52 protein-coding genes and 2 pseudogenes (2 of these 54 only partly in view) are annotated in these 57,201 nt (G+C 64.9%); 21 read left to right on the top strand and 33 right to left on the bottom strand.

The window, feature by feature from the left end; translation table 11 throughout:
- The 4 genes from tssK to F2P45_RS13600 all read left to right on the top strand — a co-directional run.
- Positions 1-518 carry the final stretch of a type VI secretion system baseplate subunit TssK gene (gene tssK / locus F2P45_RS13615; RefSeq protein ID WP_166875641.1) on the top strand. It extends 823 nt beyond the left edge of the window, so 518 of the gene's 1,341 nt are visible here — the last part of the coding sequence; its start codon lies beyond the left edge, outside the window; its stop codon occupies positions 516-518.
- A gap of 17 nt (positions 519-535) precedes the next feature.
- Entirely contained in the window at positions 536-1,300 is a 765-nt protein-coding gene (icmH, locus tag F2P45_RS13610; protein ID WP_166875638.1) for a type IVB secretion system protein IcmH/DotU, read from the top strand.
- 91 nt (positions 1,301-1,391) lie between these two features.
- Positions 1,392-1,838, top strand: coding sequence for a hypothetical protein (locus tag F2P45_RS13605; RefSeq protein WP_223164736.1), 447 nt, complete (start codon positions 1,392-1,394; stop codon positions 1,836-1,838).
- Between the two features lie 41 nt (positions 1,839-1,879).
- Entirely contained in the window at positions 1,880-2,452 is a 573-nt protein-coding gene (locus tag F2P45_RS13600) for a 3'-5' exonuclease family protein (protein WP_166875631.1), read from the top strand.
- On the opposite strand, the gene F2P45_RS13595 is transcribed toward F2P45_RS13600, so the two are convergent.
- Entirely contained in the window at positions 2,440-2,985 is a 546-nt protein-coding gene (locus F2P45_RS13595; RefSeq protein ID WP_166875629.1) for an HD domain-containing protein, read from the bottom strand. The genes F2P45_RS13600 and F2P45_RS13595 overlap by 13 nt on opposite strands.
- Before the next feature lie 99 nt (positions 2,986-3,084).
- Here F2P45_RS13595 and F2P45_RS13590 point away from each other — a divergent pair, with 99 nt between their 5' ends.
- Both F2P45_RS13590 and F2P45_RS13585 read left to right on the top strand, forming a co-directional pair.
- Positions 3,085-3,384 carry an antibiotic biosynthesis monooxygenase family protein gene (locus tag F2P45_RS13590; RefSeq protein ID WP_166875626.1) on the top strand — a complete coding sequence of 100 codons (300 nt, stop codon included), beginning with the start codon at positions 3,085-3,087 and terminating at the stop codon, positions 3,382-3,384.
- Between the two features lie 213 nt (positions 3,385-3,597).
- On the top strand, positions 3,598-4,344 hold the full coding sequence (locus tag F2P45_RS13585) for a hypothetical protein (protein WP_166875623.1): 747 nt from the start codon (positions 3,598-3,600) through the stop codon (positions 4,342-4,344).
- 79 nt (positions 4,345-4,423) lie between these two features.
- On the opposite strand, the gene F2P45_RS13580 is transcribed toward F2P45_RS13585, so the two are convergent.
- Genes F2P45_RS13580 through F2P45_RS13535 form a run of 10 tightly spaced genes read right to left on the bottom strand, consistent with a single transcriptional unit; the run spans position 4,424 to position 18,154 of the window.
- The gene (locus F2P45_RS13580) at positions 4,424-4,849 is read right to left on the bottom strand and encodes a hypothetical protein (RefSeq protein WP_166875620.1); all 426 of its coding nucleotides are present in this window, start codon (positions 4,847-4,849) and stop codon (positions 4,424-4,426) included.
- A gap of 57 nt (positions 4,850-4,906) precedes the next feature.
- Positions 4,907-5,317, bottom strand: coding sequence for a hypothetical protein (locus F2P45_RS13575; RefSeq protein ID WP_166875617.1), 411 nt, complete (start codon positions 5,315-5,317; stop codon positions 4,907-4,909).
- A 13-nt stretch (positions 5,318-5,330) separates the two neighbouring features.
- On the bottom strand, positions 5,331-6,731 hold the full coding sequence (locus F2P45_RS13570) for a GH1 family beta-glucosidase (RefSeq protein ID WP_166875614.1): 1,401 nt from the start codon (positions 6,729-6,731) through the stop codon (positions 5,331-5,333).
- Positions 6,728-9,811: a discoidin domain-containing protein gene (locus F2P45_RS13565; RefSeq protein WP_166875611.1), complete on the bottom strand. Its 3,084-nt coding sequence runs from the start codon at positions 9,809-9,811 to the stop codon at positions 6,728-6,730. Before F2P45_RS13565 ends, F2P45_RS13570 begins: the two co-directional genes overlap by 4 nt.
- Positions 9,808-10,638, bottom strand: coding sequence for a carbohydrate ABC transporter permease (locus F2P45_RS13560; protein ID WP_166875608.1), 831 nt, complete (start codon positions 10,636-10,638; stop codon positions 9,808-9,810). The genes F2P45_RS13565 and F2P45_RS13560 overlap by 4 nt, the downstream gene beginning before the upstream one ends.
- A complete protein-coding gene (locus F2P45_RS13555) occupies positions 10,635-11,513 on the bottom strand; it encodes a carbohydrate ABC transporter permease (protein ID WP_166875605.1) in 879 nt (292 codons plus the stop codon). Before F2P45_RS13555 ends, F2P45_RS13560 begins: the two co-directional genes overlap by 4 nt.
- The gene (locus tag F2P45_RS13550) at positions 11,510-12,784 is read right to left on the bottom strand and encodes a sugar ABC transporter substrate-binding protein (protein WP_166875602.1); all 1,275 of its coding nucleotides are present in this window, start codon (positions 12,782-12,784) and stop codon (positions 11,510-11,512) included. Before F2P45_RS13550 ends, F2P45_RS13555 begins: the two co-directional genes overlap by 4 nt.
- Positions 12,781-14,205, bottom strand: a complete 1,425-nt coding sequence (locus F2P45_RS13545) for a glucoamylase family protein (protein WP_166875600.1) — start codon at positions 14,203-14,205, stop codon at positions 12,781-12,783. Before F2P45_RS13545 ends, F2P45_RS13550 begins: the two co-directional genes overlap by 4 nt.
- Before the next feature lie 13 nt (positions 14,206-14,218).
- Complete coding sequence (locus tag F2P45_RS13540) at positions 14,219-17,086, bottom strand: TonB-dependent receptor (RefSeq protein ID WP_166875596.1); 2,868 nt, start codon at positions 17,084-17,086, stop codon at positions 14,219-14,221.
- Between the two features lie 30 nt (positions 17,087-17,116).
- Positions 17,117-18,154: a LacI family DNA-binding transcriptional regulator gene (locus tag F2P45_RS13535; RefSeq protein WP_166875593.1), complete on the bottom strand. Its 1,038-nt coding sequence runs from the start codon at positions 18,152-18,154 to the stop codon at positions 17,117-17,119.
- A 231-nt stretch (positions 18,155-18,385) separates the two neighbouring features.
- Here F2P45_RS13535 and F2P45_RS13530 point away from each other — a divergent pair, with 231 nt between their 5' ends.
- From F2P45_RS13530 to F2P45_RS13510, 5 genes and pseudogenes are all read left to right on the top strand, one after another.
- Positions 18,386-22,168 carry a GH36-type glycosyl hydrolase domain-containing protein gene (locus F2P45_RS13530; RefSeq protein ID WP_166875590.1) on the top strand — a complete coding sequence of 1,261 codons (3,783 nt, stop codon included), beginning with the start codon at positions 18,386-18,388 and terminating at the stop codon, positions 22,166-22,168.
- 1 nt (position 22,169) lies between these two features.
- Positions 22,170-23,288, top strand: coding sequence for an ABC transporter ATP-binding protein (locus F2P45_RS13525; RefSeq protein ID WP_166875587.1), 1,119 nt, complete (start codon positions 22,170-22,172; stop codon positions 23,286-23,288).
- 439 nt (positions 23,289-23,727) lie between these two features.
- On the top strand, positions 23,728-24,507 hold the full coding sequence (locus F2P45_RS13520) for a hypothetical protein (RefSeq protein ID WP_166875584.1): 780 nt from the start codon (positions 23,728-23,730) through the stop codon (positions 24,505-24,507).
- 312 nt (positions 24,508-24,819) lie between these two features.
- Positions 24,820-25,044 (top strand): annotated as a pseudogene (locus F2P45_RS36185) (IS5/IS1182 family transposase); the annotation flags it as partial.
- A 167-nt stretch (positions 25,045-25,211) separates the two neighbouring features.
- The gene (locus F2P45_RS13510; RefSeq protein ID WP_166875578.1) at positions 25,212-26,177 is read left to right on the top strand and encodes a DMT family transporter; all 966 of its coding nucleotides are present in this window, start codon (positions 25,212-25,214) and stop codon (positions 26,175-26,177) included.
- 65 nt (positions 26,178-26,242) lie between these two features.
- On the opposite strand, the gene F2P45_RS13505 is transcribed toward F2P45_RS13510, so the two are convergent.
- The 5 genes from F2P45_RS13505 to F2P45_RS13485 form a co-directional block, all read right to left on the bottom strand.
- Positions 26,243-26,980 carry an AIM24 family protein gene (locus tag F2P45_RS13505; RefSeq protein ID WP_166875575.1) on the bottom strand — a complete coding sequence of 246 codons (738 nt, stop codon included), beginning with the start codon at positions 26,978-26,980 and terminating at the stop codon, positions 26,243-26,245.
- A 3-nt stretch (positions 26,981-26,983) separates the two neighbouring features.
- The gene (locus F2P45_RS13500; protein WP_166875572.1) at positions 26,984-27,625 is read right to left on the bottom strand and encodes an AIM24 family protein; all 642 of its coding nucleotides are present in this window, start codon (positions 27,623-27,625) and stop codon (positions 26,984-26,986) included.
- 48 nt (positions 27,626-27,673) lie between these two features.
- The gene (locus F2P45_RS13495) at positions 27,674-28,291 is read right to left on the bottom strand and encodes an AIM24 family protein (protein ID WP_166875570.1); all 618 of its coding nucleotides are present in this window, start codon (positions 28,289-28,291) and stop codon (positions 27,674-27,676) included.
- Positions 28,292-28,408: 117 nt separating this feature from the next.
- A complete protein-coding gene (locus F2P45_RS13490) occupies positions 28,409-28,600 on the bottom strand; it encodes a hypothetical protein (RefSeq protein ID WP_166875567.1) in 192 nt (63 codons plus the stop codon).
- 186 nt (positions 28,601-28,786) lie between these two features.
- Entirely contained in the window at positions 28,787-29,779 is a 993-nt protein-coding gene (locus F2P45_RS13485; RefSeq protein ID WP_166875564.1) for an SMP-30/gluconolactonase/LRE family protein, read from the bottom strand.
- Positions 29,780-29,925: 146 nt separating this feature from the next.
- Here F2P45_RS13485 and F2P45_RS13480 point away from each other — a divergent pair, with 146 nt between their 5' ends.
- From F2P45_RS13480 to F2P45_RS13470, 3 genes are all read left to right on the top strand, one after another.
- Positions 29,926-30,738, top strand: a complete 813-nt coding sequence (locus F2P45_RS13480; protein WP_166875561.1) for an EcsC family protein — start codon at positions 29,926-29,928, stop codon at positions 30,736-30,738.
- A gap of 114 nt (positions 30,739-30,852) precedes the next feature.
- Positions 30,853-31,911 (top strand): alpha/beta fold hydrolase, encoded by a 1,059-nt coding sequence (locus F2P45_RS13475; protein ID WP_229505069.1) that lies wholly within the window; start codon positions 30,853-30,855, stop codon positions 31,909-31,911.
- Positions 31,912-31,964: 53 nt separating this feature from the next.
- Entirely contained in the window at positions 31,965-32,147 is a 183-nt protein-coding gene (locus F2P45_RS13470; RefSeq protein ID WP_166875558.1) for a hypothetical protein, read from the top strand.
- 87 nt (positions 32,148-32,234) lie between these two features.
- Here the strand turns inward: F2P45_RS13470 and F2P45_RS13465 are convergent, their stop codons facing one another.
- Complete coding sequence (locus F2P45_RS13465; protein ID WP_166875555.1) at positions 32,235-33,215, bottom strand: chemotaxis protein; 981 nt, start codon at positions 33,213-33,215, stop codon at positions 32,235-32,237.
- A 477-nt stretch (positions 33,216-33,692) separates the two neighbouring features.
- On the opposite strand from F2P45_RS13465, the pseudogene F2P45_RS13460 reads away from it, so the two are divergent.
- Positions 33,693-35,558 (top strand): annotated as a pseudogene (locus F2P45_RS13460) (sensor domain-containing phosphodiesterase).
- Here the strand turns inward: F2P45_RS13460 and F2P45_RS13455 are convergent.
- Complete coding sequence (locus F2P45_RS13455; protein WP_166875552.1) at positions 35,500-36,762, bottom strand: PQQ-dependent sugar dehydrogenase; 1,263 nt, start codon at positions 36,760-36,762, stop codon at positions 35,500-35,502. The pseudogene F2P45_RS13460 and the gene F2P45_RS13455 overlap by 59 nt on opposite strands.
- 257 nt (positions 36,763-37,019) lie before the next feature.
- Between F2P45_RS13455 and F2P45_RS13450 the strand changes: the two genes are divergently transcribed.
- On the top strand, positions 37,020-38,591 hold the full coding sequence (locus F2P45_RS13450; protein ID WP_166875549.1) for an oleate hydratase: 1,572 nt from the start codon (positions 37,020-37,022) through the stop codon (positions 38,589-38,591).
- A gap of 18 nt (positions 38,592-38,609) precedes the next feature.
- Here the strand turns inward: F2P45_RS13450 and F2P45_RS13445 are convergent, their stop codons facing one another.
- The 12 genes from F2P45_RS13445 to F2P45_RS13390 all read right to left on the bottom strand — a co-directional run bounded on the left by F2P45_RS13445 (position 38,610) and on the right by F2P45_RS13390 (position 49,314).
- Positions 38,610-39,110, bottom strand: a complete 501-nt coding sequence (locus tag F2P45_RS13445) for a GNAT family N-acetyltransferase (RefSeq protein ID WP_166875546.1) — start codon at positions 39,108-39,110, stop codon at positions 38,610-38,612.
- 10 nt (positions 39,111-39,120) lie between these two features.
- A complete protein-coding gene (locus F2P45_RS13440) occupies positions 39,121-39,450 on the bottom strand; it encodes a DHCW motif cupin fold protein (RefSeq protein WP_166875543.1) in 330 nt (109 codons plus the stop codon).
- Positions 39,451-39,622: 172 nt separating this feature from the next.
- The gene (locus tag F2P45_RS13435; protein ID WP_370663247.1) at positions 39,623-40,441 is read right to left on the bottom strand and encodes a Crp/Fnr family transcriptional regulator; all 819 of its coding nucleotides are present in this window, start codon (positions 40,439-40,441) and stop codon (positions 39,623-39,625) included.
- Between the two features lie 190 nt (positions 40,442-40,631).
- Entirely contained in the window at positions 40,632-41,219 is a 588-nt protein-coding gene (locus F2P45_RS13430; protein ID WP_223164733.1) for a hypothetical protein, read from the bottom strand.
- 109 nt (positions 41,220-41,328) lie between these two features.
- On the bottom strand, positions 41,329-41,787 hold the full coding sequence (locus F2P45_RS13425; RefSeq protein WP_166875537.1) for a hemerythrin domain-containing protein: 459 nt from the start codon (positions 41,785-41,787) through the stop codon (positions 41,329-41,331).
- Positions 41,788-41,914: 127 nt separating this feature from the next.
- Positions 41,915-42,934, bottom strand: a complete 1,020-nt coding sequence (locus F2P45_RS13420; RefSeq protein ID WP_370663246.1) for an AAA family ATPase — start codon at positions 42,932-42,934, stop codon at positions 41,915-41,917.
- Positions 42,931-43,494: a nicotinamide riboside transporter PnuC gene (gene pnuC / locus F2P45_RS13415; RefSeq protein WP_166875534.1), complete on the bottom strand. Its 564-nt coding sequence runs from the start codon at positions 43,492-43,494 to the stop codon at positions 42,931-42,933. The genes F2P45_RS13420 and pnuC overlap by 4 nt, the downstream gene beginning before the upstream one ends.
- Positions 43,491-44,417 carry an ADP-ribosylglycohydrolase family protein gene (locus F2P45_RS13410; protein ID WP_166875531.1) on the bottom strand — a complete coding sequence of 309 codons (927 nt, stop codon included), beginning with the start codon at positions 44,415-44,417 and terminating at the stop codon, positions 43,491-43,493. Before F2P45_RS13410 ends, pnuC begins: the two co-directional genes overlap by 4 nt.
- On the bottom strand, positions 44,414-45,472 hold the full coding sequence (locus F2P45_RS13405; RefSeq protein ID WP_166875529.1) for a bifunctional nicotinamide-nucleotide adenylyltransferase/Nudix hydroxylase: 1,059 nt from the start codon (positions 45,470-45,472) through the stop codon (positions 44,414-44,416). Before F2P45_RS13405 ends, F2P45_RS13410 begins: the two co-directional genes overlap by 4 nt.
- A gap of 5 nt (positions 45,473-45,477) precedes the next feature.
- Positions 45,478-47,175, bottom strand: a complete 1,698-nt coding sequence (locus tag F2P45_RS13400; protein WP_166875527.1) for an NAD+ synthase — start codon at positions 47,173-47,175, stop codon at positions 45,478-45,480.
- 24 nt (positions 47,176-47,199) lie between these two features.
- On the bottom strand, positions 47,200-48,390 hold the full coding sequence (pncB, locus tag F2P45_RS13395; protein ID WP_166875525.1) for a nicotinate phosphoribosyltransferase: 1,191 nt from the start codon (positions 48,388-48,390) through the stop codon (positions 47,200-47,202).
- Between the two features lie 54 nt (positions 48,391-48,444).
- The gene (locus F2P45_RS13390) at positions 48,445-49,314 is read right to left on the bottom strand and encodes a cysteine hydrolase family protein (RefSeq protein ID WP_166875522.1); all 870 of its coding nucleotides are present in this window, start codon (positions 49,312-49,314) and stop codon (positions 48,445-48,447) included.
- Between the two features lie 163 nt (positions 49,315-49,477).
- Here F2P45_RS13390 and F2P45_RS13385 point away from each other — a divergent pair, with 163 nt between their 5' ends.
- The 3 genes from F2P45_RS13385 to F2P45_RS13375 all read left to right on the top strand — a co-directional run bounded on the left by F2P45_RS13385 (position 49,478) and on the right by F2P45_RS13375 (position 52,741).
- Positions 49,478-50,143 carry an NUDIX hydrolase gene (locus F2P45_RS13385; RefSeq protein WP_166875519.1) on the top strand — a complete coding sequence of 222 codons (666 nt, stop codon included), beginning with the start codon at positions 49,478-49,480 and terminating at the stop codon, positions 50,141-50,143.
- Positions 50,144-50,277: 134 nt separating this feature from the next.
- Positions 50,278-50,829 carry an RNA 2'-phosphotransferase gene (locus tag F2P45_RS13380; protein WP_166875516.1) on the top strand — a complete coding sequence of 184 codons (552 nt, stop codon included), beginning with the start codon at positions 50,278-50,280 and terminating at the stop codon, positions 50,827-50,829.
- Between the two features lie 319 nt (positions 50,830-51,148).
- The gene (locus F2P45_RS13375; RefSeq protein WP_166875512.1) at positions 51,149-52,741 is read left to right on the top strand and encodes a GGDEF domain-containing protein; all 1,593 of its coding nucleotides are present in this window, start codon (positions 51,149-51,151) and stop codon (positions 52,739-52,741) included.
- Positions 52,742-52,856: 115 nt separating this feature from the next.
- Here F2P45_RS13375 and ribB read toward each other — a convergent pair whose 3' ends face one another.
- Together ribB and F2P45_RS13365 are read right to left on the bottom strand one after the other, a co-directional pair.
- Complete coding sequence (gene ribB, locus F2P45_RS13370; protein WP_229505068.1) at positions 52,857-53,537, bottom strand: 3,4-dihydroxy-2-butanone-4-phosphate synthase; 681 nt, start codon at positions 53,535-53,537, stop codon at positions 52,857-52,859.
- 30 nt (positions 53,538-53,567) lie between these two features.
- Complete coding sequence (locus F2P45_RS13365; RefSeq protein ID WP_229505067.1) at positions 53,568-54,755, bottom strand: arabinose transporter; 1,188 nt, start codon at positions 54,753-54,755, stop codon at positions 53,568-53,570.
- A gap of 93 nt (positions 54,756-54,848) precedes the next feature.
- Here F2P45_RS13365 and F2P45_RS13360 point away from each other — a divergent pair, with 93 nt between their 5' ends.
- Both F2P45_RS13360 and F2P45_RS13355 read left to right on the top strand, forming a co-directional pair.
- Positions 54,849-55,490, top strand: a complete 642-nt coding sequence (locus F2P45_RS13360) for a TetR/AcrR family transcriptional regulator (RefSeq protein ID WP_166875504.1) — start codon at positions 54,849-54,851, stop codon at positions 55,488-55,490.
- Between the two features lie 11 nt (positions 55,491-55,501).
- A complete protein-coding gene (locus F2P45_RS13355; protein WP_166875501.1) occupies positions 55,502-56,014 on the top strand; it encodes a hypothetical protein in 513 nt (170 codons plus the stop codon).
- A 23-nt stretch (positions 56,015-56,037) separates the two neighbouring features.
- Here the strand turns inward: F2P45_RS13355 and F2P45_RS13350 are convergent, their stop codons facing one another.
- A protein-coding gene (locus F2P45_RS13350; protein ID WP_166875498.1) for a DUF2268 domain-containing putative Zn-dependent protease crosses the window boundary here: on the bottom strand, positions 56,038-57,201 show its 3' portion. It continues 96 nt past the right edge of the window; the window shows 1,164 of its 1,260 coding nt (coding positions 97-1,260); the start codon falls outside the window, past its right edge — the gene reads right to left on this strand; it ends in the stop codon at positions 56,038-56,040.

The following is a 57,201-nucleotide window of genomic DNA, read 5'->3' as shown; positions in this document are numbered from 1 at the left end:
CACTGATGACGTTCTCCAAGAGCTGGACCCTGGCCGACCTGCCGCCGTACCAGCATGCCGATCCGGGACCGGCGTTCGCGAAACTGAACATGATCATCCGCGACCTGCTGGACACTGTAATCTCGTCGAAGTACTTCGCCATTGCGCTCGATCTAATCAAGCCGTCCTACTATCTGGGCTCGCTGGAGTCCGGCAAGATTGACGACAAGACCGTGTTCTACCTGGCGGTGTCGGCCAACCTGGCGGCCATCGAACTGGTCGAAGTGGTGCCGCTGCGCTTCAAGATCGGCGCGCCCGACGACGTCGAGAAATTCGTGCTCTCGGCCATGCCAGGCGTGCGCCTGCAGCACGCGCCGCAGGTGCCGCCGGCGGTGCCGGTGCGTCCCGACACGGTCTACTTCACGATCGAGGCCAAAGGCCAGATGTACGAACGCATGATGCAGGCGCAGTCGATTTCGATTTATGTTCCCGAGGGCTTGCGCGAGCTGTCCCTGGAACTGATTGCCGTAACCTCCTGACCCAAGGATTTGCCCAGATGACTACCACCGCACCTTCCCTGATGGCTGGCGGGCCCGTTGCCCCCGCCGCGGGAGCGACCCCGCAAACGCTGCTCGACCTGATGTACGAAGGCTTTTACGCGCTGTTCATGCTCAAGAACGGCAGCGGGCCGCAGAACAACGCCGATTTCCAGCGCAAGACCACCCAGTTCCTCGAAGATTTCACGCGCGGCGCCAAGAAGCAAGGCGCCTCGGCCGACGATATCGACGCCTCCAAGTACGCCTTCTGCGCGGCGGTCGACGAAATCATCCTGCGCTCGAATTTTTCGATCCGCGACGAATGGGAACGGCGCCCGCTGCAACTTGTGCTGTTCGGCGACCAGCTGGCCGGCGAGAATTTCTATCACCGCCTCGAATCGCTGCGCACGCGCGGCAGTACCCACCTGCAGGCGCTGGAAGTGTTCCACATGTGCCTGCTGCTGGGCTTCCAGGGCCGCTACATCCTGGAAGGGTCGGAAAAGCTGAACTACCTGACCGCGCGCCTGGGCGACGAAATCGCCAACATGAAGGGCCGGCGCGGCGGCTTCGCGCCGCACGCCGACCGCCCCGACCAGATCGTGCACAAGCTGCGCAGCGACCTGCCGTTGTGGGTCCTGTGCTCGGTGTTCGGCCTGATCTGCATTCTCGGCTACCTCGGCCTGCGCACGTCCCTCAACAAGGGCACCGATGAACGCATGAGCGCGTACAACGACGTGGTCAAACTGGCGCCGCGCGCCGCCAACCTGACCATCACCTTGCCGTGACGACCCGCCCGGACCGGATCATCGTCATGAACTGGTCCGGCGCGCCGGCGCCATCGGCAACACCGCATGGCGATGTTCAGGGTCAGGGGAAGTGAAGCCGGTCGTGTCGTTCACGCTCGGCGCCGCGGCAGGCGCGCTGATGCTCGCCGCCGCCTGGTTTTTCCGGAACGCCCATCAAGCGGTGCACGTGCACGTACTCGACGCCCCCATGCTGCTCGCTGCCGACGGCATGGACAAGAACCTGCACTTGCTCCCCAAGGGCACGACCCTGTATTACGACCAGGGCTTTCCGGAAGGTGTGGAGCGTTACAGGGTGTACGTCAACCTCGACCACAACATCTTGAAACTGAAGCAGCTCGACGATCCGACCCGGATCACCCCGATCCGGGCGCAGGCGATCGAAGCGCATGAACTCAAACGCGCGCTGCGCGACTATCCGCTGACGAAAAGCGAACTGCAAGCCATCCTCAAGTCCGACCGCATGACGCGCGACGAGATCAAGGCCGTGTTCGACGAATTTCTGCGGAACCGACCATGAGCGCTGGCGGCCGTTGGCGCCATAGACGAAGACGGACAACAATGAAACCAGAAATCTACATCAGCACCGACGTCGAGACCGACGGCCCGATTCCGGGGCCGCATTCGATGCTCAGTATCGGATCGGCCGCCTACCTGGCCGACAAAACCTGCATCGCGACCTTCAGCGCGAACCTGGAGTGCCTGCCCGAGGCCGCGGCGCACCCGGACACCGCCGCCTGGTGGCTGACCCAGCCCGACGCCTGGGCCGCCTGCCGCGCTAACCTGGAAACGCCGCAGGCGGCCATGCAGCGCTACCTTGCATGGGTCAAGTCGCTGCCCGGAAAACCGGTGTTCGTGGCCTACCCTGCCGGCTTCGATTTCTTGTTCGTGTACTGGTACCTGATCCGCTTTACCGGCGAAAGCCCGTTCAGCCACTCTGCGCTCGACATCAAGTCGTACGCGATGGCGGTCTTGAAGCGCGGCTACCGCGACAGCACCAAGCGCAACATGCCCGAGCGCTGGTTCGATCCCCTGCCCCACACGCATGTGGCGCTCGACGATGCCATCGAACAGGGTGCGATGTTCTGCAATATGTTGGCCGACAATCTGGCGCGCGGACGTCAGGACGGATAGGCGGCGATCTTGGCGGCGAGGCGCCGCGCCAGGTACCCGTGCGCCGCGCCCAGGGTCGCCAGGATCAGGCTCCCTTCCTTGCCGTAGGCGCTGACCTTCTCGGGCGGCCAGTAGTGCGGCGGCGCTTCCAGGTTGCAGATGCGGTCGGCCAGCTTGACGCACCAGATGGCCTTGGGCTGCTGCCCGATTCTTGCCAGGCTGTCGGCCATGGCTTCGGCTTTCGGCAAGTCGGGCGCCTTCGACAAGGCGGCCACGCCATCGGCCACGGCCAGGCCGAATTCGGCCACCAGCGTGGCGTGCGCGACCTCCTGGTCTTCCATCGCATCGTGCAGGATGGCGCACGTCATGGCCACGCCGATGCCGTCGATCGGTTCCTGCGCATGCGCGGCCAGAAGCTCCATGCCGACCATGCCCAGATGGACCAGGTATGGCATCTCGGTGCCGGGGAATTTCTGCTGCGCGTGCGCCACGGCGGCGAAGCGCCAGGCCTTGATCCAGGCTTCCTGGGATGCGTAATCGATTTGCTGTGTCATGGTTCCTCCGTTAACCCATCTTATCGCAGCAGGCAGAGATGCGTGCGACCCGATAGAATATCGGCACGCCGGCAAAGGCCGGCATCAACAGGAGAAAACATGTTCAGGGAAGTCGCGGAACTGAAGGTCGCTGCGGGAACGGAGCAGCAGTTTGAAGCAGGCGTGCGGCAAGCCATCGCGCTGTTCAAGCGCGCCAGGGGGTGCCATGGCATGCGCATGGAGCGCTCGGTCGAAGAGCCGGGAAGCTACATGCTGTTCGTCGAGTGGGAAACCGTCGACGACCATATGGTGCACTTCCGCGAGAGCGACGACTTCAAGGAATGGCGCCGGCTGGTGGGAGGATTTTTCAGCGCGCCGCCGCGGGTTTTTCATACCACCAGCGCGGTCGAGGGGTTCTGAGCCAAGGGATCGTCGTACACGCTGACGCCGTGCCTGGCCCGACCGGAGTGGCGCCACTTCTCGGCCCAATCACCCGGCCGCCGCGCTTCTCCATATGAATTTCGGTATGCAAGCGCGCTTCCTCGTCGGGCATCAGGGTAGTGCGGCACCTGTCAAGCGGGCCTTGACAGGCAAGCGCACAAAATCGACCAATCGGATCAGGAAGGTACCTTGATGAGCGTGTTTGTTTCGGCAGCATGGCTGGCGCCGACCTTGCTGGCGTTGCAGGCGCAGGCACTGTCGCCCGCTTCCGCGCCGGTACGCTACAAGGTCGACGACGCCACGCCGTCCAGGAGCGTGTCGATTCAAACCGTGACGCTAGACGCGGTCCCCGGCATGAACCGGAAAGACGTCGGCAAGGTCAACGAGGTCCTGAAAGCGGCAACTGCCAGCTTCGCCAGCGAAGCCAGGCAATGCGGCGCCGCCGCCCAGGGCCGCCCTTGGGAGTACAAATCGACCGTCGACAAGGCCGTTTTGTCGGACGATTACCTGAGCGTGATATTTGCCAAATCGACTGTGTGCGCCGGCTCGCCCGACGAGCAGAAGGAAGCGCGCGTCTTCGCGCTCAAGACCGGCGCCTTGGTGACCTCGCGGGCCTTGTTCAAGCACATGCTGCCAGGCGCGAAAATCGTGACCGCCATCTCGAAAAACAAGGAATTGATCCGCCTCGACGAAGAAACCGCCGGGACCCTGATCGACGACAGCAAGGTCATCCTGAAAATCGACGACATACGCTGCGGTTTTTATCTGAAAAATACCTCTTATCGGGTCTGGGCCGATGGCAAGCACCTGGTTTTTTACCCCGAATTCAATCAGCCTTACTCTTTCTGCCAGAAAGAGTACCTGATCCTGCCCGAGTCGACCGGCAATGCCACTCAATATGATCCGGGCACACGTTTGCAGCCAGTGCGAACTGCGTGAATCGAGGGCAGCGATCGAGGCGTCCGAGAAGGCCTCCAGAATGGTGACGGCATACGGCTCGCCGTCGTTAGGCCAGGCGTTATGATACAGATCGCTGTTCTCCACGCGGATGCGGGATATCCATCATCGCCAAGTCGTTCGTAAATTCACTGCGCTCATCGTCGCCCAGCATGCGAACAAGCTCGGCGAGACCGGGATCGTCAAGGAGCACGGCAATGTTCTTGCGATGACGTTGGTCGAACGCTGCCGACTGCCGTCCGGCAGCCAGCAGCAGCACAACAACCTCGATCATCAACTTTTCGAGGGGCCTGGTCAGCGCAGGTTCGATCATCTGGTAAGCAAACTGACTTTGCTTCTCATATCTCTCCCATCCATCTTCCCATTGGCAATTGAAATTCTCGGGCATCCTGGCGTATCTGTAAAACTGCTCCAGGAAACGCCACCGTATCAGTTTGTACGGAATCCGTTCGCCGTCGGGCCACTTGTCATTTGCAAAATCGTACACACACATCCTTTGCCGACGCCATCAAATCGGAATTGACGATCCACCATGCCGGATCGCTCAGGCGATGTTTAACAGGGCAAGATCGTGGCGGAATTCCAGCAGTTCGTCCCCGCTCAGGCATTCCAGCAAGTCGTTCACATCCCTGCCATGAAGTATCTCGCGAATGCGCTGTTCGGCATGCATGTTGAACTGCTCCGATTGACGCCCGCCAGCCATGATCATCGACAATACCTCGAACATCAATTTTTCGATGGGCAACTCGAAAGCCGTGTCGAGATCATCCTGCGCGAACGCACTTTCATGTTCATTCGGCACCCATTCCCGGCAAGTTTGCCGGACCACATTGAACTTGGAATGACAGTAGATGTAATAGCGGTTCAAAAATCGCCAACGAAGCAATTTGTAAGGGACGCGTTCATCATCCGGAAACGCATCATTAAAGAAATCGTACTTTGCCGTCCTTTTCACACGCCCCCCTGTCTCACCCGGTCCACATGGCCGCGCCAGTCCACGCCGATGGCCGCGCCGGCACGCCGTCGAGCACCGCGCCATTGGTGGCGATCACCTCGCGGTAAAAATACGCGCTGTCCTTGAGCGTGCGCTCCTGGGTCGCAAAGTTCACGTGCACGATGCCGAAGCGCTTGGAAAATCCATGCGCCCATTCCAGGTTGTCCAGCAGCGACCAGGCGCAGTAGCCGCGCACGTCCACGCCCTTCTGGATCACCTCGTGGATGGCGCGCAGGTGCTTCTGATAATAGTCGATCCGCAGCGGGTCGTGCACGCGCCCTCCTTCGGCCACCGGCGGATCGAAAAACGCGGCGCCGTTCTCGGTGATGTACAGCGGCGGATTGCCATAGCGCGCGGCCACCCATTCGAGCGTGTCGCTCAAGCCCTTGGCATACACTTCCCAGCCGGTTTCGGTGTAGGTGGCCAGCGGCTGGCGCAGCGCCACCGCCCGCACCGGCAAGGCGGTGGCCTCGTCGCGGGTGACGCTACGCGTGTAGTAATTGACGCCGATGAAGTCGAGCCGCTGGCGGATCAGCTCAAAATCCTGCGCCGGCCACGCGGGCCAGGCGTCGCCGTACACGTCCTTCATCTTCTCGGGATAGCGCCCGAAAAACACCGGATCGAGGAACTGCCCGTTCATGTAGGCGTGCCCGCGCGCGGCCGCCTCCCGGTCGGCGGGGCTGTCGCTGGCCGCGTACTTCGGCTCCAGGTTCACCACCAGCCCGATCTCGTGCCGGCCCACCTCGCGGTACACTTTGACCGCCGCGCCATGGGCGCGCAGCAGGTTGTGCGCGGCGATGGGCGCCTCGAAGCGGTTGTGGTGGCCCGGCGCCAATGTGCCATTCAGGTAGCCGCCATCGGACACCACCCACGGCTCGTTGAGCGTGGCCCACGAGGTGACCCTGTCGTCGAGGCGGTCGAACATCACGCGCGCGTAATCGGCAAACCAGTCGGCGATATCGCGATTGAGCCAGCCGCCCTGGTTGTCCAGCGCCTCCGGCAGGTCCCAGTGGAACAGCGTGACCATCGGCTTGATGCCCTGCGCCAGCAGGCGGTCCACCAGTTCGTCGTAGAACCCGATGCCGACCGGGTTGACCGCGCCGCGCCCGGACGGCATGACGCGGCTCCACGAAATGCTGAAACGGTAGGCTTGCAGGCCGATCTCGCGCATCAGCGCGACATCCTGCGCCGAGCGGCGGTAATGGTCGCAGGCCACGTCGCCGGTGTCGCCATCGCGGATATTGCCGGGCGAGTGAGCGAAGCGCTGCCAGATGCTCGGTCCCGCGCCATCGGCCAGCGGCGAGCCTTCGATCTGGTAGGCCGAGGTGGAGGCGCCCCACAGGAAGTTTTTGGGAAATACAATTGCGTCGGTCATGGTTTTCCCTTGGTGTGATCGCGTGCGATGAAAATGGTGGCCGGCAGCGTGCCGATGCGCAGTTCGCCGCCGCGCCAGTGCGCCGCTTTGCCGTTGATGGTGGTGCGCGCGCCGCTCCAGCGCGCATCGTGCGCGCGCAGGCGCACGCCGCCAGGCGGCCGCTTGATCTTACCGCCAATCCCCATGGTGATGCCGCGCGCGTCGGAGCGGATGGTGTAATCGAGCCAGCCGTAACCGGTCGGCAAAGACTGCACGGCGACGCCCGTGCCATCGAGCCACGCGGCCGGAATGCCATCGGCGACGATCAGCGACTGATCCGACTCGCGCTCGTAGGCAAACAGGTCGAGCGCGGAGCGGATGAAGTCCGACGCAATCCAGCCATGCGGCATGTCGCCCACGAAGCGCGGCTCGCGCGCGTCGCGCCCCACCACTTCGGCCCACTGGTTCCAGGCGGCGGGGCGGCGGTCGCGCATGAAAACATCGAGCAGTTCGTGCGCGCGCTCGCGCCAGCCGAGCCGCACGAAAGCGGCCACGTTGCGCAGCTCGTACGGCGTGTAATCGTTCCACGCGCGCCGGCCGTCACGCCGCGCCACCGCCTCAAGCCAATAGCGTTCGAACGTCCCGTGCAGCAGGTCTTGCGGCAGGCGCTGTTGCAGGCCGCCCGGCGACAGCGCGATGGTGGTTGAAGTGGGATCGAAGTCGCCCAGTTCCGCCGCGCCGGCCAGGTAGCCGATGCGGTGCGTGCTGGCGCTCAGGCGCAGGGACGCCAGCAGCTCGCGTTCGAACTGGTCCGCCTGTGCGCTGAGGGAGGCGGCGTCCGCCGGTTGGTTCACCACCGTGGCCAGCATGGCGGCGTCGCGGTAGCCGCGCAGGCCCCAGAAGTTGTCCCAGTTCGAGTGCATCGGCTTGGCCGAATAGCCTTCGTGGCTGATCGACGCCGGCAGCAGGCCATACAGCATGCGCCGCTCAGGCGTGAGATTGGCCGCCGTCCGTTCGGACTGGCGCTGCCGCTCCATGTAGGCCGCCGCCGCCTTTACACGCGGCCAGAGGCGCGTCACCAGTTCGCGGTCGTGCGTGTAGCGCCACACTTGCGCCACCAGGAAAATGAACTCGCCCTGGCTGTCGTTCTCGGGTACCGGGTCGGCGCCGCGCCGATCCACGCAGCACGGGATCTTGCCGTTCGCGAACTGGTGCGGCGCGTACCAGTTCACGTAGTCGCGCGCATCGGTGTAATCACCCAGCCGCAGCATCGCTTCCGACATCATGGCGCCATCGCGAATCCACGAGCGGGCGTACGAGCGCGTGCCGGGCATCAGGGCCGCGCCGTCGCGCGTCATCAAGATGTGCGCCAGCGACGAACGCAGGGTGTCCACCAGCGGCTGCGCCGATGGCGGAACGGTGAGCAGCACGCGATTGAGGCGCGCGCGCCACTGGCCGGCGACGTCGTCCTGCATCCTGGTGAGCCATTGCGCGGGACTGGCGCCGCCCAGTTGCGGGGCCTGCGCCGGGCCGTCCAGCGGCAGCGCCAGGCCGAACACCGCCGTCGCCCCCGGCGCCAGCGTCACGTCGTAGGCCAGCGCGCCAGAGGCAAAGCCGGCTTGGTCGTCCACCCGCCGCAGCGCGCTCCAGCCATCGCCCGCAAGGCGCGCGGGAATGGCGCCATGGTCGAACGACGACACGCCGGCGTGATCGGGAGCGGCCAGGCTCCACACCCGGGTGGCGCCATCGACGGCGAAGCTGTCGCCGTTCCAGGCGAGCGTGCGGATCGGGCTCACGCCGGGCGCCGTATTCAAGAACTGCATCGGCGGATTGACCTGCAAGGGGCGCAGCGCGAGCACCAGCCGCACCTTGAGCGGGGCCGCCGTCGGGTTGGCCAGGTCGTAGCGGGCGATCAGCTGCGAGGCGGCCGGCGTACCTTGCGCAAAAGCGCTCGTCCGCAGGCGCCAGCGCGGTGCCGTCCAGGTGGCCGAGGGTATCGGCAGATAGCCCTCCCGCAGCGATTGCGAGGTCGTCACATCGGCCCAGGTGACAAGCTTGCCGTCGTCGATGATGAAGGGTTCGATGGTAAAGCCGGCGCGCGCCGCTTCAATGGCGCCGTCTTCCGAGATCAGCCCAGTCTCGCGGCCACCGTCGACACCGAGCACGGTCCAGTAATTCTGCTGCCCCGACATGCCGCGCGGATAATGGCCGCGCGGCGCCTCCTTTGCCAGCGCCTGGAAGAAGCTGTTGGCCGATGCGCCGTACGCCAGGTCCTTGAGTTCGATGCGATCGAGCCTGTAGCCTGGCCCCGCCGCGCCGGGCATCGCCACGCGCACGTAGCGCGCCTCGGACTCGCCCAGCAGCAGCGGATCGGCGCCGCCCGTGCCATCGACCACCTTGCGCACCGTGCGCCAGGTGCCGCCATCGTTCGAGAATGCGACGTCGTAGCGCGCGGCATGCAGCCCGTCCGCCCAGTGCAGCACCAGGCCGCCGAATTCGCGCGGCACGCCGTAGTCCACCGTTACCGCGCCAGGCGTGGTGGAGACGACCGGTTCCGGCGGCGCTCCGGCCGGCGCGATGGCGCGCATGCGCAGGTCGTCGATCCAGACCGACCCGCGCCCGCCGTCACGCCCCGCGCTGACCACCAGTTCCATCTGTTCGGTGCGGCGCAGCGTACGGTCCTTGAGCGGACCCCAGGCAAAATCGATGTGGCGCTTTTTGAACGTCACCTTCTGCCACTCGCGCGAGATGGCGAAATTGGGCCGGTTGACCCACCAGACGTTGTCGCCGCTGGCGTCGACCAGTTTCATTTCGAAGTTGTTGAGCGGGGCATCGGCGCGCATCCAGAACGAGATGGCGTAGTCGCCGTCGAAGTCGAGCGGCAGCGCGCGCTTCGCGCTGGCATAGCCGGCGGCGCTGCCGAAGTCGACATCGAAACGCATGCCCTGCCCCCGCACCCCGGGCGCGCTCGACACGGTGGCGGTGACGCCGTCCGACACCACCGCCTTCCACGCGAGCGGCTGTTCGAAATCGTCCAGGATGCGTTCCTGCGCCTGCGCGCCGATCATCGTGCACAGCAACAGCGGCCACAGTGTCGTCATCCCTTCACGCTCCCCACCAGCAGGCCCTGTATGTAATAGCGCTGCAGCACCAGGAACAACAGCAGCACCGGCAGGATGGTCAGCACCGAGCCGGCCATCATCATTTCGTTATCCTGCACATGCTCGCGCGAGAGCGACGCCAGCGCCACCGGCAAGGTGTAGAGGTCCTTGTCGGTGAGGACGATCAACGGCCACATGAAGTCGTTCCAGCTGCCCAGAAAGCTGAAGATCGCCAGCGTCACCAGGATCGGCGCCAGCAGCGGCAGCACGATCGAGCGAAAGATGCGGAACTCGCTGGCACCATCGAGCCGCGCCGCTTCGAGCAGCGCGTCGGGAATGGTCAGCGCATACTGGCGCACCAGAAAGATCCCGAAGATGCTGGCCGCCGCCGGCACCAGCACGCCGACGTAGGTATTCACAAGCCCCATCTGCTTCATGATCAGAAACAGCGGCAGCATGGCCACCTGCCCGGGAATGACCAGGGCCCCCAGCAGCAGCTTGAAGATGCGGTCGCGCCCCGCGAAGCGCAGCTTGGCGAACGCGTAGCCGGCGCCCACGTTGAAGGCCAGCGACAGCAGGGTCGCGGCCAGCGCCAGCATCAGGCTGTTGAGGAAGTAGCGCCCGATGCCGGCCTGCGCGAACAGCTCCAGGTAATTGGCCAGCGTGGCCTGGCGCGGCAGCAGCGGCGGCGGGAAGTGGCTCGCTTCGCCGTGCGCCATGAACGAGACGGACGTCATCCACAGCAGCGGAAACATGGCCAGCAGCGCGCACAGCACCAACAGCGCATTGACCCACAGGCGGCGCGGCATGGTGCCGTGCGCGCTCATTGTTCCAGCCCCCGGCCGGCCACGCGCATCTGCAGCATGGTGACGCCGAACATCAGCAGGAACAGGATGAAGGCGACCGCCGTGGCGCTGCCCAGGTTCCACCATTTGAAGCCCTGCTCGTACATGAAGTACAACACGCTGACGGTGCTTTGCAGCGGCCCGCCTTCGGTCATCATGTACGGTTCGGCGAACAGCTGGAAGTAGCCGGCCATGGTGAGGATGCTGACCATGAACATGGTCGGCGCCAGCGCCGGCAGGGTGATATGGCGCAGCATGGCCACGCTGCGCGCGCCATCGAGTTCGGCCGCCTCGTACAAGTCACCCGGGATGCTTTGCAGGCCGGCCAGGAAGATGATCATGTTGTAGCCGAAGTTCTTCCAGACCGCGAACAGGATAATCGAGGGCATCGCAAAGCGCGGGTCGCCCAGCCAGTCCACCGGCGCCAGCCCCACCAGATCGAGCCCGTAGTTGATGAAGCCATAGCGCGAGTGGTACAGATAGCGCCAGATGACGGCGACGGCGACCATCGACGTGACCACCGGCGCGAAGAAGGCGGTACGAAACAGCGGCTTGAACCACGCCAGCTGCGAGTTGAGCAGCAGCGCCGCGCCGAGCGAGGCGGCGATCGAGAGCGGCACGCCGACCACCACGAAGAACAGCGTGTTCCCCAGCGCCTTCCAGAACAGCGGCGTTTGCAGCAGTTCCGCATAATTGGCCAAACCGATGAAGCGCAGGTTTTTCAGGTCCGCCAGCGCGTACAGGTCGAAGTCGGTCATGCTCATCGCCAGCGCGGCGGCCACCGGCAAGAAGAAAAACACGCCGATCACCAGCAGCGGCGGCCCCACCATCCACCATGCGGCGCGGCCGCTCTTCATGCCCTGCCCCGCTGGTCGAGCATCCAGCGGCGTTTTTCGAGGATGCGGTCGGTGCGCGCGTCGAGCTCCGTCACGGCCTGCTCGACCGTCATGCGGCCCGCCACCAGCGCCTCGGTCACGATGCGCATTTCGGTGCCGATGCGCTCCCATTCGGGCACCTTGGGCGGCGACTTGGCGCGCTCTAACTGCTCGCGAAAAGCCGCCGAATACGGGTCGCCCCGCAGCGCCGGGTCGGCCCACGCGCTGCGGCGCGGCGGCAGGTTGCCGGTGATCTGGTAGAAGCGCCGCTGCACCTCCGGCTGCGACAGGTACTCGATCACCTTCCACGCTTCTTCCTTATGCTGCGACGCCTTGAACACGACCAGGCTGGCGCCGCCGGCCACCGAGGCGCCTGGGCCGTGCGGTCCGGGAAGAGGCGCGGTCATCCAGGTGTGCTGTTTGTCGGGCGGAAGGCGGCGCTTGAATTCGCCGATATTCCACGGGCCCGAGATATAGAAGGTAAACAAGCCCTTGGCGAATTCATCCCACACGTTCGAAATGGCGGTGGCCGACAGGCGCGGCGCCAGTCCGGCTTTGAAGATGTCGAGGTAAAACTGCAAGGTGGCGCGGAAATCGGCATGGCGGAAGTCGCCGAAGCGCCCTCCTTCGCGCAGCAGCGGCGCATCCTGCTGCAGCGCCAGCGAGAGCAGTTGTTCGTATTCGTTCAGCGGCAGCAGCACGCCGTAGTTCTGCGGGCTGCGCTGCTTGACCGCGCGCATGGCCTCAAGCCATTCGGCCCAGCTGGCGGGCGGCTTGGCAACGCCGGCTTCAAGCAGCAGGTCCTTGCGGTAGTAAATCAGGCGCGTGTCGACATACCAGGGCACGCCGAACAAGCGGGCGTCGATCTGGTTCGAGGCCCAGATGCCGGGAAAATAGTCGGCGCTCATGACGCCGCCGGCACGGTCGATACGGTCGCCCAGCGGCTCGATCGCGCCCAGCGCCGCGAACTGCGGTATCCACGTGTTCCCGAGCTGGCACAGGTCGGGCGTGACGTCGCCGGCGAAAGCGGTCAGCAGTTTTTCCTGGGCCGACAGCCACGGCAGCTGCTGCACCTTGATGCGGATGCCGGGGTTGATCTTTTCGAAGTCGGCCAGCAGTTCCTTGACTACTTCGCCCTCGCGCCCCATGGCCCACAGGCGCAGCTCCACCGGGCCGTCCTTGCGCCGCTCGCAGCCGGCCAGCAGCAGCGCCAGCGCCGAACCGGCGACCCAGTGGCGCCGCCGCAAATTCATGGCCTGGCCTCCGTCTCGAGCCACCCGCCCGAAAATCCGGCTTTGCGCAAGCCGGTGCGGATCACCGGATTGCCGCGCATGACGCGCCACACCGATTCGTCGCGGTGGTTGGCGATCATGGCCAGGATCGGGCCCTGGTCGATCCCCAGGTAGTCGGTGTCGATCCAGCCGAAGCCCGGCACGCGCCGCCCGTTGGCCAGCTTGATGCCGAAGTCGAAGCTCGGATTGAAGGCGTCGAGGAAGCCGTATTTGCCGTAGATCTGCTTGCCGTAACGCGTGTGCATGTCGGTGATGGCGGGAATGGCGATCTCCGGCGCGAAGGCGATCGACGCCGCCGCGCCGGTCGGGGCGATGGTGCAGTCGTCATAGTGTTCCTTGCCCATGCCGCGCCCGGCGTAGCTGCGGAACTTGCGCCGCTTGCCGCCGTCGGTGACGGTGGCGTCGGCCGGGCCGTCGCTGGCCGTCACGCCCCACAATTTGGCGCCATAGCCCTTGCAGCCGAGCGGATTGGCGATGGCGTAGGCCTGCTGCGCGTAGGTGGCGCGCCGGCTGTTTTCAAAATAGTCGATGCCGCGCTTGCGCATGTAGGCATCCTGGATGCCGCGGAAATCGATCCAGACGTGCGAATACTGGTGCCCGAAGTGCGGGGCGAACGCCAGGTGTTCCTGGCCCCACGAGGTACCCCAGGTCTTGTCGTAGGTGCTGGTCCACTCGTCCCACGCCTTCGGGTCGACCGGGTGGGTGGGCGAGGCCAGCGCCAGCACGTACACCAGCATCGCTTCGTTATAGCCGCGCCAGTCGTAGGGCAGCATGCCGGTTTCCGGATGCCAGCCAAGCACGATGGCCGGAGGGCGCGCCTGCGCCCACTGCCAGTCGATGCGCCGGTACAGTTCATCGGCCAGGCGGCGGATTTCGGCCTCCTGTTCGCCGGCGCCGTCGAAATACGACTGCATGTGCAGCACGCCGGCAATCAAGAGGGCCGTGTCCACGGTCGAGAGCTCCGAATTGGAACTGCGCGCGCCGGTTTTCATGTCCAGGAAGTGATAGAAAAAGCCCTTGTAGCCGCTCATGCCCTGCGCCTGCTTGCCTTGCGGCGCATTGCGGAAGAAACGCAGGGTGGTCAGCACCCGCTCGCGCGCCTGCGCGCGCGTGATGTAGCCACGCTCGATGCCGATCGGATAGGCGGTCAGCCCGAAGCCCACCGCCGCGATGCTCGAGAACGACGGCGACGGATAGCGGTCCGGCACCAGGCCATTGGCCGGATTCGCAGTCTCCCAGAAAAAGCGGAAGGTGCGTTCGGACAGGTCGTCCAGCAGCGCCGCCGCCGGCCCAGGATCGGCGGCGGCGGCATGGACCGGCGCCAGCGGCATCGTCGCGATGGCGCCAACCAGCGCGGCCATCGGCATCAAGCGTTTTCTCATCGACTTCCCTTCATTAGAATGCGTAGCGCGCGCTGAGTTTTACCGTGCGCATCGGACCCGTGACGGCGCCCGGAACTCCCAGCTTGACGTTATCGCCGCCAAGGTAGTTGGGATTGTTTTTGGTCGGCCCGCCGCCCCAGGCGTCGTAGGCGGCATAGTTGACCGTGTTGAAGACATTGAGCACGTCGAAGCGTACCGACACCTTGCCGAAACCGACGCCGAGATCCTTGGCCATGGCCACGTCGACCGTGCGGAACGAGCCGCCGTCGCCCTTGCGCGACACGCAGGCCTCGAAGCCTTTGGAGCAATCGGTAATGCGGTACGGAAGGCCGCTGCCGAGCGTCACTTTGGACGACAGCATGATCCCGAACGGCAGCAGGCGGTCGCTCATCCCCGCCATCACCAGGCGATGGCGTTCGACTGTGGTCGACGGATTCCACGAATGGGCATAACGACCGTAGGTCCAGTTGAACATGTCGTTATTCCACTCCTTGTTGGTGGTCTCGCCCTCGGAGTAGGTGTAGGTCGCGGCCAGGCCCCAGCCCGACGCGGTGGAAAATGGCTTGTCGCCTTTCAGGTAGGCGGACGAGGTCTTGGCCTGCGAGATGAAATCGCCCAGGATCAGGGTGCCGTAACCGGGCACGGAGCTGAACATCGGGTCGATCGGGCTGGCGTTGCCCCAGCCGCCGTTGACGTCGCGGTTGCCGCCGAACCAGTTGAACTGGTTGCGGCTGCGCGAGACCGTCGCGCCAAGCTCGGTATTCCATGCGCCCAGCGCCTGGCGCACGCCGATGCTGAACTGGTCGGTGTACGGCAGCTTGTGTTCGCTGCGGATCAGCCAGATCTCGCCGCCGGCCTGCGAGTTCTTTTGCAGTTCGTCCAGCGCCGCGTTGGCGATGGTGCGGTCGTAGGCGCGCCCGGCGCCGGCGAAAATGACCGTATTGCTGTCGCCGAAAAGATCGTACGACATGCCGACGCGCGGCTGCCACGCATCCTTGAACGACTTGCGGTTCGAGCCGGTGCTGATGTAGTCGCCGATCGTCACGCCGCCCTTGGCCAGCGACTGCGCATAGGTCTGGCCGCTTGGGGCGCCCGCGCGCGGGTCCTGCTTGCCGAACAGGCCCGCGCGGTCGCTCGGGGTGACGTAGCTGTCGTTGAGCATATTCGTCTCATAATCCCAGCGCAGGCCGAGATTGAGTTCGAGCTGCTTGGTCAGCTTCCAGTCGTCCTGCAGATACACGCCGTACTGGCGGTCGGTGTAGCTCACGCCGGTCGGCGCCAGTGCGCGCGATATTTCGAAGGCCTGCGCAATGCCGGTCACGTTGTCGATCATCTCGCGCCGGATATCGACGGCGTTCGAGGTGCCATACAGCTTGAAATCGACCTTCTTGACCTTGACCCCGCCCTTGATCGTGTGGCCGGCAAGGCCGGTCCAGGTCAGGCTGTCGCTGAACGACAGGCCTTTTTGCATGCGATCCTGGGCATCCGGCGAGCCGCCGGTAAACAGCACATCGACCACGTTCTTGGTCTCGTTGCTCGGGGAGACCACGTACTTCACATAAGGCGTCGACAGCAGCGCGCTCGGATTCCAATGGAATTTTTCGTAGCCGATGCGCGCTTCATTGAGGAAGTCGCCGCGCGAAAATTCATGTTTCAGGTCGATCCGCGTTTCGTCGTTCTTGCGGTCCTTCTCGTTGCCCGGCACCGACAGTTTGAAGTCTTCCGGCACCAGGTCGTTCTCGCGCCGGATGCGGGTGGTCAGTTCGATCAGGTGGTCTTCGCCGATGCGCGTGGTCAGCTTGCCGAGCACCAGGTCTTCCTTGAACCTGGCGGTGGCCGATCCGGCCTGCGCCAGCAGCGACGGCACGATACCGGCGTTGGGCAGCAAGTCCTGGCGCTGGGCGACGACCTGGCGCGGCGTGTCGATCCGCTTGCCTTCATACGCGATGAAGTAATGCATCACGTCTTCCTTGATCGGCCCGCCGAGCGTGGCCCCGTACTGCTTCTGCGAGTAGCGCGGGCGTTCCACGCCCTCTGCCTTGCTCTTCTTTTGGAACGGATCGTGGGCGGTCAGGTTGGCGCCGGTGCGGTCGAAAAACACATCGCCGTGCAGTTGATTGGTGCCCGACTTGGTGATCGCCGTGATCGCGGTCGAACTGACCTGGTCGAATTCGGCCTTGTAGTTTTGCGAAACGACCTTGTACTCGGCCACCGCCGATTGCGGGAACGGGTTGCCGCGCGAGGAATCGAGGCCGGACATGCCGCCACGCAGGATGTAGTTCTTCTGGCCGACGCCGTCGATGAAGACGTTCACGTTATCCTGGTTCTGCGCCCCGCCCTGCAAGGTCCCGTAGCCGGTCTTGGCCTCGACATCGAAGCGCACGCCCGGCGCCAGGTCGGCAAAGGCGAGGAAGTTGCGCGACACCTGCGGCAGGCTTTCGATCTGCGCGCGCGACACGCTGGTGCCCACCTCGGACGTCTTGACGTTGCGGCGCTGGGCCGAACCCAGAATGACCACCTGCGCCATGCTGGCCGGGTCGGCCGCGCCCACCGACAGGTCGAGCGACGCGGTCTGGCCGATCGACAGCGTGACCTTTTCGGTGCTCTGGCCGCCGACCTTGATCGCATACTCGCCCGGCGGCAGGCCGGTGAGCACGTAGCTGCCGTCGGCGGCGGTGCTGGTGCGGTAGTTGTAACCAGTGGCCGTATTGCTGGCGACGACCAGCGTGGCCGGCGCCGCTGGCGCGCCGCTCTGCGTGATTTGTCCCTTGATGGTGGCGCTGCTTAACTGCGCATGCGCCGGCACGGCGGCCAGCATGGCCACCGTCGATAGTCCCACCAATGCCCGGCGCAGTTCGCGCACGCCTGCTTTCATCTTCATGCATTTCTCCCTTTGTTTTATAGTTGTTTGCTACCGCTTGCCGTTTTCCGTCACGCCCTGCGCATGCGCGCCGCACGAGCGCCGCACCACCAGTTCGGTTTGCACCACCTGCACGGTTTTTTTCGTTCCCTGCGGGTTTTCAATCTCAAAAGCCAGGCATTCGAGCGCGCGGCTGCCCATTTCAGTGATCCGCACGCGCACGGTGGTCAAAGGCGGCGTGACGAAACGCGCCGTCGGCACATCGTCGAAGCCGGCCAGCGCAATATCGCGCGGGACCACCAGGCCGCCCTCGCCCAGCGCGAACAGGCAGCCGATGGCCATCATGTCGTTGGCGGCGAACACCGCGTCCGGCAGGCGCTTCAGGGCGCGCAGCTGCTGTCCGGCGCGGTAGCCCGATTCCTCGCCGAAGTCGCCGCGCAGCACTTCAGGCTCGAACGGCGGCGCGCCGGGCAGCAGGCGCGCCATGGTCTCGCGAAAGCCGCGCAGGCGTTCTTCGGCGTCGAAGTTGTCGGCCGGGCCGGCGATCATGACGATGCTGCGGTGCCCCATCTCGACCAGGTGCTGCACCATGTCGGCCGCGCCGCCGTGGTTGTCGACCGCCAGGGCCGAACAATCGTGGCCGGTGGCGCGCGTATTGACAAGCACGATGGGCAGACTGTCGGCCAGGTTGTCGGCCAAAAAACCGGCGTCCACGTGCGGCGACATAACGATCAGGCCATCGACCCGGCCGCTCATGGCGCGCATCGCGCGCGCCGCTTCGCCGGCGTCGCCGTGCGAACTCGATACCAGCAGATGCAGGCCGCGCCGGTGGGCCGCCATGTCGATCCCGCGAATCAGCTCCGAAAAGAATTCGCCATGCAGGTCGGGCAGCACTACGCCGATGGTCTGGGTGCGGCTGGTCGACAGGCTGCGCGCGCCGCTGTGCGGAATGTAGCGCAAACTGCGCGCGGCAGCCAGCACCAGCTCGCGCGTCTCGTCGGTGACGGTGTCGCTGCCGTTCAACGCGCGCGACACCGATGCGACCGACACATTGGCCGCCCGCGCCACATCCTTGATCGTTACCGCCATAAAGACACCACGCTTTCACCCCTCCCGCATAAACCGCGGTAACCGATTACATTTTTTCTAATGTACCGCAATCGAGCTCAGCGCACCGTGGTTTTTTTGTAAATTTTTCACCAAAAAATGCACGACTTTTGGTCGAAATTTTACTTTTTTGACAAAGATGTCATGTAAAATTTATTATGATGTAACCGCTTACATTGCGCCGTCTCCACTGCAAACCACTGTACCCTGCCCATGACTCCGATCCCATTCAGTCCCGCCGCCGGCGCCCGCTTCCTCTCCAACGGCCATCTGCGGGTGCTCGTCACGGCCGCCGGCACCGGCGCCACGGACCTGGGCGGGCACGCGCTGACGCGCTGGCAGGGCGACCCGGTGGAAGACGGCGACGGTTACTTCATCTACCTGCGCGACATCGACAGCGGCGAGTTCTGGTCGGTCGGCGCCCAGCCCTGCGCGGCGGCCGGCGCTCGCCATGGCTTCGGCGGCGACGATGGCGGCGCGTGGCTGACCTGCCGCCACCTCGGCATCGAAGCACGGCTCGACATTGTCGTCGCGACCGAGACCGACGTCGAACTGCGCACACTCACCTTGCGCAACACTAGCGCGCGCGCGCGCCGCATCGAAGTCACGAGCTACCTGGAAGTGGTGCTCAACAAGCGCGCCGCCGAAGCCTCGCACCCGGCATTCTCGAAACTGTTCGTGCAGACCGAGTCGGTTCCCGAGGCCGGCGCGCTGCTGGCGCGGCGCCGTCCGCGCGGCGCCGACGACGCCTGCATCTGGCTGGTGCACGCCGCCAGCGGCAGCGAGGACGCCGGCATCGAGACCGACCGCAAACGCTTCATCGGGCGTGGCCGCAGCCTGGCCGCGCCAGCCGCGCTGGCGTCAAGCACGCCGCTCTCCGGCACCGCCGGCAACGTGCTCGATCCATCGTTCAGCCTGCGCCGCAACGTGGCGCTCGAACCGGATGCGAATGCCGTCATCGTCTTTACACTCGGCGCGGCGCCCGACCGCGATGCCGCGTTGGCCCTGCTGGCCGGCGCGCCGGCACCGGAGGTGGCATCGCGCATGGCGGGCGAGCGCCGCGCCGCGCTGCTCACCGCGCTGGCGCTCGATGCCGAGCAAGGCGCCTACGCCGAAGCGCTGGCCGCCGCGATTTTGTATGGCGAAAGCGCCCTGCGCGCAGCCGGCGACACGCGCCTGTCCACCGACAGCCTGCCCGATACCCTCGGCCTGCCCAAGGACCGCATGCTGTGTATGGTCACCGCCATCGGCCCGCGCGACCCGCACGCGCAAGCCTTGCTCGACGCGGCGCGCTACTGGGATGCGCTGGCCCTGCCGCTGCACCTGGTGCTGGTCGGCGCGCACGCCGACTGGCCCGCGTTGCCAGGCCCGGTGACCCTGCTCGACCCGGCGCTGGTCGACAGCGCCGACCTGGAACGCGTCGCCGCGCAGGCGCGCATGGTGGTCAAGGGCGAGCTGCCGGTATTCGGGCCGCGCGCCAGCATCCTGCGCCCTCCCCGCCCACCGCACCGCAAGCACGCGCAGGACGACGCCGAACCTGCGCCGCTGCGCTTCTTCAACGGCGACGGCGGCTTCTCAAACGACGGCAAGGAGTATGTGATCCGCCTGGCCTGGGACGGCGCCGAAGGCCTCTCGCGCCCGCCCCTGCCCTGGACCAATGTGATCGCCAACGAACAGGTGGGCGTGCTGGTGAGCGAAACCGGCGCCGGCACCACCTGGAGCCGCAACAGCCGCGAACACCGGCTCACGCCCTGGTTCAACGACCCGGTGCGCGATCCGCACGGCGAAGCGCTGTATCTGCGCGACGAAGACGACGGCAGCTGGTGGTCGCCCATGCCCGGTCCGGCACCGGCGGCGGCCAGCTACGAGGCGGTGCACGGCTTCGGATACACCACCTTCCGCCACGCCAGCTATGGCCTGGAGCAGGAATGCACGGTGTTCGTGCCGCGCCACGACCCGCTCAAGATCGTGCGCATCCGCCTGCGCAATACCGATGCGCGCAGCCGCACCATCTCGCTGTTCTCGTACCAGCAGCTGGTACTGGGCAGCACCGCGGCCGACAGCGGACGGCACATCTGCACCACCTGGGACGCGGGCGTGCTGCTGGCCACCAACCGCATGGCCGGCCCGTTCGCCGACGGCGTCACCTTCGCCGCGCTGATCGCGCCGCCGGCCAGCGCCAGCTTCCACAGCGCCGACCGCGCCGCCTTCATCGGCACCCAGGGCACCAGCGCGCGGCCGGCGGCGCTGGGCGAAGCGCGCCTGGACGGGCGCACCGGCCCCGGCCTCGACCCCTGCGCCGCGTTCCAGGCGCGCCTGACCATCGCTCCCGGCGAAGAGGTCGAATTCGCCGTGCTGCTGGGCGAAACCACCTGCGCCGACGATGCGCAGGCGCTGGTGCGGCGCTATCGCGCCAGCGCGGCGGTCGAACAGGCGCTGGCCGAGGTACGCCAGTTCTGGCTCGACACCGTCGGCGCCATCGAGATCGACACGCCGGTGCCGGCGATCGACCTGATGGTCAACGGCTGGCTGGCCTACCAGAACCTGAGCTGCCGCATCTGGGGCCGCTCGGCCTTCTATCAGTCGGGTGGCGCGATCGGCTACCGCGACCAGCTGCAGGACGCCAGTGCCCTGATCTACACCCTGCCCGAAATGACCCGCAAGCAGATCTGCCTGCACGCGGCGCACCAGTTCACCGAAGGCGACGTGCTGCACTGGTGGCACCCGGCCCCGCTGGAAAAGGGGCTGCGCACGCGCTTCTCTGACGACCTGCTGTGGCTACCCTACATCACCGCCTTTTACCTCAAGTCCACCGGCGACTGGAGCGTGCTCGATGAAGTCGAAGGTTTCCTGAGCGCGCCGCAGCTGGAAGATGGCGAGGACGAAGTCTTCCTGCACCCGGAACCGGCCGGCACCAGCGCCGACGTGTACGAGCATTGCTGCCGCGCGCTGGACCGCTCGCTGACGAAAGGGGCGCATGGCCTGCCGCTGATGGGCACCGGCGACTGGAACGACGGCATGAGCCGGGTCGGACGCGAAGGCCGCGGCGAGAGCGTATGGATGGGCTTTTTCCTGTTCCGCATCATCGGCGACTTTTTGCCGGTGTGCGAGCGGCGCGGCGACAGCGCCCGCATTAGCGCCTACAGCGCCTACCGCGAGCATCTGGCCGTGGTGCTCAATGGCGAAGGCTGGGATGGCCAGTGGTACCGGCGCGCGTTTTACGACAACGGCGCGGTGATGGGATCGAGCGAGAGCGACGAATGCCAGATCGACGCGCTGGCCCAGGCCTGGTCGGTGATCTCGGGCGCGGCGCCGCTTGACCGCGCGCGGATGGCGCTCGACGCCATGGAAGAACGGCTGGTGTCGGACGCGGATGGCTTGATCCGCCTGCTCACGCCGCCCTTCGTGCACACCGCGCAGGACCCCGGCTACATCAAGGGTTACGTGGCGGGCGTGCGCGAAAACGGCGGCCAGTACACGCACGCGGCCTGCTGGGCGGTGCGCGCGCTGGCCGAAGCGGGCCGCAACGAACGCGCCGCGCAGCTGCTCGAAATGCTCAGTCCCATCAGCCATGCGCTGACGCCCGAAGCGGTGGCGCGCTATCAGGTCGAACCGTATGTGATCGCGGCCGACATCTACGGCGCCGATCCGCACGTGGGGCGCGGCGGCTGGACCTGGTACACCGGCTCGGCCGGCTGGGCTTTCCGGGTGGCGCTTGAATCGGTGCTCGGCTTCACGCTCGAAGGCGGCGCCGCGATCCGCATGAAGCCCGTGGTGCCGGCCGCGTGGCCGCGCTTTGGCATCCGCTACCGCCTGCCGGACGGCGCCACCAGTTACCACATCGAAGTGATCAACGATGCCATCGGCGACGGCTCGCTGGTGGTGGCCGCCTCGCTCGACGGCCAGCAAGCGCCGATCGTGGACGGCGCGGCCATGATCCCGATGAAGGCCGACGGCGCGCAGCACCGCGTGGTCGTCGTGCTGCGCGCGGCCTGAGATGGCCCGGGTCCAGCTCACAGGCATACGCAAGTCGTATGGCGCGCAGCCGGTGCTGCACGGGATCGATCTCGATATCGGAGATGGCGAGTTCGTGGTCTTCGTCGGGCCGTCCGGCTGCGGCAAGTCGACCCTGCTGCGCGCCATCTGCGGGCTGGAAGACATCGACGGCGGCGACATCCTGATCGACGGCGCGCGCGTGAACGACGTGCCGCCGGCGCAGCGCGGGCTGGCCATGGTGTTCCAGAGTTACGCGCTGTATCCGCACATGACGGTGTACGAGAACATGGCGTTCGCCCTGAAACTGGCGGGCAAGCGCAAGTCGCAGATCGACGAGGCTGTGCGCAAGGCCGCGCAGACCTTGCAGATCGAGGCGCTGCTCGAGCGCCGTCCCAAGGAATTGTCGGGCGGCCAGCGCCAGCGGGTGGCGATCGGACGCGCCATCGTGCGCCAGCCGGCCGTGTTCCTGTTCGACGAACCGCTGTCGAACCTGGACGCATCGCTGCGGGTGCAGATGCGCATCGAGCTGGCCAGGCTGCACCGCAGCCGGGCCACCACCATGATCTATGTGACCCACGACCAGGTCGAGGCGATGACCCTGGCCGACCGCATCGTGGTGCTGCGCGCCGGCCGCGTGGAACAGGTGGGCGCGCCGCTTGAACTGTATCACCGGCCCGACAATCTGTTCGTGGCCGGCTTCCTGGGCGCGCCGCCGATGAATTTTTTAGGCGGCGAGATCCGCCAGTGGAACGCGGGACAAGCCGTGGTGGCGCTGACGGGCGGCACCCAGTTGATGGTGTGCGTGGCCGAGAGAATGGCGCCGGGCGCGCGCGTCACCCTGGGCATGCGCCCGGAGCACATCGCGCCGCATGTCGCCGACGGCATTCCGGCGACCGTGTTCGCGGTCGAACGGCTGGGCGAAGGAACGTATCTGTACGCCACAGTGGCGGGCAGCGCCGAGCAGGTGGTGGTGCGGGCCGACCCGGACGCGAACTGGGAGGTGGGGCAGTATCTGCTGCTTGGCGCGCCGCTTGCGCGCATTCACGTGTTCGGCGAAAACGGCAGGCGCTGTCCGCCAGCAGACGGCCAGGCGCCATCGACCGGCCACAAGACAAACTGACGCCCCCCGCTGCCGATCCGGCCAACAATACCACGCATATAGTCTACGGCGGCGTGACCGGCTTGTTGTTCGGCTTGGGGAGCTGGATTGTATTCTCGCGCGATGAATCCACCTTCAGGTGCTGGGTTGCCGTGTGCTGCTTGGCAGGCTCTGCAATTGGCCGCCATAGCGCCTGGCGCGAACGCGATACCGTCCAAGGCGCATGCCACCTTCGGATCGGCGTATTCGAGGAGGAAATGCTCTTCTGCTTGAGCAACTCGACGGTGGTGTCGGATGCCGTTATGGTCGCAGGTCTTGAAAGCGACCGACATGGATTTGTGGAAAATTGATCAATGTTTCATTAAGCCTCATGTTACACTCTCGGAAGTGGCCTGAGTGCAATGTTTCAGCCCTCCCCTTTAGAGATACTCGCAAATATATACAACCAGGAGTGATTAACATGCCTCTGATCCGGCACAATACCTTCCGCAATCCATCCAATGGCGGTGGGCTCCCTAACGTGCCTTTGGCAAACGCTGCGGGTTCACTCGCGCCGGCTCAGGGCGATCACCTATTCGGCGACATTATGGGAGCGATCGGGACAGCCATGCAGCACATTTTCGGCGGTGGAGCGCTGTGGCAGCAGCGATTGCAAGCTTACGATTCTGTTCTTGCCTCCCTGTGGCGCGAATTGAACGGGGTTGATCTTGGGCATAGTGCTACGCCGCCAATTGTACAGCGTACTGGCGCTCCCGAGCCAGATGAGCATTCCCATATGTTTGGTGGTTACTCCGCCCGGCTCCAGTGGCGTCTTTGTGAGATCGTATGTACTGGATTTGAAGCTGGTGTGGAAAGCCGCAAAATCGGCGGCGCCACACACGCATGGAAACGCGCCGTGCTTGCGGACTTCGACAACCTGATGGACCACTTGGTCGATAGTGACGCGCTCGCTTTCTATCTTGTCACTCCCACTGCCGAGCGCAGAGCCAACCCAGCTAATGTACGGCACACCGCAATATCGCTGGCCGCCGCTACTACCTATATACGAGACCTGCGCGGAAACGGGAACGCCGCCGCCACCCGCGCCAGAGCCAACGTATCGCAGGTGCTGGGCAACTACGCCATGTTACGCAACAGTCTCGCAGGCTTACTCACGAGATTGGACGGAAACACAAAAAAATATCACCCTGCCACGCAGGAAACCGCCGCCACTTGGAAAACCGAGACCAGTGGCAGCTAAGCGCCTATCTCAGTAGATAGGGGGAAGCTGGTGGTGATGCATGGCACGCCGAGGAGGCCGCATGGCTGGCCATGCAACGACGAACAACGCGGCACTCGCTTGCCAGGCGCGCCAGAAGCGACTCCGGTCTACTGAGACAGGCTCCAAGGCGCCACCGATCACCACCAGGTCTCACGCGCACTCGCAATCCACGCGACCGTGGCGATGCGTGCCGACACTGTCGACAACGCGATAAACAGGAGCGCCGGCCCGTCTGGCTCTTTGCGTGGAATGTCGCCCAGCTCAGCGCGGATTTGTTCACGCGCCGGCAAAAATCCGCTGGGTCGCGCCAAAGACAAACTGGAACACGCGAAGGCCACCGCGGGCGCCAAGGTTGAGCACTGCTTCCATGGCGTATAGTGCCTGTTCAAACATCGCAAAACGCGCTATCGCGGCCTGTCCAGCAACAAGGCGCAGCGCTTGACCCTGTTTGCTTTCGCTAACTTGGTCCTGGCCCGCAGCTACCTCGGTCAACAACACACCCAAGTTGCTTGTTAAGCGCGGCGAACAGGGCAAAAGCACTCTGGGCCGGCTGATTTCGCAACGCCCGCGTCTGATGTCGAGGTCAAAACCTGGGCCGCAATGTCAGGCCGAAAATGTCAGCTCAGGTTGCACTGAAAAGCGATGAGAACAACATTTCCCTAATATGTGGCGAGAATAAATCGATGTGGACTGGTGTACTGTGCGGCCTGCTGGCCGGCGCAATGTGGGGCATGGTGTTCATCATGCCGGAGCTGCTGGCGGCGTTTTCGCCGGTCGAGCTGGCCGTGGGCCGCTACATCGCCTACGGGGCGATTGCCACCGGGCTGATGCTGCCGCGCCTGCGCGGCCTGCTGGCACGGCTCGACCGCGGCGACTGCGGCGCGCTGGTGCGCCATGCGCTGGCCGGCAACATCGTCTACTACATGCTGCTGGCGCTCGGCGTCAAGCTGGCCGGGGTGGCCCCGACCTCGCTTATCATCGGCTTGCTGCCGATCACCCTCACTCTGCTCGGGCGCAAGGATCATGGCGCCATTCCGATGTCGCAACTGGCGCTGCCGCTGCTGGTGGTCGGCGCCGGCATCGCCTGCATCAATATCGATGTGTTCCTGCATGCGCGCGCCAGCGGCGCCAGTCCCGGCGCCACCCTGCTCGGGGTGCTGTGCGCGTTCGGCGCCCTGCTGTGCTGGAGCTGGTACGGACTCGACAATGCGCGCTTCCTCAAGCGCAATGCCCATTTCAGCAGCGCGGAATGGTCGGCGCTGTACGGCATGGCCAGCGGCCTGATCGCGCTGGTGATCGGTGCGTTCGCCTTTGCCATCTGGCATGGCGACGTCACCGGCGCGGCGGGCGCGGCAAGCGGGCGCAACTGGACGGTGTTCTGGATCACCAACGCCCTGCTGGCGCTGGGCGCCTCGGTGATCGGCAACCACCTGTGGAATATCGCCAGCCGGCGCGTGCCGGTGACCCTGTCGGGGCAATTGATCCTGTTCGAAACGCTGTTCGCGCTGTTCTACGGCTTCGTGTATCACCGCCAGTTTCCACGGACCTTGGAAACAGCGGCGATTGTCTTGCTGGTGGCGGGCGTGGTATGGGCGGTGCGCATGCATGCGGTGCAGCCGCCCGCCGGGCAGGCGCAAGCGCACGGGTAGCGCCGCCTTGCCTGTTTGCCGTGATTACTTGGATTCCCGCCTGCGCGGGAATGACGATACTGACGCTAACGCCGCTGCTGGGTCTGCTGCTGCAGCGACAGGCTCAGCTTGCTCAAGTCTTCCTTGCCCAGCATCGGCAACAGCGAGACCAGATGGGCCAGGGTCGAGCTGTTGCTCAGTTCCAGCTCGGACGACTGCACCAGCACGGTACCGGCGCCGGTAAAGTCGACCTGCTTTTCCTCGCCCGACAGCGAATACCCGGTGATCGCCCCGGCCGCAGACACAAAACTCCTGACGTGCTCGTAATCGTAGCGGTACGAGGGACTCGGGCAATCGGCCCAGCCCAGCACCGCCTGCTCGTCGACCCGGCACGGCAAGTCGAGGAAGTGCACCGGCCCGTTCGAGGAGGCGATGATCTTGCCGGTCCCGAGCAGGGTCAGATAGCCCGGCAGGGTCGATTCCTGGCAGGTGACGTTCTTGGTAAAGCCCAGCAGGTTCTTGGCGCGGATGGTCATGTTGGCCGCGTCCAGGTCGTAGCAAGCCAGGTCGTTGCCGTTGTCGCCCAGGATCAGCTGGCCGCTGCCGTGCGCCACCACGAAATTGTTGATGTATTTCGGCGCATTGAAGGCGCGCAAGGTCAGGATGTCGAGCAGGGAACTGCCCAGCGCTTCGAAGCTCAGGTTGCCATAGAAGGCGATCATCTTGCCCTTGCGGATGAAGATCTGTTCCTTCACGTCGACCACGAAGGCGAACCGGTTCAGGTTGTCGTTCTTGGGCAAGTTGTTTGGGTTATAGACAGTCATGACTTACCTCTCGCTCGCTTGAATGTAGACCGTGCCGTGGCCGCTGAATTTGACTTGATACGATTCGCCCGATGCCTGGCCCACGAAAGTCTTCCAGTTCAGGTCGGTGACGATGCTCGAACTGAGCTGCCCGGTGTGGCCGATATACGCTTGCGGATCGACGCAGACCGGCACCTCCGGCGTGACCGGCAAGCCAATGGCGTTGCCGTCGGACAGGATCACCACATCGCCATTGCCCTGGAAGGTGCTGGTAAACAAGCCCTGGCCCGACACCGCGCCGCGCGCCATGCCCTGGATCCCGCCCTGGTTTCCCAGGAACATGGTGCCAGCCGTCATGCGCGCGTCAAACGCGAGCACGTTATCGCTTTCCACGTACAAGGTGTCGCCCCGCACCGGAATCACGGTCACGAACAGGTCGTTATAGGCGTAGTAGACGGTGCCGCGGCCCTTGGCCATCATCAGCGAGTAGCCCTCGGCGGTGGCGGAGCGCATCGCCAGGCTTTGCACGCCCTGCCCGGCCAGATAGGTGGGACTGAAGCTCACCTCGCCCTGGTAGGAGATCATCGATCCCTTCTTAGCGTACATTTCTTCGTTATTGAGTTTGACCTCAATCATTTTTTCATTGATTTGCTGGTAAGCCGGCATGGCATTCTCCATTGATTCGGTTGTTCAAGAGCGCAGTGCGCCGTCCTCTCAGCGCTCCGCCGGCTGGATAAACACCACGCCCTGGCCGGAAAACTTGTGCTGATAGGACTCGCCGGACGTTTCGCCGGTCATGGTGCGCCAGTTCACGTCGAACACGAATTCCTGGGTAATATTGCCTTTGTAGCCGATAAACGCATCCGGGTCGACGCGCAGCGGATTGGCGGGCGTCACTTCCAGCATGATCAGGTTGCCGCGCGAGATGACGGCGATGCTGCCCTGTCCCTCGACCGTGGTGCTGAACAAGCCCTGGCCCGAGACCGCGCCGCGCAGGCCGGCGAAACTGGTGCCGGTCTTGAGCGAGGTGTCGTAAGCGAGCAGGCTGCTGCTTTCGATGGTCATTTTTTCGCCGGACATGGGAATGACGGTGATTTCGGCCGCGTTCTGGGCGAAGAACACGGTGCCGGTGCCCGAGGCCTGCATCAGCTGCATGCCCTCGTTTTTCACCTTGCGCATGACAGCGCCGAAGATGCCCTCGCCGCCGAGAATGGATTTTTCGAACTTGATGGTGCCGGTATAGGCGACCATGGAACCGGCGATGGCAAGCACCGTTTCTTTTTGAAGGGTCACTTCCAGCAGGCGATCGGAATTGTTACGGAAACGGGTCACGGGATACTCCTGGCAAAAGCGGTCGCGGCGCAGCCGCCGGCAACCAGAACGTCATATTCTGGTTGGGCCGGGCGGGTGTGTCAAGACAGCAATTGACCAGGGGCGCGACGCCCCGGATCAGTAGTAGCGCGAACGCGAGCGGTGCAGGATGCCGGAATCGCTGCTTTCGCGCGCATCCTTGATGCGGAAATCGGATGCCGGGCTGGTGCCCGAGCGTTCGTCGTCGTTCTTGTGGCGCTGCTCGCGTTCGCGCTCGATTTCGCGTTCGATGCGGGACGCCGGCTGGGGATCGGGTTTGGTGGTTTTCATGTCAGACGCTCCGGCACGATGGCGGTGGAGATACGGTCAGGACTCGAAACGGGCAACGCGCGGTTTTCATGATCTCTTTCGGTTAAAAAAGTTACTGCATGAACCCAGTATGCGCACCCGGGGCAGCGGCGTATGTTCGACTCTTAACACAAGCCATCGAAACCTTGCACCGCTTGCTTCTAATTGCTAATAGGGCTTGCCGGACAAGCCCAGCCGGATCTGCCAGACGGCCCCGGCGCCCGTCATGAACAAGGTCTTGCCATCCGCGCCGCCGAACGCGGCATTGGTGATGTTGGCGTCGACCTTGATCACGGCCAGTTGCTTGCCGGCCGGCGAAAACACGCGCAGGCGCTGCGCCGTGTGCTCGGTCACGTACAGATTGCCCTGGCAATCGACGGTCATGCCGTCCGGCACCGCCACGCCGCCGATCAGGTCGCGCCCCTTGCCCGGCACCCCGCCCACGATGGGATAGGCGCGCACGACGCCATGCTCGCCGCCGCCGCTCACATACAGCATATCGCCCGCTGGCGACAAGGCAATCCCGTTCGGATTGGCGATGCCGCCGTCGACCACGCTGACCTTGCCGCCGGGGGCCACGCGGTACACGCGGGTGGCGTCCTGCCCGCCGGGAGCGGCGGCGCGCTGGAAGGACGGGTCGGTGAAATAGACGGTACCGTCAGCGGCGATGGCGAGATCGTTGGGCGAATTGAAGACCTGGCCTTGAAACGTGGCGGCGACCAGGCTGCGCTTGCCGCTGGCCAGGTCGAAGCGCGATACACCCTTGACGTTGTGGGTGGCGGCGACGATGTTGCCGCGCGCATCGCGCGCCAGGCCATTGCTGCCGCTGTCAGGAATCGCCGTGCCGAGCTTGCCGTCCGGCCCGAGGCGCTGGATGCGCGACGGAAAACCGGGGCCGAACGTAAAATCCGAGAAATACAGCGCATCGCCGATCCAGACCGGGCCTTCGTACAGGCCAGCCTCGCTGCCGGCCGGGGCCGTGCCGGGCACGCGCGTGGCCGTCAGCTCGCCGCTGGGCGCGGCGCCGCTGCAAGGCGGTGCCGCCGACACCGGCGCCAGCGGCGCGCACAGCAGAGCGGCAAGCAGCGCACCAGGCAGAAAGCGCAGGGCCGGCGTGGCCGCGCGGCGCGGAAAAGAACGGGCTTGCGTGATCGGTGTCATCGGTCGATTTCCTGGCAATGTTAGCGCTATCCAAAAGGAAATTGTAGCAGTCTTCCGCGCGTGCGAGCCGGGCTGGCGCGACTCGCCTATACTCCACGCATCGCCCTGTCGCAGCGTGCGCAGCGGCACTTGAACAGTGAGGAAACATGGAACGTCCACACCCGGCCGGCGCCGGCGCGAACTTGTCGCAGGAGCACCTGGCCGAATTGAAGCAGGCCAGGCATCTGCTTGAGCATCCCGGCTATGTGGCGCGCATCACCGACGTCATTGGCATGCCGCTCGAAGCGGCGGTCAAGGCCCTGCCCGCTTCATGGAGCGGCAAGATTGCCTCGGTCACCAACGCGTCCCTGAGCAAATGCATGAAAGTGGCCAACGCCACCTTGCGTCCATCGGGCACCTCGTCTTTCCCCAAGCTGCACAGCGCGGCGGTGGCCCTGAGCGGCGCGGCCGGTGGCGCGTTCGGCATTGCCGGGCTGGCGGTCGAGTTGCCGGTGTCCACCACCGTCATGCTGCGGTCGATTGCCGATATCGGCCGCGCGCACGGGGAAAACCTCGCCTCCCCCGAAGCGCAGCTCGCTTGCCTGATGGTGTTTTCGCTGGGCGGCAAGACGGCCGACGACGACGCCTCGGAATCGGGCTACTACGCGGCGCGCATCGCGCTGGCGCAAGCCATGTCGGAGGCGACGGTGTACCTGGCCAAGCACAGCGTGGCGAGCGAAGCGGCGCCGGCGCTGGTGCGCCTGATTGCCCAGATCGCCGCCCGCTTCAACGTGCACGTGTCGCAGAAAGCGGCGGCGATGATGGTGCCGATCATCGGCGCGGCTGGCGGCGCGCTGGTCAACACCTTGTTCATCAATCACTTCCAGGACATGGCGCGCGGACACTTCACGGTGCGCCGGCTGGAACGGCTGTACGGTCCGGAGGCGGTCAGCGCCGCTTATCTGCAATTGCGGGACTGAGCTTGAAGCCAGTCCAAGGTGCGCGTACTGTTGACTGGCGCACAGACCGACGGTGACCGCGACAGGCACAGTACGTCCACGACAGCCATTCATCAACCTGCCGCAGGACACACAATGCCTTACAAGCACACCGCCATGCCGCATCGCATTTCCACCCACACCGAACCGGGCACGCCCGGCTGGGGCAGCCTCGCCCTGTTCGCCGCCGCTGCCGGCCTGGCCGCGTCCGCCGTCTACGTGCACGCCAAAAAACGCGCGGCCGAACAAGCCAATCCGGCGCAGGGCCAGGTAATCGAGATCGACGGCGTGCGTTTGCACTACCTGGAACGGGGCGAAGGGTCGCCGCTGGTGCTACTGCACGGCAATGGCTTGCATTCGGAGGACTTTGCGCTGAGCGGCCTGCTCGACGCGGCGGCCGCATCGCATCGCGTGATCGTGTTCGACCGCCCGGGCTTCGGCCACAGCGAGCGTCCCGCGGATACCAGCTGGACCCCGGAAGCCCAGGCGCGCCTGATCTACAAGGCCCTGCGCGCGCTGGGCGTGGAACGGCCGGTGATCGTGGGGCATTCCTGGGGCACGCTGGTGGCCCTGGCGCTGGCGCTGGACTACCCGCGCTACGTGCGCGCCATGACCCTGGTGTCCGGCTATTACTATCCGACCATGCGGCTCGACGCGCCGCTGGCGTCCGCGCCGGCCATGCCGCTGCTGGGGCAACTATTGCGGCATACCGTGGCGCCGCTGCTGGGACGGCTGATGTGGCCGGCGCTGGCGCGGCGCATGTTCGGCCCGGCGCCGGTACCGGAGCGCTTCAATCGATTTCCCGAATGGATGTCGCTGCGGCCGGCGCAGCTGGGCGCCAGCGCGGCCGAGAGCGGCATGCTGATGCCGGCGGCGGCGCGCCTGTCGCAACGCTATGGCGAACTGCGCCTGCCGATTGCGCTACTGGCCGGTTGCGAAGACCGGGTGGTCAGTCCCGAGGCGCACGCGCTGCGTTTTCACCAGGATGTTCCCCACAGCGACTTGCAGCTCGAAGAAGGCTGCGGCCACATGCTGCATTACGCCCATCCCGAGGCGATCATGGCCGCGGTGGCCAGGCTCGAAGTCGGGGCACGGGCAGGCTACGCGCATATTCCCCCGTGGGCCCAACAAGATACGGGTGCGACGCTGCACTAGTTCAGGCAGCGGCGCACCGAACAGGTTTTTTCACTGCAACAAGGAGAACTACCATGACACAATCGACATCGACCGACACGCAAAACAAGCAATCCGGCAGCCCTGAAACCGAAGCGGACGTCAATTCGGCGGCCGGCAAGAAGGATGACAAGAGCAGCCACGATGCGAAAAGCCGCGTGAAGGCAGGCAGTGACGAAGGCGCCGGTGGCGGCGCGAAGCAGAAGCAGAACCACTAAAGTCAACACTGTCGTCTCTGGCACTGCCGGAGGCGACCCTCTGGCATTGCCGGAGGCGACTTTCCGCCATTGGCGGAAACGGCGTCCTTAACCGCGTTTTTGCGGCGTCGTGTTTTTCGCCAGCGTCTTGCGCAGCAAGGCCGCCAGTTCAATCGGCACGAACTTGGCAATATACGCGTCCGCGCCCACCCCATTCACATGGTTCTCGTTGGCCGCGCCCGACAGCGATGAATGAATAATTACGGGAATCGTCGAGAAACGGCTGTCCTGCTTGATATTGCGCGTCAGCGTAAAACCATCCATCTCCGGCATTTCCAGGTCGCTCAGCACCAGCGCCACCTTGTCGCGCGCCGTCTTGCCCTCTTTCTTGGCGGCGATATCGATCGCTTCGAGCTTGTCCCACGCCTGCTTGCCCGAATTGGTCATCACGTACTTGGCGCCCATCGCCTGCAAGGCGTTTTCGATCAGCGCGCGCGCGATCACCGAATCGTCCGCCGCCAGGATCACCTGGCCTTCCGGCAGATTGAGCGGCGCGCCCATGGTGTCGGCATCCACATCCGGCTCTTCACTGCTGTGCAGCTGGCGCAGAATCGATTCCACATCGAGCACCTGCGCCAGGCGCGTGTTGGGCACGTCGCCATCGACCTTGGCGATGCTGGTCACCAGCGCGCCGCTGGCGGTTTTGTCGCCCGGCAGCACCGAGGTCCATTCCAGGCGCACGATTTCTTCCACCGCTTCCACCGCGAACGCTTGCGTGGTGCGGGCGAATTCGGTAATCAACAACAGTTTGAGTCCGGCTACCGGAATGCATCCCACCACCGCCGGGAGATTGATGACAGGAATAATCTGCTCTCGCAAATTTACAACACCCAACATATGCGGATGAGAATCCGCAATCGGCGTGACGTGCGGCATCGCGACAATTTCGCGAATCTTGAACACGTTGATCGCATATAGTTCAGAGTGGTTGCCCTCGGCATCGCCACCCAGGCGAAACAGGAGCAATTCCAGCTTGTTAAGACTGGTGAGATTGCTTCTTTCGTCGATATCCTGTTGAACGTTATTCATCTTTTCCTTTTCCCTGCGCCCGGCCTGACGGCAGCCGGCGGCAACTGTATGAGCGCGTCGTGCTGCGACGGCGCGAACCTGGCGTTCTGATGCATCGGCGGGCTTGGGCCGACAGGCGGAGCTGGTCGATCCCGGGGGATGGGGGATCAGGGTGAGAGGTGAAGCAGGAAGCGCGTACACACCAGCGCTCCGGTCCAATCGATTATACGTGTAAATATTCCCCCCGCATCATCAGCTTTCATGCGGACCCACCCGGCTTGTTGCGCCGTTCGCACGTTTAGTGCCGCAGAGCACCAATTTTCTTTCGATGCTACAATTTGTTTCATGAGCCATGACCCGCTCGTCCCCGGCCTGTGCGGCCTGTCTCACGCTTTTCCCGATGCCCACTTCCTGCATCATTCCTTTGTTAACAGTGACGACGAGCGCGCCGCATGAGAGTGCGTTCACGATGTAGCCCAGCGCCCGGGGCAAAAAGGCATGACTATGACTAACTGCAATGAACCCGAGCGCCTGCTCGCCCTGCGCAAGCTGAATCTGCTCGACACCGCGCCCACCGAAGCCTTCGACCGCATCACCCGCATGGCGGCGCGCGTGTTCGGTTTGCCGATCGCGGCCGTGTCCCTGACCGACAGCGACCGCCAGTGGTTCAAGTCGCGCGTGGGCGTCGCCCATACCTCGATTCCGCGCATCAAGGCGCCCTGCGCCACCGTGGCCGGCAGCGGCGACATGCTCGTCATTAACGACCTGCACGAAGATGCGTTCTTCCGCGACAGCCACCTGGCCCACAGCGGCGTGCGTTTCTATGCCGGCGCGCCCCTGATCACCAGCGACGGCTTCAACCTGGGCGCGATGTGCGTGCTGGGCCTGGAGCCGCGCACCATCAGCAGCACCGAACACGACGCGCTGACCGACCTGGCGGCCATGGTCATGGCCCAGATCGAGCTGCAGCACAACCTGGGCCGGGTCGATCCGCTCAGCGGCATGCCGAACCGCAAACAATTTATCGAAGACTACGCCGACATGCAAATGGACCGCCCCCATGGCGAGCAGCGCGCGGCGGTGCTGGTCAACATGGCCAACCAGGAGCAACTGAACAATGCGGCGCGGGTGATGGGCGCCTCGTATTTCGACGACCTGATGAACGAGGCGATCGTCTCTTACCGCGCCGTCATGGGCAACGAGCACAAGGTGTACCAGCTGGCGGCGACCCAGTTCATCACCATCGCCCCGCCCGGCACCGGCGACGGCGCCGGCGCCGGCGAAGGTACTTACCGCGCGCGCCTGGCGCACTGGCTGGGCAGCCGCGCCGAATGGAGCACCTCGCGTTTCGTGACCACGCCGGCGATCGGCATCGCGCCCTTCCTGCTGGGCCGCACCGATTGCCTGGACGTGCTGCGCATCGCCCAGAACGCCATGCAGGACGCGCACCAGACCGGCCAGCTGATCGGCACCTATTCCTCCGCGCAAGATGACGCCTACCGCCGCCGCTTCACCCTGCTCAACGCCTTCGACGCGGCGCTGGCCGACACCAGCCAGCGGCGCCTGGTCTACCAGCCGCGCATCGACCTCGTCACCGGCCGCTGCATCGGCGCCGAAGCGCTGCTGCGCTGGCGCCATCCGGAGCTGGGCGACGTGCCGCCGGGCGAATTCATGCCGGTGGTGGAACAGACCTCGATGGTGCGCGCCGCCACCAGCTGGGTGATGCGCGAGGCCGTGCGCCAGCTGGCCGCCTGGCACGCTGCCGGCTTGCAGTTGCAGATGTCGGTCAACGTCTCGGCCGCCAACCTGCTCTAAGACGATTTTGTCAACACCGTCACGGCGCTGCTGAACCAGCACCGCATGGCGCCAGGCTGGCTGGAACTGGAAGTGACGGAAAGCGCGATCATGGAAAACCAGGGCAGCGCGCTGGGCACCCTGGCCGCGCTCGACCAGGCCGGCGTGCGCCTGGCGATCGACGACTTCGGCACCGGCTACAGCAGCCTGTCGTACCTGCAAAGCATGCCGGCGCACGTGGTCAAGATCGACCAGAGTTTTGTGCGCAACATGGCCGGCGGCGAGCGCAACCGCACCCTGGTGAACACCATGATTTCACTGTCGCACGAACTGGGCTTCCGCGTGGTGGCCGAAGGCATCGAAACCGATGACGTGCGGCAGTTGCTGCACGACCAGGGCTGCGACGAGGGCCAGGGTTATCTGTTCGCCCGCCCGCTCGCGCCCGAGGAACTGTTCGCCTGGTGCGCCCGCGCGCAGGCCGGCCAGGCCGTCGCGCGCAAGCCGTGGGCGCCTATTTGCCCGGGGCAGACTTCGCCGGATCCGGAACCGGAAATGCATACTGCAACCTGAGCACCCGTCCGCTGTGGTCCTCGACCACGTAAATCGCGCCATCCGGCCCCTGCTTGACATCGACCGGCGCGCCTGGCGCCTGGTTCGGCTTGGCACCCCAGTCGCTGATCAGTTCGATCATCTTGCCCAGCGGCGCGCCCTGCGCATCCGGCAGGAAAGCCACCAGCCTGCGCCCATGCGCGCGGTAGCCGTGATAGCCGACGATCAGGCTGTTCTTGTATTGCGCAGGGAACATGTCGCCCGTGTAAAAGGTCATGCCCAGCGGCGCCGCATGGGCCGGCAGCAGGCGCACCGGTGCCCGGTAGGCGGCGCACTTAGCGTCCGGATACTCGGGGCTGGCGACATTGTTGTCGTAGCAGTAAGGCCAACCGTAGTTGGCCTTCGCTTCGATCAGGTTCAGCTCATCGTGCGGCAAGTCGTTATCGTTCTTCAAGCCTTTCATGGCCACCTGGATCGCGTCGCGCGAGTTTTCGCCCTGCCATACAGCCTGCGTGGTCGGGTGGACTGCCAGCGCCATCGAATTGCGCAGCCCGGTCGCATGCACTTCCCAGCTCTTGACGGTGCCGGCCGGCCATTGCATCGTGTACTTGCGCAGCACGCCCAGCGCGTTCGCCCCGCTCGCTTCAAGGCAGGGCTTGGCCGGGTCGGGCGCCTTGCCGTTCTTGTCTTCGCAATGGTCGCTGCCTGAACCGACGTTCACATACAAATCGCCCTTGGCGTCGAAACGCATCGCGGTTAAAGGATGGCGCCCGATGCCCGGCAGTCCCGGCGTGCCGGAGTTGCCGCCGATGACATCCTTGCTGCTGCCTTCCGGATCGCGCGGATCGAAGCGGAAGACGCGCTTGATCGCGCCCACGTACACCAAGCCGTCGGGGCCAAGCACGATGCCGTTGGGGCGGTCGATTTTCTTCATCAAGAGGGTCTTCTGGAAGCCGCCGGCGCCCGGTTTCAGAAGCCACACGCTGCCCTGGTTTTTCTGCCAGCCGCCCAGGTCGACCACCAGCACGCTGCCATCAAGCATTGGCTGCACCCCGCGCGCGAACTTGAATCCCTGCCCGATGATGCCAGCGCAAAAGCCCGTCGGCGTGGTCACGGCCAGGCGCGGCGCGCCGCCGCAGGTGGCGGCGGCGGCGCTGCCGCCCATCAGGCAAAGAGCGGCGGCCAGCGCCGGGCGAAGAACAGTACGGGAGTCAAAAGGCGTCATGCTGCATCCAGTCAGAAAGGTGCGGGAATTATAGAGGATTGAATGCACGCAGCATTTCCCCTGGCAATACTTGAACGCTCCCTCTATTAATGCTTTGTCAATTTTGATGTGCATCAATTTTTTTAGGGCGAGCGCATGCGATTCTGCATGCCTCCGGACGCATGCCGCGTCGCAACATCATGCATGATGCAAATGTCGTCCGGAACTGCCTGTCCGGATCGCACCGGACACCGATGCACTTTTTTGGACGACTCCCCATGAACAACAACGTACACGCCCACCTGATTGGCGGCGGTATCGGCTCGCTCGCCGCAGCCGCCTTTATGATCCGCGACGGCAACGTTCCCGGCGCAAACATCCGCATCTATGAAGCGGCGCCCCTGCTCGGCGGCAGCCTGGACGGCGCCGGTTCGCCCGAGCACGGCTACTCGCTGCGCGGCGGCCGCATGCTCACCTTCGATAATTACGAGTGCACCTGGGACTTGTTCAAGTCGATTCCCTCGCTCAGCAACGAAAACAAGAGCGTGTTCGACGAAACGGTCGACTTCAACGAACTGCACAAGTCCCATTCGCAAGCGCGCCTGGTCGACAAGCGCCGCGCCAAGGTGCCGGTGACGTCGATGGGTTTTTCGATGCACGACCGCGCCCAGTTACTCAAGCTGAGCCTGGCCGACGAAGACACGCTCGGGGTCGATGCCATCAGCGACTGGCTCGACCCATCCTTCTTCGAGACCGAGTTCTGGTACATGTGGGCCACCACCTTCGCCTTCCAGCCGTGGCACAGCGCGGTGGAATTCAAGCGCTACCTGCACCGCTTCATGCTGGAATTCTCGCGCATCGAAACCCTGGCCGGCGTGCGCCGCACGGTCTATAACCAGTACGATTCGCTGGTGCGTCCGCTGCAGGAATGGCTGCAACAGCAAGGCGTGCAATTCATCCTCGATTGCAAGGTGAGCGACATCAATCACGCCACCGTGGATGGCAAGTTCGTCGTCACCGGCCTCGACTGCCTCCGTGCAGGCGCCAGCGAGCACGTGGACGTGCCTGCCGGCGACCTGGTGTTCTTCCAGAACGGCTCGATGACCGACGCCTCGAGCCTGGGCAGCATGACGTGCGCGCCCGAAAAACTCGACAAGACCGACAGCCATGGCTGGACCCTGTGGGAAAAGCTGGCTGCCGCCCAGCCGGGCTTCGGCAATCCGGCCGCGTTCAACAGCAGCATCGCGCAGTCGTACTGGGCGTCGTTCACGGTGACCTTGCAAGATCCTGCCTTCTTCGACCGGATGCAGCAGTTCAGCGGCAACGAAGCTGGCACCGGCGGCCTGGTCACCTTCAAGGATTCGAACTGGTTCATGTCGATCGTGCTGGCGCACCAGCCGCACTTTGCCAACCAGCCGGCCGGAGTGCAGGTGTTCTGGGGTTACGCGCTGTCACCGGACCGGATCGGCAATTTTGTCGCCAAGCCGATGTCGGACTGCACCGGCGAAGAAATCCTGCGCGAGCTGTGCGGCCACTTGCGCTTCGATCTCGATGTGGTGGAAACGGCCAATTGCATCCCTTGCCGCATGCCCTACATCACCAGCATGTTCATGCCGCGCGCGCACAGCGACCGTCCGCTGCCGGTGCCGAAGGAATCGAAGAACCTGGCGTTCATCAGCCAGTTCGTCGAGATCGCCGATGATGTGGTGTTCACGGTGGAGTATTCGGTGCGCGCCGCGCAGATGGCGGTGTACGAACTGCTCGATATCAAGCGCGAGGTGCCGCCGATCAAGCAGCACGATCACGCATTGAGCACGCAGTTCGAGGCGCTGTTCAAGGCCTTGAAGTAGCCGGCGCGCGCCCCCGGTTCATGTGCCGGAGGCGCGCAACTGGTTTGCGCAAGCCATGGCTTTCTCCATCTCGACGCAGTCCAGCGCAACGCCGCTCGGATGCGCATACACCGCATTACGCAGCGCGACAAATCCCGCAGCCTGATAAAACGCCACGGCATTGAGCGAGGCCGATAAATGCAAGCGCGTGCAGCCACGCGCGAGCGCCATCGGCTCCAGGGCGGCCAGCATGGTCTTCCCGATTCCGCGTCCGCCAGCCGCCGGATCGACAAACACCGCATCCACCTCGCCCGCATCCAGGTCGACAATCGCATAGCCCAGCATGGCACCCCGCTCTTGCGCGATCAGGGCGCCGCCGCTTTGCACCAGTCCCGGATACGAGCGCGGCGCCGGCGCCGCCGACCACGGCGCGATCACCTCGGCCGGGTAATGGCCGGGACAACTGTGAAGAATCGCGCGCGTGCGCAGCGCCCACATGGCGTCGATATCGGCAAGCAGGGCCGCCCGCAATGTCAGCATGGCGCGCCCCTCAGTCGACGATGAACAGTTTGGCGCCAGTGCGCGTGGTGGAACGATGCGCTTCGGCGTGATCGGCCACCTGGTAACTGACGCCCGGCGTGAGGAGGAATGTGCGGCCGTCGGCCAATTCGCTTTCGAGCTCACCCTCAAGGCACAAGAGGATATGCCCTTTGCTGCACCAGTGATCGGCCAGATAACCGGCGCTGTACTCGACCATGCGCACGCGGATGGGGCCGAACTGGCGCGTCCGCCACCAGGCCATGCCGGTCTCGCCGGGATGCTCGGTGCGTTCCACGCCGGCCCACTCGGTAACGCCAAAGGGAATATCGGAGATGTTCATGCGCATGCCTTGTTCAAACCGTGAAAGAGGATCGGATGCGGTCGTTCGCGTCCGTCACGGCATAAAATAGCATGGAGATGGCAATTGCGCTTGGCCTGGTCCCAGAGGGGCGGGCCGACGGGCGAGGATGGCAGTGCGGGCGGTGATGTGCTGCCCGCGCCGCCATATAAAGTTAAGCGTTGCTCCAGGCGGTGGCGTGCATTTGCTCGAAACCGATCTTGCCGGCGCGGTAGCAGGTACCGGCGCAGTCTTCCAGGCCGGCGCGGTCGAGGATGGCGACGGTGCCGCGCCGATATTGAATCAGGCCGTCGGCTTGCAGCTTGCGCGCGGTCATGGTGATGGTTTCGCGGCGCACACCGAGCATGGTCGCCATGGTGTCTTGCGTAACCTTGATTTCGTCCGACAGCGACCGGTCGAGGCGGTCCAGCAGCCAGCGGCACAGCTTCTGTTCGATGGTGCAGTGACGGCCGCCGACGACGTTTTGCGCCAGCTGGGCGAACATGGCGAAGGTGTAGCGCATCAGCAGCTGCGCCATGGCGCCGCCGGAAGCGACCAGTTCGCGCAGCACGCTGCTTTTCAGGCGGTAAGCGTAACCGGCGGTTTGCACCACGGCGCTGCAGGTAGCGCGTTCGGCTTCGTACATCGCCACGCCCAGCACGCCTTCGCGGCCGACCACGCCGATTTCGGTAGTGGCGCCGTCTTCCATCACATACATCAGCGAGACGATGGCGTTGGTCGGGAAGTAGGCGTAGTCGAACTTGCTGCCGAAGTCATACAGATGCTTGCCGGCTGCCATCGGCACCAGTTCCAGGTGCGGGAACAGGGCTTCCAGGTCGGTGCGGGACAAGGCACGCAGCAATTCGTTTTGCTGAGCGCCGGCGACGCTGATCATCGGCTTGGCGGCGGCCGGCTTGGCGGCGGCGCCCAGGGCGATGGTGCGGATAGCGTTGGTAGCGTTGCTGTTCGAATCGATATTTTGCGTGCGGTACATGGTATGCCTCTGTGTTGTTAGGTTCAACTCATCAATGGCTCTACTGTAAAGCTTGGTACCAAACGCAACCATCGGACCAGTGGATGACTTCCTGTAGGCATCAACAATGACGGTTTGTCATCTAAGTCCTACGCGGCGTCGGACAGATACGCGACCCCGGACGCCGTCCGGCACCAGTGCCAAGAAGTGCTCACGGCGCGGCGGGCGCACGCCGCACGGCGTCGATGCGGATCATCAACGGGTGGAAATACCCGCGCACGATGATCGACTCGCGCGCGCGCAAAGGCGGCTGTACTTCATCGACGCAGAGCGTGGTCGTGACCGTTTCAAAGCGCAGAATCGTCCTCGCCTCGCGCTTGCAGACGTGGCATTTGGGCCCCTTGCATTCGCGGATCGCCTGCGCCTGGAAGGTGCGCTCTTCCAGCGCTGGCGCGCCGACCATCGCGCACAGCCATAGGGCGCTCATCATCCAGCCAAAAAAGGCCAGCCCCACCAGAACGTGCAGGGTCAGGCGCTCGTGCCACGGAAAACGCCCGCCCGGCCTGACGGAGTCGTGCATGCCCCGGTCGATTTCCCGTTGCGCTTTGCGGGTGAGCCGTGGCCCAAGCACGATGTTGGCGACCAGGGCTGCGCCGAGTCCCGCCCACAGCGCCACCGGCATGAAAAACACATGCCAGAAACCGAGGATGTAAATCAGTCCCGGCAAGAACGCCAGAACGATGACGATGCCGCCAAAGGGCGCATCCGGAGTTGCGGTGAGTCTTGCCGGCTTGTACATGGAGAGATATTCGTTGTAAAAAAACGCCATTCTACCGCGCAGCGGCAGGACACCTTCCATGCCTTGCCTCGCGCCGCCCAGGCCTGCACTGCCCGCCTGGCTTGCTGCATTACATGCCGGGGGGATTGAGCGTCTGGCGGTACTCCATCATGCGCGCGCCGATCGCCACCAGGTCCAGCTTGCTCTTGCGCAGGCGCGGGAACATCTTCTCTTCTTCCTCGCGCGCGTGGCGCATCACCTGGTCCCACAGCACTTTGACTGTGGCGTCGAACAATTCGTTCTCCGGTTCCATCACGCGGATGCGTTCGATCAGTTCGCGCGCGCTGGCATGTTCGACGATGGCCTGGGCGATCAGCTCGCTCTCCTTGAGGACGGTGCGGGCCGCCGGGTACAGGATATCCTGCTCCAGCACGGCATGCGCCGTCAGGGCGTCGCAGATATCGGTCGCGATGCGTTTCTTGCTCTCGGTCGAGCGCGCATTCAGGCCGCGAAATTGTTCGAACAGCGCGGTCACTTCCTCGTGCTCGATGATCAAGATGTCGATGGCGTCGTCGTGCATGCATTCCATGGCGGGCTCCGGATTGGGCTCAGTGTCACAAAATGATACCAAAAGTAAGCTTGAGCGCCGAGCGGAATCGCTTCGATTCGTGGTGAAACTGGCAATATTCGTGATTTTTGTCCGGGCGCGCTGGCGCTCAGGCGGCGCCAAGCAAGGCCAGCACCTGCCGCAGGCGCTGCGCCAGCGGACCGTGGACCAGCGTCCAGGGCACGCCGCGGCGCGTCAGTTCGCCCGTGTACCACGCGTGCTGACGCTGGCGGAAGCCATCGTCCCGGCGCGTGCCATCCTGGACAAAAGCAAAGTCCGGCGCGCACAGCAGCGTCACATCGTAGGGCTGCGCCGCGAGCGCGACCAGGGCCGGATCGGCCTGGCCGAACATCTCCGTACTGTAAAACATGGTCGTCAGCGGGCTGGTGTCGCACACCAGAAAGCGCGTGGCGTGCGGCAGCAGCGCCGCTTCGCGCGCCAGCTGGGCGCGGCCGATGGCGAGCATGTCGTCGATCACCAGCGCGCCCTCCTTCTCGATCCACAATTCGCGGCCGAACTCCGGCGCCCAAACGCTGCCCAGCTCCCGCGCCAGGGCGGCGGCGAGCGTGCTCTTGCCGCTCGATTCGCCACCGAGCACGCACACCTTGCGCACGAAGCTGGCATACACCAGCGGATGCAGAAAGGCGCGCATGGCGTGCGGATCGGCGCGGATCGCCGTCCCCGACACCGGAACGAGCGCGCGCGCACGGTCCACCGGGACATGCCGTACCGGGGCGCCAGGCCCGCGCCGCGCGTCGAAAAAGGCGCTCAGCGCCAGCGCGAAGCCGTCGCCGTAGTCTTCACTGGTAAACACCGCGTCGACCGTCACGCCCAGCACGTCCAGGCACAGCGATGCGCAGAAATCGCGCTGTACCGCGTCCGGCGCGTCGTTGGCGGGAACCTGCCCGGCGCCCAGCACCAGCAGGCGCACCTGCGGGTACAGCGCGCGCAGCCACGCCTCGCGCAGCGCCGCGCCGCAGCCGGCGAATTCGGGCCGGGTGTAGCTGATCACGACGACCTCGTCGCAGGCGGCCAGCGCGCTGTCGATGACCAGCATGTGGCCACGGTGCAGCGGGCAGAATTTGCCGACCACCAGGCCGCGCCGCCACTGTTTGACAGGCGCGTTCACAGTGCCTCGCGCGCCAGGCGGCGCCACCACAGCCACGACACGATCGCGTTGACCCAGTAGCAGGCGTACAGAAAAGCGGTCAGGTACAGGCCACGGCTGGCGTACAGGGGCACGGCGACCGTGTTCACCAGAATCCAGAACGCCCAGTTCTCGACCTTGCGCCGCATCAGCAGCAGCTGCGCCACGATGCTGAACACCAGCACCGCCGAATCGATGAACGGCGCGTACGCATTGGTAAAGTAGTGCAGCAGCGCGCCGTAGGCGGCGCTGGCGCCCACGCCGGCCGGCACCAGCCAGGCCAGCGACCTGGCGCTGGCGTGGGTGATCGGCAGCTCGCCGCCCTGCTCCCCGCGCCGCCATTGCATCCATCCGATGACGCTCGAGACGATGAAAAAGCCTTGCAGCGCCACGTCCGCATACAGATTCGACTGGTAGAACAGCACGCCGAACAAGGCGCAGCCGATGATGCCGGTCCACCAGGTGTGCACGCTGTTGCGCCCGGCCAGCAGGATGGCGGCGGTCGCCCCCGCGTTGGCTGCGATTTCAAGGGGACCGATCACGCCATCCGCTCGCAATTCACATCATGAAAGCGGTCGTACAGGCGGCAGGCCATGTCGTCGATCTCGGCGCGCATGGTGATCTGGCCGAGCCAGCGTGCCGGAATCGCGTCCACGCCGTACCAAGCGCCGGCGATCTGGCCGGTGATGGCCGCGGTGGTGTCGGCATCGTCGCCCAGGTTGGCCGCGCGCAGGACCGCCGCCTCGAAACTGTCGGTATGGAAGAAGCACCACAGCGCCGCTTCCAGCGAATCGACGGCGTAGCCGGTGCCCTGGATGTCGCCATCAAGCTTGCCGAGAAAGGCGCCGCCGGCCAGCGCCGCCAGTTTCGGCTCGGCCGGCAGGAAGCCGGCGCTGGCCAGCAGCGCGCTTTTGGGCAGGCCGTCGAGCGCCGCGCTCAGGATGCCGGCGAACAGCTGGCAGGCCTGCACCGCTTCCGGCGCGCCATGCGTGGTGCGCGAGCTGTCGGCGGCATGCCGCAGCACGCGGGCGCGGTCGGGATACGCGAACAGCACCGCCGGAACGAGTCGCATCAGCGAGCCGTTGCCGGCGCTGCGCGGGTGGGTCGAGCCGCTGTACGGATCGCCAGTGACGGCAAAGCGCGCCAAGGCATCCTGCACCGTCATGCCGATGTCGAAACAGGCGCCGGTCGAACTCAGGTAGCCCCACTGGTGCCAGTTGCGGTAGCGGTTGATCTGGTCGAGCGGGTCGAATTCTCCCTTGGTCAGCAAACTCTCGGCCAGGCACAGGGCCATGGAGGTGTCGTCGGTCCACTGGCCGGCCTTGAGCATGAACGGGCCGCCGCCCGTCATGTCGGTGACCGGCGCGAACGAGCCGCGCGGCGAAAACTCCACGGTGGTGCCGACGGCGTCGCCGCAGGCCAGTCCGAGCAAGCTGCCCCGGTAGCGGTCGCGTACGGCGCTCATGCGCTTTGCTCGCTCAGCGACAGGAACGAGTCGAGAATGTGGAAGTGATCTTCAAAAAACTGGTCTTCCATGCCGGCCAGCTCCACGATCGGAATCCAGGCCGCGTGCGAGGCGTCGTCGGACGCTTCCACCGGCGGCAGGTTCTCGGTTTGCAGGTCGAAGAAGTGGGCATGGGTGATGGTGCGGCCACGCTGGCTGCGGTCCGGATGGTCGAACACCTTGACGTCGACCAGCATGCCTTCGAGCGTGCTGCCGAGCAGCGCCAGCTTGGTTTCTTCGGCCAGTTCGCGAATGGCGGCGTGCAGCAGGCGCTCGCGCTGTTCCACGAAGCCGCCGGGAACGGCCCACTGCCCTTTTCCGGGAAAACCGCCTCGGCGGATCAGGAGCACATTGCCGCCGCTGACCACCACCGCGTCGGCGGTGGTGAAGATCGGCGGGTACGGCGCGCTTTTCCACGCGGTTTTGTAGGCCACGATGCGGCGGTGTTCTTCCACCAGGGCGCCATAGTGCGGCAGCAGCGCCCAGGCTTTCAGGTACTGGCGCACCGCGTGCGGCACCATGTCGTCCAGCACGCTGAGCGAGATGTCGAGGTCTTCTGCTTCGAAGAACACGCGCCGCACGCAGGTGGCGTCGATGGCGCGTTCCGATTCGACGACGATGTTTTCCCATTTCGGGAAGTGATTCAGGTAGTAGCTCGACGCATCCTTGAAGTGGCCCACCAGCGCCACGTGCGCCGCACTTGGCGCGCTCCGGGCGACCGCCTTGCGCACCGCCGCCGACCACAGGGAATCGTCGTAGTAGTCGCGCACGGCCACGAAGCTGACGCGCGCGCGGTCTTCCTCGGTCAGGGTGGCGCCGATCATCGCGGCGCGTTCTTCCCATGTGAACGGATTTTTTGCGTTACGCGCCTGGAACGAGGAGCCCAGCACCAGCACCACGTGCGGCGCGCTCACCAGCGCGCGCTGGAGCAGGACCACGTGCCCGCGGTGGAAAGGCTGGAAGCGTCCGATCAGGACGGCGACGTCGGTGGAGCTTGGGTTGGTTTGTGTGTTCATGGGGTTCAATAGTAAGCGGCAATCGGCAATTGACGGCCGCTGCCAAAGGCGCGCGAACGCACCCGGATAATCGGAGGCGCCTGGCGCCGTTTGTATTCGTTACGCGCGACCATGCCGTGAATGCGCTTGACCAGTGCCGCGCCGCCGGCGTCGGCCAGCAGGCCGGTCACGAACTGCTCGGCCAGCGCCGCTTCGGCCACGGGCAGGCGGCGGCCTTCGATGTGCCACTTGAGGATCTCGTCGAGCACCTCGTACTCGGGCAGGCTGTCGGTATCCTGCTGGCCAGGCGCCAGTTCGGCCGATGGCGGCTTGGTCAGCACCGCGTCGGGAATCAGCTCGCGCCCGGCGCGCTGGTTCACATGGCGCGACAAGGCATATACCTCGGTTTTGTACAGATCGCCGATCAGGCCAAGGCCGCCGTTGGTGTCGCCATACAAGGTGCAGTAGCCGACCGAGATTTCGCTCTTGTTGCCGGTCGTGAGCAGCAAGGTGCCGGACGCATTCGAGTACGCCATCAGGATGGTGCCGCGCACGCGCGCTTGCAGGTTTTCGAGCGGCAGGCCTTGCAAGGGCCGGTCGAACGCAGCTTCGAAGCCCACGCTGTACTGCCGCACCAGGTCCAGGATCGGGTGCGTGTACAGGGTGATGCCAAGGTTGCTGCAGAGCGCCACCGAGTCGCTGACCGAGCCTTCGCTCGAAAACGCCGACGGCATGGTCACCGCGATCACGTTCTCCGGCCCCAGCGCGTCGACCGCCAGCGCCAGGGTAAGCGCCGAATCGATGCCGCCCGAGGAGCCGACCACCACTTTGGTAAAGCCGCAGCGGCGCGCATAATCCTGCAAGCCGAGCACGATCTGGCGGCGCGCGAATTCGGCCACCGGCAAACCGTCGGGACTTGGCGCGGCCAGCGCAAAGCCGTCAAATGCGCTGAAGCGGCCCTGCGCGAAGCCGATCACCTGGAAGTCTTCGCAAAAGCGCTGCGCTTCGAACACGATGCCCTGCGAGGGCGACACCGCGAACGAGGCGCCGTCGTACACCAGCTGGTCCTGCCCGCCGACCTGGTTGACGTACAGGATCGGCAACTCGTTGTGCACCGAGGCCGTGCGGAACAGGGTGTGGCGCAGCTCGCGCTTGCCGATGTCGGACGGGCTGGCGTTGATGCTCACGACGAGATCGGGCCGTGCCTCGCGCAGGGCGGTGAAGGGATTGACCTTGTAATCGCGCCCTTCGTGGTTCCAGCCGTCTTCGCAGATCAAGAAGCCGATCCGGTGCGCACCGATTTGCAGCACGCAGGCGCCTTCCGGCCCCGCTTCGAAATGGCGGCGGTCGTCGAACACGCCGTAGGTCGGCAGCAGCTGCTTGTAGTATTCGGCGACGATCACGCCGTCGCGGATCGCCAGCAAGGCGTTGAACAGCGGTTTGCCGGGGCCGTCGTTGGCGCGCACGGCGCCGACCACCGAGACCAGCCCGGGCAAGGCGCGCGAGGCCTCCAGCACGCGTTCCAGGCCTGCCGCCATGCGGGCCAGGAACGCCGGTTCTTCCAGCAGGTCGCCCGGATAGTAGCCGCACAGGGCCAGCTCGGTGAAGACGGCCAGGTCGGCGCCCTGCCCGGCGGCGCGCTGCATGGCCGCGATGATGGCGCCGCTGTTGCCGTCGATATCCCCGACGGTCGGGTTCAATTGGGCGATGGCGATTTTGAGCATCGGGTTCTTTCGATTGCCCGCCGATCAGGCGGAAGGGTGATTGAACACCTGGCGCAGGTAAGCCAGGAAGGTCTCGTCCTTGCACAGCGTCTTGCCCTGGGAGTCGGACAGCTTGGCCACCGGCTGGCCGTTGCAGCTCATCAGCTTCATGACGATATTGAGCGCCGGGATGCCGACGTCGTTCGACAGGTTGGTGCCGATGCCGAAACCGGTCATGGTGCGGTCGGCAAAATGGCGGTACAGCGAAAACGCGGTCGGCAGATCGAGGCCGTCGGAGAACACCAGGCGCCGCGTATGCGCGTCCAGGCGCAGCTTGGCGTAGTGCGCCAGGGCCTTTTCGCCCCACACCACCGGATCGCCCGAATCGTGGCGCAAGCCGTCGAACAGCTTGGCGAAATACAGGTCGAAATCGCCCAGGAAGGCGTCCATGCCCACCACGTCGGTCAGCGCGGTACCGAGGTCGCCGCGGTATTCCTGCACCCAGTCTTCGAGCGCGGCCTTCTGGAAGTCGCGCAGGCGCACGCCGAACGACTGGAAGCTTTGCAGGTATTCGTGGGCCATGGTCCCGATCGGAACCAGCTTGTATTTCATCGCGAAATACACGTTCGAGGTGCCCTTGAAGTAGGTCGGCACTTCGCGCGCCAGCGTGGCGACGACTTCCTCGTGCCAGGCGCCGGAAAAACGGCGGCGCACGCCGAAGTCGAAAAACTCGAACGGATGGCGCTTGGCCGGCTCGCTGGCCAGTTCGCGCAGCAGTGCGATTTTCGCTTGCAGGCGCTTGCGGCCTTCGGCCAGCGCGGCCGCCTGGTCGAAGCGGCGGAAATACAGCTCGTTGACGATGTACAGGACGTAGATCTCAAAGCCCATCACGTGCACCTGCGGCCCGGTGGCGCGGATTTGCAGTTCGTCGCCATCGGTTTCCACGCTCAGGAAATGGCGCTGGAAGCGGAACACGGTCAGGAAATCGGCAAAGTCGCTCTTGATGAAGCGCAGGCTGCGCAGGTAGGCGATTTCTTCCGGCTTGAACGAGAGCGCACACAGATGATCGAGTTCGCGTTCCACGTCGGCCTTCAGTTCGGCCAGCGGATAGGCCGGCACGTTGCGGCAGGTGAAGGCATATTCGGCCTGGGCGGCCGGGTGGCGGTGCAACAGGGCCTGCCACATCGTGAATTTATACAGGTCGGTTTCGAGCAGGCTATGGACAATCGGTGTCATATGGTTCGCGTCGGCGCGCGTCGGAAAAGGGGTGCGTCGGAAAGGGACAAGAGGTTAGCGGCGCGTGTTGGCAAGCAGCTCGGGCACAATATCAGCCGCCTGCGCAATCTGCAGCCCGCGCGCGCGCATGTCGCGCACAAAGTCGTGGTACTGCGCGTCGAAGCCGGTCACGGGGCTCATGCAGTCGGTCAGCAGCACCAGTTGCGAGAGCTGGCGCGGGTCCCAGTTGGCGACGATATGCTCGGTGGTGGCGCGCACGCAGTGGCTGCCCGCTTCACCGGTGATATACACCTGGTCGGCACCGCGCAGCAGCGCCAGGAAGGCCTGGTTGACCTGGGTGCTGTCGTCGTCGGCATCGGGCACCTCGGCCTGCACCGCAGAATAGTGCTCGGTCCAGGGATTGCTGCCCTTGCTGATCTTGTTGACCATGCCCAGCGCGCTATCTTCCCAGTCGTTATAGGCGGCGCGCACGTCGGCGTGCACGTTGTGGCCCCAGGAACCGATCTCGCAGTGCACCGGCCAGGCCATCAGGGTGTAGCGCCCGGCCGCCTCCAGCGCGTCCAGATACGCCAGCACGCGCGGCAAGGCAGTCGCTTTGCGCGGCAGGTATTTACCCTGGCGAACGTCGTGCGCCGTGATCTGGGTGAACGGCTTGATCGCGCCCTGCCCCGCATCCATCCAGAACGCACTGTGGGCGACGTCGAAACGGTGGTGCGAATCGAGCGTGATGCTGATCGCGGACAGCCCATCGCGGCCCTGGCGAATCAGCTCGGCCACGCGCAGCATGTCGGCATGCGCGCCGGGGACCGGCAGCGCAGGCGCCGGCGCGGCGTTGGCGCCCACGGGCGGCGCCAGATAGCCGGCCGGCAAATCGCAGAAATCGTTTTGCGGATCAATCACGAGCAGGTGCAGGTTGCGTTTCATATCCTTGTCCTTTTGAGTACAGTACGACAAGCATAAGCCACTTAATTTACTTTTGCAACTAACTATGCAATAATTTGTTCAGCCGCAAGCGGTCGTGACCAATGAAGGAGAAACCCATGGTGTTGAAGTTAATTTTGAGCAACTTCCAGTTGGTGCGGACAGCATGAGCGCGGTCATCTGCACTGTCGATATCGTGCTGCTCACCCTGCTCGGCGACGAACTTGCGGCAGTGCTGTTGCGGCGGGAAAACGAGCCGTTCCAGGGCGCGCTGGCCATTCCCGGCGGCTACGTGCATCCTGAAGACGACCTGAGCGCCTACGACGCCGCCATGCGCGTCATCAAGAACAAAACCGGCATCGTCGCCCCCTACCTTGAGCAACTGGCCACGTTCTCGGGCGCCACGCGCGATCCGCGCGGCTGGTCGGTGTCGGTGGCGCACTACGCGCTGGTGCCGTACGAACGGCTGGCGGCGCGCACGGACGCGGCGGTGCATGTCGTGCCCCTGTCGCAACTGGGTACCCTGCCGTTCGACCACAACGCGATCATCGACACCGCGCTCGAACGCCTGCGCAACAAGAGCCAGTATTCCTCCCTGCCCTGCTTCCTGGCGGGCGACACCTTCACCCTGCCGCAATTGCAGCGGCTATATGAGCTGCTGCTCGGCGAAACCCTCAACAAAGTCAGTTTTCGCCGTAAAATGAGCGAGATGGACATACTCGACCCGGTCGACGGCCAGTTCGAAGCGGCCGGCGCGCACCGCCCGGCCCAGCTGTATCGCCTGAAAGCGGCGCTGAGAAAAACCCTGACCGTGCTCGAACGCGGCCTGTGAACTTCTTCTCCGCCCGCCTGTTTGCCTTTCATGCAACAGGCATGACCTTATTATCTTGCCATCCTTATATTGCCGTCACGTATAATGACGGCTCCTGAACAACCATAAAAACAGAAAAGAACCATCGATCATTGATGAAAGATTCCCACCACACTGTCAAGGTCAGTAAATTCCTGTCCCTGATCCTGCGCCACAGCCCTGCCACCATCAAGCTCAAGCTCGACGAAAACGGCTGGGCCGACATCGACGAACTGCTCGCCGGCGCCGCCAGCCATGGCACCAGAATCAACCGCAAGCTGCTCGAAGAAGTCGTTGCCGACAACGATAAAAAGCGCTTTTCCATCAGCGACGACGGCAAGCGCATCCGCGCCAACCAGGGCCACTCGGTCAAGGGCGTCGACCTCGAACTGCTGCCCGTAACGCCGCCGCAAGTGCTATACCACGGTACCGCCTCGCGTTTTACCGCGTCGATCCGCGAAAAAGGCCTGATTCCCGGCACCCGTCACCATGTGCACCTGTCGGCTGATACCGCCACCGCCGTCAGCGTCGGCCAGCGCCACGGCATGCCGGTGGTGCTGACGATCGACGCCCTGGCACTGCATGAGCAAGGCCAGCCGTTTTATCTTTCCGCCAATGGTGTCTGGCTGACCGGCCCGGTGAACAAGCGTTTTATCGTCTTCCCTTGATTTTTCTCTGCGGCAATTGACCGCGCAGCCGGGAGAATTGGCAAGGCATGCTTGCATTGGCTTTGTGAAACAACAGACAAGCATTCTTTGAATAAATATTTGATTCCAGTTCGCATTGGCTAAGGTAGAATGGCCGCTCCATTATTCAATCACCGCATGCATCCGGCCGGCCCTGGCCATGCTGCCTTGCGGGGCAACCACGATGTGAGTGCAGGCGCCATGTTGCGATCCGATCCACCCGTACTACCTACGTGCGGATCCCTGCACCACCCCGCGCCCGCGCGCCCCCAGATTCTTTTCGAACGCGACCTCCACCGCCATGAAAGCTGAAAAGCAGTTATCGCCCGTTGCAGAACTCGATGGCAAAAAGCGGCCGCTGATCGCCATTGCCGCCTCGTTCCTGTTCTTTGTCTGCATTTCGCTGGTGGCGGTGCAGGGCTGGAGCATTTACAGCGCGCGCGAAACCCAGCTGGCGCAGAGCGCCGCATCGACCGCCAACATGACGCGCGCCCTGGCCGATCACGCCGACAGCACCATCGAGCTGGTCGACACCATTCTGGCCAGCGTGGTCGAAAACGTGGAGCATGACGGCATCACCCACTACGGCGAGCGCCTGCACCTGCACCTGATCGACCATGTCAGCCGCACGCCCTCGCTGCAGGGCATGTTCATTTACGACGCCAAGGGCAACTGGGCGCTGCACTCGCTGCGCGACCCGGTTCCGGCGCTCAACAACGCCGACCGCGAATATTTCATCTATCACCAGACGCACAAGGACAAGCTGGCGCACGTCGGCGCGCCGGTGCGCAGCCGCTCCACCGATACCTGGGTGCTGCCGGTATCGCGCCGCCTGGAAAACAAGGATGGCAGTTTTGCCGGCGTGGCCCTGGCCACGGTCCAGCTGAGTTTTTTCCGCACGTTCTACGACAGTTTCGACATCGGCACACATGGCAACATCACCATCGCCACCGACAAGGGCGCGCTGGTCATGCGCCGCCCTTACCGGCAAGAGCAGATCGGCACCTCGATCGCCGCCGAACCCATGTTCAAGCAGTGGCGCGAGCGCGGCGCGCTCGGCTCGGCCGCCATCCCGGTCGACACGGACGCCGCCGACCGCATGTACAGCTTCCGCGAGTTGCGGCGCTATCCGCTGTTCGTGGCGGTGGGCCTGTCGACCGACGAGACGCTGTCGAACTGGTGGGCCAACGCCTACCTCTCGACGGCGTGGGTGGTGATTTTGCTGCTGATCCTGTGCTGGATGGGCGTGCGCCTGTTCCGCCAGGTGACCTTGCGCGACGAACTCGAAGAACAGCTGCGCAACGCCCAGCTGGCGCTGGTGACCAAGAACCGCTCGCTCAAGCTGCTGGCGCGTAACGACGGCTTGACCGGGATCGCCAACCGGCGCCTGTTCGACGCCCGCCTCGACGCCGAATTCAACCGCGCCGTGCGCGATGGCACCTCGCTGGCGCTGGTGCTGCTCGATGTCGACTTCTTCAAGAAGTACAACGATCACTACGGCCACCCGGCCGGCGACGCCTGCCTGCAGTTCATCGGCCAGTGCATCCGCACCGGACGGCGCCGCGCCGGCAACCTGGCGGCGCGCGTCGGCGGCGAAGAGTTTGCGATCCTGCTGCCCAACACGGACTTGTACGGCGCCATCGTGGTGGCCGAAGCGGTGCGCCGCTCGATTGCGACGGCCGGGCGCGAGCACGCGGCCAATCCGGCCGGCATCGTCACCATCAGCTGCGGCGTGCACGCGCTGGTGCCGGCCAAGGACATGGACAGCAAGCAGCTGGTCGAAGCGGCCGACAAGGCGCTGTACCTGGCCAAGTCGACCGGGCGTAACCGGGTGTGCCCGGATGCGCCGGCGGCATCGTCGCGGCGCGAACGCGCGTCCGTGCTGGGCGACTGAGCCGCGCGGTGCGACAGGCAAGCCAGCGCAGTCCCACCGTACCACCCGCGCTGCAAAGCCAGCGGCTCGTTTTACGCGCGATGCGGGACGCCGATGCCACCGGCATTCATGCCATCTACAGCGATCCGCTGGTGATGCGATACAGCGGCGGCGAACCATTCGCGCTGCGCCACGCCACGATATCGGCCACCGACAGCAGCGGTAAATCCCGGTCCGCCGCGAAGCGTTCGATCTGCGCGCCGCGCATCATGCTCCCGTCGGCATTCATCAACTCGCACAGCACGGCGGCCGGACGCAGGCCCGCCAGCACTGCCAGATCGACCGATCCCTCGGTATGGCCGCGCCGCGCCAGCACCCCGCCCTCGCGCGCCGCCAGCGGGAACACATGGCCCGGACTGACGATGTCGCCGGGCCGCGCATCCGGCGCGATCGCGGCCCGGATCGTCGCCACCCGGTCGGCCGCCGACACGCCGGTCGTCACGCCCTCCTTCGCTTCGATCGACACGGTGAACGCCGTGCCGTGGCGGCTGCCGTTGCGCGCGCTCATGGGCGCCAGCGCCAGCGCCCCCACCGTTTCCGGCGGCAGGCACAGGCAAACGATCCCGCTGCACTCGCGGATCATCAGCGCCATGGTCCGCACCGTCAGGCGCTCGGCGGCGACGATCAGGTCGGCCTCGTTTTCGCGGTCGTGATCATCCATCAAAATCACGGGCACGCCGGCGCGCATGGCCTCGAGCGCGGCGTCAATGCGGTTGGCCAGGGCACTGGCGGGCAAATGATCGATATGGTCCAACATAAGTGACGACTCCATTAAGGTAAACAACAATCAGGAAGGCCGCGTGGCCAGCAGGCGCAGCGCCACGCAGGCCGATGACGCCACCATCAGCGCGCCGGCCAGGTACACGCTGCCGATATCCCAGCGCATGGCGACCAGGCCGGCCAGCGGTCCGCCGACAGCGAGCGATAGATCGAGGAAGGCGACGTACGCGCCCATGGCCGACGCGCGGCTGTGCGGCGGCGCGCGCCGCACCGCTTCCACGCCAAAACCCGGAAACGCGAGCGAATAGCCAAACCCGGTAATGGCCGCGCCAGCGCAGGCCAGCAAGGCGCTCGGCGCGCCCCACATCAGCAACTGGCCGGCCGCTTCGACCAGCACGCACACCAGCGCCACCCGGGCGCCGCCGAGCGTATCGGGCAGGTGCCCGAACAGCAGGCGCGCGCCGATGAAGGCGACGCCGAAGGAGGTAAACGCCAGCGCCGCATCGCCCCATCCCCTGCTTGAAAACAGCAGCGCCACGAACGCGGTGATGGCGCAAAAGCCAATGCTCGACAGCGCCAGCCCAAGACCCGGCAGCCACACCGCGCGCAGCACTTTATAGAACGGCACGCGCACCGTGTACGACGGCGCCAGCGCCGGCAGGCGCGCCACGATGGCCAGCGCCAGCAGGGGAATGAGCGCGCTGGCCAGCGCAATGCCGCCAAAGCCGAAGCGCCCGTACACGAACACGCCCAGCGGCGCGCCGGCGGCGTACGCGCCGTACATGGCGATGCCGACCCAGGCCATGACCTTGCCCGCGTTCTGCGCTCCGGCCAGGCCCACGCCCCAGCCGAGCGCGCCGGTAACCACCAGGCTTTCGGCGCAGCCGAGCAGCAGGCGCGCGCCGATCAACACCGCCAGCGCGCCATAGCCGGCCGGCGCGCCCAGCGACGCGCTGTACGCCAGCCCGGCGCAGGCAGCCAGGCCAAGGCCGATGACCACGGCGCGCTTGGCGCCGCGCGTATCGACCATGCCGCCGGCCCAGGCGCGTGTGGCGAGTGCGGCGACAAACTGGCTGGCGATGACGGTGCCGATCACCAATGGGCTCATCTTCAAGGCCGACTGCACATGCAGCGGCAGCACCGGCAGGGCCAGCCCCAGCGTGAGGAAGCCGACGAACACGGTGAGCGTCATCGGGAGTAATTCAAGAAACAGGCTGCGCGGCGCGGCGGCCGCGGCATTCGAAGGGGACTGCATGGAGATGCCTCGCATGAAAGACGAGCACATGCTCGCGATGTGAGAGAATACGAGCAATTACTCGTATTGAAAACTCGCATTCCAAGGATCCGCATGCGCCCTCTCCCCACGCCCCGCAAAGTGCCGCGCCAGGCACGTTCGCAACACATGGTCGAGCAGATTTTGCAGGCCACGGCTCGCATTCTGGAAGAACGCGGCTACGCCGGCATGAACACCAACGCGGTGGCCGCGCGCGCCGGCGTGAGCGTGGGCTCGGTGTACCAGTATTTTCCGAACAAGGATTCGCTGATCACGGCGCTGCACGAACGCCATGGGGCGCAGATGTACGCGGCCATCGACGCGGTACTCGCCGGCACCGGGCCGCGCACCCTGCGCGAGCACCTGGCGGCCATGGTGCATGCCTGGCTGGCGGCGCACCAGGTCGAGCCGGAGCTGCACAAGGTGCTGGAGAAGGAATTTCCGTTTTTCGACACGCCGACCCAGGACGGCCCGGCCGACGACAACTCCTTCCAGCGCCTGCTGCACATGCTGGAGGCGCACCGCGACCAGATCGGCCAGCCCGATCTCGACCTGGCCACCTGGGTGCTGCTGCGCATGATGGAGTCGCTGGTGCACGCCGCCGTGATGGATGCGCCGGCGCGCTTTGCGCCAGCCGACATCGAACGCTGCATTGTCGATGCCCTGGAAGGCTACCTGCGCGCCGGACCGGCGCATGCGGGGGCACGCGAAAAATGAACAGGCAAAATTTGCTGATCAAGATCGTGCAAAATGCCCAGCGCCGGCATGTCAATCGCCTGCTGGCCGAAGACATCGGCGACGCCTTGGCAAAGTCCATCGCGAGGGCGATCTATTTTCCGGACTCCAGCGACATTCTTCAACAAGCCATGGCGATGCTCGGCGATGAACGCGCGACCAAACAGACCTTCTTCGTACCGGCCTACCATCTCATCGACGAGAAAGCACTATCGGCAATCGCCAGCCTTCCGGACTTGCCCGCCGTATTATGTTTCTTCCCCACTTGCCATGCGAATAGCGAGTACGTCAGTTCCGACTTGCCCGTGATGGAAATCGCGCGCGCCAGCGCCGCAAACTGGTATCGCTTCAACGCATCAAGGAGAGATCAACTCTCCTTTTTCTTTTGCATCGCGCCGGATTTTTCGTGCGGCATGATCATGGATGTCTGTGCGGGCGATCCCATGACGTCCGGCTCCGACGACCCGATTTACGAACTCTACAGCTGGGATGCCGGCAAGCGCTGAACGGCGCGCCAGCGCGCCGTACCTCAAGGCTGGCCGGCATACCCGCTCTCATCGAGGAAACGCTTGAAATCCTTGATGTGCAGAATGTCGACGATGGCCTGGCGCTTGTCCCCGGCCTGCTTGTAATACGCCTCGGCGATGCGAAAACCCATGAAGTAGCCCAGGTCGGCCGGGCGATCGCCTTCCGGCGTGCCGCTGTACAGCCAGCGCTTGAAGTCGGTGCCATCCATCGCCGCCAGGAACTCCTTTTTCAGCTGCGCTTCATTGGCATAGCCGTAGCGATAAATCGGTTCGTTGAACTTGCCCTTGGTCACCAGCGACGCGAGGAAATCGCACGACCCTTCCTTGATCGCATGACCGAGCAAGGTGTGCGGATCGAGCCGCTGCTGGAAATGCATCAGCTCATGCGCGACGATCGACGGCAGTTTGTCGATATCGGCCGTGCCCGACAGCAGCCAGGCGTCGAGTTCGCCTGTCGGCACGCCGGGCCCGCGTCCATACATTTCGGTGCCGATCAGCAAGCCGTCCGCCGACGCGGTACCGCCGGCAGTCAGGCGGCCGATCACAAAGTAAATGTCGGGGAACATCGCCGCCGGATACAGCGCCTTGAAGTGCCGCATTTCCTCGCGAATCACCGGTTCGAACGAGGCCGCGCGCAAGGTATTGGCGCGAATGGCACGGTAATAGGCCGCGTGCTTGCCCATGCGGCGAACCATGCTGGCGCCGCTGTTGATGCGCATGTGCACGAAGCCGTGCAAACCGGCGCTGCCGGCGTCCAGGTACTCGCGCTCCAGCAAGGCGCCCGGATCGGCCGCGCCGTCGAGCTTGTCGTACACCTTCCAGAAGCGCGCGATGTCGCTGGTAACGAAGCGGAAGTCGTCCGGGCTGGCATGGGCGGCGCGGTAGGCGCGCTCGTTCGCGCTGGCGCCGGCGAGAATGCCGGCCCAGCGCGGGTCGGCCCGCAGCGAGGCGAAATCGTCCTCGTACTCCAGCACATCGAGCAGGCGGAAGGCGCGTTTGGCGACGCCCTGCTCCAGGATGGCGAGCGCCTGCTCCTTCTGCCCGAGCCTGGCGGCGGTGGCCGCATACTTATGGTCCATCGCCATGCTGGCGTAGCCGCTGTCGGCCGCCTTGCGGTAGGCGTCGAGCGCGGCCTGCGGCTTGTTCTCGTCGCGCGCCACGTCGGC

This window comes from Massilia mucilaginosa (genome assembly GCF_011682145.1).
Lineage (GTDB): Bacteria > Pseudomonadota > Gammaproteobacteria > Burkholderiales > Burkholderiaceae_D > Telluria_A > Telluria_A mucilaginosa.
Note: the sequence above shows the minus strand (reverse complement) of the source record. Positions and strands in the feature narration are given on the sequence as shown.

Coding starts and splice junctions, on each gene's coding strand:
- icmH (WP_166875638.1), top strand. CDS start 536: ATGACTACCACCGCACCTTCCCTGATGGCTGGCGGGCCCGTTGCCCCC.
- F2P45_RS13600 (WP_166875631.1), top strand. CDS start 1,880: ATGAAACCAGAAATCTACATCAGCACCGACGTCGAGACCGACGGCCCG.
- F2P45_RS13595 (WP_166875629.1), bottom strand. CDS start 2,985: ATGACACAGCAAATCGATTACGCATCCCAGGAAGCCTGGATCAAGGCC.
- F2P45_RS13590 (WP_166875626.1), top strand. CDS start 3,085: ATGTTCAGGGAAGTCGCGGAACTGAAGGTCGCTGCGGGAACGGAGCAG.
- F2P45_RS13585 (WP_166875623.1), top strand. CDS start 3,598: ATGAGCGTGTTTGTTTCGGCAGCATGGCTGGCGCCGACCTTGCTGGCG.
- F2P45_RS13570 (WP_166875614.1), bottom strand. CDS start 6,731: ATGACCGACGCAATTGTATTTCCCAAAAACTTCCTGTGGGGCGCCTCC.
- F2P45_RS13565 (WP_166875611.1), bottom strand. CDS start 9,811: ATGACGACACTGTGGCCGCTGTTGCTGTGCACGATGATCGGCGCGCAG.
- F2P45_RS13560 (WP_166875608.1), bottom strand. CDS start 10,638: ATGAGCGCGCACGGCACCATGCCGCGCCGCCTGTGGGTCAATGCGCTG.
- F2P45_RS13555 (WP_166875605.1), bottom strand. CDS start 11,513: ATGAAGAGCGGCCGCGCCGCATGGTGGATGGTGGGGCCGCCGCTGCTG.
- F2P45_RS13550 (WP_166875602.1), bottom strand. CDS start 12,784: ATGAATTTGCGGCGGCGCCACTGGGTCGCCGGTTCGGCGCTGGCGCTG.
- F2P45_RS13545 (WP_166875600.1), bottom strand. CDS start 14,205: ATGAGAAAACGCTTGATGCCGATGGCCGCGCTGGTTGGCGCCATCGCG.
- F2P45_RS13540 (WP_166875596.1), bottom strand. CDS start 17,086: ATGAAGATGAAAGCAGGCGTGCGCGAACTGCGCCGGGCATTGGTGGGA.
- F2P45_RS13535 (WP_166875593.1), bottom strand. CDS start 18,154: ATGGCGGTAACGATCAAGGATGTGGCGCGGGCGGCCAATGTGTCGGTC.
- F2P45_RS13530 (WP_166875590.1), top strand. CDS start 18,386: ATGACTCCGATCCCATTCAGTCCCGCCGCCGGCGCCCGCTTCCTCTCC.
- F2P45_RS13525 (WP_166875587.1), top strand. CDS start 22,170: ATGGCCCGGGTCCAGCTCACAGGCATACGCAAGTCGTATGGCGCGCAG.
- F2P45_RS13520 (WP_166875584.1), top strand. CDS start 23,728: ATGCCTCTGATCCGGCACAATACCTTCCGCAATCCATCCAATGGCGGT.
- F2P45_RS13510 (WP_166875578.1), top strand. CDS start 25,212: ATGTGGACTGGTGTACTGTGCGGCCTGCTGGCCGGCGCAATGTGGGGC.
- F2P45_RS13505 (WP_166875575.1), bottom strand. CDS start 26,980: ATGACTGTCTATAACCCAAACAACTTGCCCAAGAACGACAACCTGAAC.
- F2P45_RS13500 (WP_166875572.1), bottom strand. CDS start 27,625: ATGCCGGCTTACCAGCAAATCAATGAAAAAATGATTGAGGTCAAACTC.
- F2P45_RS13490 (WP_166875567.1), bottom strand. CDS start 28,600: ATGAAAACCACCAAACCCGATCCCCAGCCGGCGTCCCGCATCGAACGC.
- F2P45_RS13485 (WP_166875564.1), bottom strand. CDS start 29,779: ATGACACCGATCACGCAAGCCCGTTCTTTTCCGCGCCGCGCGGCCACG.
- F2P45_RS13480 (WP_166875561.1), top strand. CDS start 29,926: ATGGAACGTCCACACCCGGCCGGCGCCGGCGCGAACTTGTCGCAGGAG.
- F2P45_RS13475 (WP_229505069.1), top strand. CDS start 30,853: ATGCCTTACAAGCACACCGCCATGCCGCATCGCATTTCCACCCACACC.
- F2P45_RS13470 (WP_166875558.1), top strand. CDS start 31,965: ATGACACAATCGACATCGACCGACACGCAAAACAAGCAATCCGGCAGC.
- F2P45_RS13465 (WP_166875555.1), bottom strand. CDS start 33,215: ATGAATAACGTTCAACAGGATATCGACGAAAGAAGCAATCTCACCAGT.
- F2P45_RS13455 (WP_166875552.1), bottom strand. CDS start 36,762: ATGACGCCTTTTGACTCCCGTACTGTTCTTCGCCCGGCGCTGGCCGCC.
- F2P45_RS13450 (WP_166875549.1), top strand. CDS start 37,020: ATGAACAACAACGTACACGCCCACCTGATTGGCGGCGGTATCGGCTCG.
- F2P45_RS13445 (WP_166875546.1), bottom strand. CDS start 39,110: ATGCTGACATTGCGGGCGGCCCTGCTTGCCGATATCGACGCCATGTGG.
- F2P45_RS13440 (WP_166875543.1), bottom strand. CDS start 39,450: ATGAACATCTCCGATATTCCCTTTGGCGTTACCGAGTGGGCCGGCGTG.
- F2P45_RS13435 (WP_370663247.1), bottom strand. CDS start 40,441: ATGTACCGCACGCAAAATATCGATTCGAACAGCAACGCTACCAACGCT.
- F2P45_RS13430 (WP_223164733.1), bottom strand. CDS start 41,219: ATGTACAAGCCGGCAAGACTCACCGCAACTCCGGATGCGCCCTTTGGC.
- F2P45_RS13425 (WP_166875537.1), bottom strand. CDS start 41,787: ATGGAATGCATGCACGACGACGCCATCGACATCTTGATCATCGAGCAC.
- F2P45_RS13410 (WP_166875531.1), bottom strand. CDS start 44,417: ATGAGCGCCGTACGCGACCGCTACCGGGGCAGCTTGCTCGGACTGGCC.
- F2P45_RS13405 (WP_166875529.1), bottom strand. CDS start 45,472: ATGAACACACAAACCAACCCAAGCTCCACCGACGTCGCCGTCCTGATC.
- F2P45_RS13400 (WP_166875527.1), bottom strand. CDS start 47,175: ATGCTCAAAATCGCCATCGCCCAATTGAACCCGACCGTCGGGGATATC.
- pncB (WP_166875525.1), bottom strand. CDS start 48,390: ATGACACCGATTGTCCATAGCCTGCTCGAAACCGACCTGTATAAATTC.
- F2P45_RS13390 (WP_166875522.1), bottom strand. CDS start 49,314: ATGAAACGCAACCTGCACCTGCTCGTGATTGATCCGCAAAACGATTTC.
- F2P45_RS13385 (WP_166875519.1), top strand. CDS start 49,478: ATGAGCGCGGTCATCTGCACTGTCGATATCGTGCTGCTCACCCTGCTC.
- F2P45_RS13380 (WP_166875516.1), top strand. CDS start 50,278: ATGAAAGATTCCCACCACACTGTCAAGGTCAGTAAATTCCTGTCCCTG.
- F2P45_RS13375 (WP_166875512.1), top strand. CDS start 51,149: ATGAAAGCTGAAAAGCAGTTATCGCCCGTTGCAGAACTCGATGGCAAA.
- ribB (WP_229505068.1), bottom strand. CDS start 53,537: ATGTTGGACCATATCGATCATTTGCCCGCCAGTGCCCTGGCCAACCGC.
- F2P45_RS13365 (WP_229505067.1), bottom strand. CDS start 54,755: ATGCAGTCCCCTTCGAATGCCGCGGCCGCCGCGCCGCGCAGCCTGTTT.
- F2P45_RS13360 (WP_166875504.1), top strand. CDS start 54,849: ATGCGCCCTCTCCCCACGCCCCGCAAAGTGCCGCGCCAGGCACGTTCG.